Origin of the sequence: Streptomyces roseoviridis, assembly GCF_039535235.1 — a bacterium.
GTDB lineage: Bacteria > Actinomycetota > Actinomycetes > Streptomycetales > Streptomycetaceae > Streptomyces > Streptomyces roseoviridis.
This window is the reverse complement of record NZ_BAAAWU010000001.1, coordinates 5,804,691-5,859,921: the sequence shown is the minus strand read 5'-3', so window position 1 is coordinate 5,859,921 and position 55,231 is coordinate 5,804,691. Positions and strand designations below refer to the sequence as shown.

The 55,231-nt window shown below is 73.2% G+C and carries 55 protein-coding genes (2 of these 55 only partly in view); 24 read left to right on the top strand and 31 right to left on the bottom strand.

The features are described from left to right. Positions 1–606, bottom strand: the 5' end (the start) of a protein-coding gene (locus ABD954_RS26475; RefSeq protein WP_345489609.1) for an aldehyde dehydrogenase (NADP(+)). The gene continues 888 nt to the left of window position 1, outside the view; the window shows 606 of its 1,494 coding nt (coding positions 1–606); it begins with the start codon at positions 604–606; its stop codon lies beyond the left edge, outside the window. A gap of 140 nt (positions 607–746) precedes the next feature. Here ABD954_RS26475 and ABD954_RS26470 point away from each other — a divergent pair, with 140 nt between their 5' ends. From ABD954_RS26470 to ABD954_RS26445, 6 genes are all read left to right on the top strand, one after another. Beyond that, on the top strand, positions 747–1,517 hold the full coding sequence (locus ABD954_RS26470; protein ID WP_345489607.1) for an IclR family transcriptional regulator: 771 nt from the start codon (positions 747–749) through the stop codon (positions 1,515–1,517). A 286-nt stretch (positions 1,518–1,803) separates the two neighbouring features. Next, on the top strand, positions 1,804–2,838 hold the full coding sequence (locus tag ABD954_RS26465; protein WP_345489605.1) for a hypothetical protein: 1,035 nt from the start codon (positions 1,804–1,806) through the stop codon (positions 2,836–2,838). Next, entirely contained in the window at positions 2,835–4,319 is a 1,485-nt protein-coding gene (locus ABD954_RS26460) for a sensor histidine kinase (protein WP_345489603.1), read from the top strand. The genes ABD954_RS26465 and ABD954_RS26460 overlap by 4 nt, the downstream gene beginning before the upstream one ends. Beyond that, entirely contained in the window at positions 4,316–5,023 is a 708-nt protein-coding gene (locus ABD954_RS26455) for a response regulator transcription factor (protein WP_345489601.1), read from the top strand. The genes ABD954_RS26460 and ABD954_RS26455 overlap by 4 nt, the downstream gene beginning before the upstream one ends. Before the next feature lie 162 nt (positions 5,024–5,185). Continuing rightward, a complete protein-coding gene (locus ABD954_RS26450) occupies positions 5,186–6,634 on the top strand; it encodes a peptidoglycan D,D-transpeptidase FtsI family protein (protein ID WP_345489599.1) in 1,449 nt (482 codons plus the stop codon). A 91-nt stretch (positions 6,635–6,725) separates the two neighbouring features. Beyond that, positions 6,726–7,154, top strand: a complete 429-nt coding sequence (locus ABD954_RS26445; protein ID WP_345489597.1) for a hypothetical protein — start codon at positions 6,726–6,728, stop codon at positions 7,152–7,154. On the opposite strand, the gene ABD954_RS26440 is transcribed toward ABD954_RS26445, so the two are convergent. Further along, on the bottom strand, positions 7,144–7,803 hold the full coding sequence (locus ABD954_RS26440) for a TetR/AcrR family transcriptional regulator (RefSeq protein ID WP_345489595.1): 660 nt from the start codon (positions 7,801–7,803) through the stop codon (positions 7,144–7,146). The two genes, ABD954_RS26445 and ABD954_RS26440, sit on opposite strands and share 11 nt — an antisense overlap. A 52-nt stretch (positions 7,804–7,855) precedes the next feature. Here ABD954_RS26440 and ABD954_RS26435 point away from each other — a divergent pair, with 52 nt between their 5' ends. Further along, positions 7,856–8,764, top strand: a complete 909-nt coding sequence (locus tag ABD954_RS26435; RefSeq protein WP_345489593.1) for a DUF2867 domain-containing protein — start codon at positions 7,856–7,858, stop codon at positions 8,762–8,764. Positions 8,765–8,812: 48 nt separating this feature from the next. Then, entirely contained in the window at positions 8,813–9,991 is a 1,179-nt protein-coding gene (locus ABD954_RS26430) for an MFS transporter (protein ID WP_345489591.1), read from the top strand. Between the two features lie 61 nt (positions 9,992–10,052). Here ABD954_RS26430 and ABD954_RS26425 read toward each other — a convergent pair whose 3' ends face one another. Beyond that, positions 10,053–11,180: a hypothetical protein gene (locus ABD954_RS26425; RefSeq protein WP_345489589.1), complete on the bottom strand. Its 1,128-nt coding sequence runs from the start codon at positions 11,178–11,180 to the stop codon at positions 10,053–10,055. Then, entirely contained in the window at positions 11,177–12,118 is a 942-nt protein-coding gene (locus ABD954_RS26420; RefSeq protein WP_345489587.1) for a 5-dehydro-4-deoxyglucarate dehydratase, read from the bottom strand. The genes ABD954_RS26425 and ABD954_RS26420 overlap by 4 nt, the downstream gene beginning before the upstream one ends. A 220-nt stretch (positions 12,119–12,338) precedes the next feature. Between ABD954_RS26420 and ABD954_RS26415 the strand changes: the two genes are divergently transcribed. Further along, positions 12,339–13,151 (top strand): NAD-dependent epimerase/dehydratase family protein, encoded by an 813-nt coding sequence (locus ABD954_RS26415; protein ID WP_425584068.1) that lies wholly within the window; start codon positions 12,339–12,341, stop codon positions 13,149–13,151. A gap of 320 nt (positions 13,152–13,471) precedes the next feature. On the opposite strand, the gene ABD954_RS26410 is transcribed toward ABD954_RS26415, so the two are convergent. Next, positions 13,472–14,437, bottom strand: coding sequence for an AraC family transcriptional regulator (locus ABD954_RS26410; RefSeq protein ID WP_345489583.1), 966 nt, complete (start codon positions 14,435–14,437; stop codon positions 13,472–13,474). Between the two features lie 55 nt (positions 14,438–14,492). Here ABD954_RS26410 and ABD954_RS26405 point away from each other — a divergent pair, with 55 nt between their 5' ends. Beyond that, positions 14,493–14,732, top strand: coding sequence for a hypothetical protein (locus ABD954_RS26405; protein ID WP_345489581.1), 240 nt, complete (start codon positions 14,493–14,495; stop codon positions 14,730–14,732). A gap of 36 nt (positions 14,733–14,768) precedes the next feature. Then, entirely contained in the window at positions 14,769–16,004 is a 1,236-nt protein-coding gene (locus ABD954_RS26400) for a TerD family protein (RefSeq protein ID WP_345489579.1), read from the top strand. A 57-nt stretch (positions 16,005–16,061) separates the two neighbouring features. Here ABD954_RS26400 and ABD954_RS26395 read toward each other — a convergent pair whose 3' ends face one another. From ABD954_RS26395 to ABD954_RS26385, 3 genes are all read right to left on the bottom strand, one after another. Beyond that, on the bottom strand, positions 16,062–17,081 hold the full coding sequence (locus ABD954_RS26395) for a 1-aminocyclopropane-1-carboxylate deaminase (RefSeq protein WP_345489577.1): 1,020 nt from the start codon (positions 17,079–17,081) through the stop codon (positions 16,062–16,064). Positions 17,082–17,230: 149 nt separating this feature from the next. Next, complete coding sequence (locus tag ABD954_RS26390; protein ID WP_345489575.1) at positions 17,231–17,887, bottom strand: GntR family transcriptional regulator; 657 nt, start codon at positions 17,885–17,887, stop codon at positions 17,231–17,233. A 91-nt stretch (positions 17,888–17,978) separates the two neighbouring features. Next, positions 17,979–19,397, bottom strand: a complete 1,419-nt coding sequence (locus ABD954_RS26385; RefSeq protein ID WP_345489573.1) for an alkaline phosphatase PhoX — start codon at positions 19,395–19,397, stop codon at positions 17,979–17,981. Positions 19,398–19,485: 88 nt separating this feature from the next. On the opposite strand from ABD954_RS26385, the gene ABD954_RS26380 reads away from it, so the two are divergent. After that, positions 19,486–20,253 carry an SDR family NAD(P)-dependent oxidoreductase gene (locus ABD954_RS26380; RefSeq protein WP_345489571.1) on the top strand — a complete coding sequence of 256 codons (768 nt, stop codon included), beginning with the start codon at positions 19,486–19,488 and terminating at the stop codon, positions 20,251–20,253. A 123-nt stretch (positions 20,254–20,376) separates the two neighbouring features. On the opposite strand, the gene ABD954_RS26375 is transcribed toward ABD954_RS26380, so the two are convergent. Continuing rightward, positions 20,377–21,870 (bottom strand): hypothetical protein, encoded by a 1,494-nt coding sequence (locus ABD954_RS26375; RefSeq protein WP_345489569.1) that lies wholly within the window; start codon positions 21,868–21,870, stop codon positions 20,377–20,379. Between the two features lie 205 nt (positions 21,871–22,075). Between ABD954_RS26375 and ABD954_RS26370 the strand changes: the two genes are divergently transcribed. Then, positions 22,076–23,953, top strand: a complete 1,878-nt coding sequence (locus ABD954_RS26370; protein ID WP_345489567.1) for an endonuclease/exonuclease/phosphatase family protein — start codon at positions 22,076–22,078, stop codon at positions 23,951–23,953. Positions 23,954–23,975: 22 nt separating this feature from the next. Here the strand turns inward: ABD954_RS26370 and ABD954_RS26365 are convergent, their stop codons facing one another. Then, positions 23,976–24,638, bottom strand: a complete 663-nt coding sequence (locus ABD954_RS26365) for an antibiotic biosynthesis monooxygenase (protein WP_345489566.1) — start codon at positions 24,636–24,638, stop codon at positions 23,976–23,978. Positions 24,639–24,719: 81 nt separating this feature from the next. On the opposite strand from ABD954_RS26365, the gene ABD954_RS26360 reads away from it, so the two are divergent. After that, on the top strand, positions 24,720–25,169 hold the full coding sequence (locus ABD954_RS26360; protein WP_345489564.1) for a GNAT family N-acetyltransferase: 450 nt from the start codon (positions 24,720–24,722) through the stop codon (positions 25,167–25,169). A 40-nt stretch (positions 25,170–25,209) separates the two neighbouring features. Here ABD954_RS26360 and ABD954_RS26355 read toward each other — a convergent pair whose 3' ends face one another. The 3 genes from ABD954_RS26355 to dapD form a co-directional block, all read right to left on the bottom strand. After that, on the bottom strand, positions 25,210–25,950 hold the full coding sequence (locus ABD954_RS26355) for an SDR family NAD(P)-dependent oxidoreductase (protein WP_345489562.1): 741 nt from the start codon (positions 25,948–25,950) through the stop codon (positions 25,210–25,212). A gap of 109 nt (positions 25,951–26,059) precedes the next feature. Then, complete coding sequence (locus tag ABD954_RS26350; RefSeq protein WP_345489560.1) at positions 26,060–26,287, bottom strand: hypothetical protein; 228 nt, start codon at positions 26,285–26,287, stop codon at positions 26,060–26,062. Positions 26,288–26,352: 65 nt separating this feature from the next. Continuing rightward, on the bottom strand, positions 26,353–27,336 hold the full coding sequence (gene dapD / locus ABD954_RS26345; protein ID WP_345489558.1) for a 2,3,4,5-tetrahydropyridine-2,6-dicarboxylate N-succinyltransferase: 984 nt from the start codon (positions 27,334–27,336) through the stop codon (positions 26,353–26,355). Between the two features lie 171 nt (positions 27,337–27,507). On the opposite strand from dapD, the gene ABD954_RS26340 reads away from it, so the two are divergent. Further along, positions 27,508–28,578 carry a DUF7847 domain-containing protein gene (locus tag ABD954_RS26340; protein ID WP_345489556.1) on the top strand — a complete coding sequence of 357 codons (1,071 nt, stop codon included), beginning with the start codon at positions 27,508–27,510 and terminating at the stop codon, positions 28,576–28,578. Positions 28,579–28,684: 106 nt separating this feature from the next. Here the strand turns inward: ABD954_RS26340 and ABD954_RS26335 are convergent, their stop codons facing one another. From ABD954_RS26335 to ABD954_RS26295, 9 genes are all read right to left on the bottom strand, one after another. Beyond that, entirely contained in the window at positions 28,685–29,023 is a 339-nt protein-coding gene (locus ABD954_RS26335) for a metal-sulfur cluster assembly factor (RefSeq protein WP_345489555.1), read from the bottom strand. Beyond that, positions 29,020–29,490 (bottom strand): Fe-S cluster assembly sulfur transfer protein SufU, encoded by a 471-nt coding sequence (sufU, locus tag ABD954_RS26330; protein ID WP_345489553.1) that lies wholly within the window; start codon positions 29,488–29,490, stop codon positions 29,020–29,022. The genes ABD954_RS26335 and sufU overlap by 4 nt, the downstream gene beginning before the upstream one ends. 10 nt (positions 29,491–29,500) lie before the next feature. After that, entirely contained in the window at positions 29,501–30,769 is a 1,269-nt protein-coding gene (locus ABD954_RS26325; protein ID WP_345489551.1) for a cysteine desulfurase, read from the bottom strand. Beyond that, the gene (sufC, locus tag ABD954_RS26320; RefSeq protein WP_309053393.1) at positions 30,766–31,530 is read right to left on the bottom strand and encodes a Fe-S cluster assembly ATPase SufC; all 765 of its coding nucleotides are present in this window, start codon (positions 31,528–31,530) and stop codon (positions 30,766–30,768) included. The genes ABD954_RS26325 and sufC overlap by 4 nt, the downstream gene beginning before the upstream one ends. A gap of 7 nt (positions 31,531–31,537) precedes the next feature. Beyond that, the gene (locus ABD954_RS26315; RefSeq protein ID WP_128984892.1) at positions 31,538–31,855 is read right to left on the bottom strand and encodes a non-heme iron oxygenase ferredoxin subunit; all 318 of its coding nucleotides are present in this window, start codon (positions 31,853–31,855) and stop codon (positions 31,538–31,540) included. Beyond that, positions 31,855–33,036, bottom strand: coding sequence for a Fe-S cluster assembly protein SufD (gene sufD / locus ABD954_RS26310; protein ID WP_345489548.1), 1,182 nt, complete (start codon positions 33,034–33,036; stop codon positions 31,855–31,857). The genes ABD954_RS26315 and sufD overlap by 1 nt, the downstream gene beginning before the upstream one ends. 66 nt (positions 33,037–33,102) lie before the next feature. Next, complete coding sequence (gene sufB, locus ABD954_RS26305; RefSeq protein ID WP_345489546.1) at positions 33,103–34,518, bottom strand: Fe-S cluster assembly protein SufB; 1,416 nt, start codon at positions 34,516–34,518, stop codon at positions 33,103–33,105. Next, positions 34,515–35,246: a helix-turn-helix transcriptional regulator gene (locus ABD954_RS26300; protein ID WP_345489544.1), complete on the bottom strand. Its 732-nt coding sequence runs from the start codon at positions 35,244–35,246 to the stop codon at positions 34,515–34,517. Before ABD954_RS26300 ends, sufB begins: the two co-directional genes overlap by 4 nt. A 103-nt stretch (positions 35,247–35,349) precedes the next feature. Beyond that, positions 35,350–36,159 (bottom strand): DUF72 domain-containing protein, encoded by an 810-nt coding sequence (locus ABD954_RS26295; protein WP_345489542.1) that lies wholly within the window; start codon positions 36,157–36,159, stop codon positions 35,350–35,352. Between the two features lie 114 nt (positions 36,160–36,273). Here ABD954_RS26295 and ABD954_RS26290 point away from each other — a divergent pair, with 114 nt between their 5' ends. The 3 genes from ABD954_RS26290 (at position 36,274) to ABD954_RS26280 (ending at position 39,052) form a co-directional block, all read left to right on the top strand. After that, positions 36,274–37,209 (top strand): ABC transporter ATP-binding protein, encoded by a 936-nt coding sequence (locus ABD954_RS26290; RefSeq protein ID WP_345489539.1) that lies wholly within the window; start codon positions 36,274–36,276, stop codon positions 37,207–37,209. Further along, positions 37,206–37,985 (top strand): ABC transporter permease, encoded by a 780-nt coding sequence (locus ABD954_RS26285; RefSeq protein ID WP_345489537.1) that lies wholly within the window; start codon positions 37,206–37,208, stop codon positions 37,983–37,985. Before ABD954_RS26290 ends, ABD954_RS26285 begins: the two co-directional genes overlap by 4 nt. A 98-nt stretch (positions 37,986–38,083) precedes the next feature. Continuing rightward, positions 38,084–39,052: a COX15/CtaA family protein gene (locus tag ABD954_RS26280; protein WP_345489535.1), complete on the top strand. Its 969-nt coding sequence runs from the start codon at positions 38,084–38,086 to the stop codon at positions 39,050–39,052. Position 39,053: 1 nt separating this feature from the next. Here the strand turns inward: ABD954_RS26280 and ABD954_RS26275 are convergent, their stop codons facing one another. The 3 genes from ABD954_RS26275 to ABD954_RS26265 all read right to left on the bottom strand — a co-directional run bounded on the left by ABD954_RS26275 (position 39,054) and on the right by ABD954_RS26265 (position 41,603). Then, entirely contained in the window at positions 39,054–40,136 is a 1,083-nt protein-coding gene (locus ABD954_RS26275; RefSeq protein ID WP_345489533.1) for an amidohydrolase family protein, read from the bottom strand. Between the two features lie 69 nt (positions 40,137–40,205). Continuing rightward, positions 40,206–40,556, bottom strand: a complete 351-nt coding sequence (locus tag ABD954_RS26270) for a hypothetical protein (protein WP_345489532.1) — start codon at positions 40,554–40,556, stop codon at positions 40,206–40,208. Between the two features lie 93 nt (positions 40,557–40,649). Next, the gene (locus ABD954_RS26265) at positions 40,650–41,603 is read right to left on the bottom strand and encodes a heme o synthase (RefSeq protein WP_345492476.1); all 954 of its coding nucleotides are present in this window, start codon (positions 41,601–41,603) and stop codon (positions 40,650–40,652) included. Positions 41,604–41,934: 331 nt separating this feature from the next. Between ABD954_RS26265 and tkt the strand changes: the two genes are divergently transcribed. The 5 genes from tkt to pgl are packed head-to-tail and all read left to right on the top strand — an operon-like array spanning position 41,935 to position 48,547. Beyond that, a complete protein-coding gene (gene tkt, locus ABD954_RS26260; protein WP_345489530.1) occupies positions 41,935–44,022 on the top strand; it encodes a transketolase in 2,088 nt (695 codons plus the stop codon). Positions 44,023–44,054: 32 nt separating this feature from the next. Continuing rightward, positions 44,055–45,173, top strand: a complete 1,119-nt coding sequence (gene tal, locus ABD954_RS26255; RefSeq protein ID WP_345489528.1) for a transaldolase — start codon at positions 44,055–44,057, stop codon at positions 45,171–45,173. Positions 45,174–45,177: 4 nt separating this feature from the next. Next, on the top strand, positions 45,178–46,710 hold the full coding sequence (zwf, locus tag ABD954_RS26250; protein ID WP_345489526.1) for a glucose-6-phosphate dehydrogenase: 1,533 nt from the start codon (positions 45,178–45,180) through the stop codon (positions 46,708–46,710). Beyond that, the gene (gene opcA, locus ABD954_RS26245) at positions 46,707–47,768 is read left to right on the top strand and encodes a glucose-6-phosphate dehydrogenase assembly protein OpcA (protein WP_345489524.1); all 1,062 of its coding nucleotides are present in this window, start codon (positions 46,707–46,709) and stop codon (positions 47,766–47,768) included. Before zwf ends, opcA begins: the two co-directional genes overlap by 4 nt. Then, the gene (gene pgl, locus ABD954_RS26240; RefSeq protein ID WP_345489522.1) at positions 47,765–48,547 is read left to right on the top strand and encodes a 6-phosphogluconolactonase; all 783 of its coding nucleotides are present in this window, start codon (positions 47,765–47,767) and stop codon (positions 48,545–48,547) included. The genes opcA and pgl overlap by 4 nt, the downstream gene beginning before the upstream one ends. Before the next feature lie 22 nt (positions 48,548–48,569). Here pgl and ABD954_RS26235 read toward each other — a convergent pair whose 3' ends face one another. The 5 genes from ABD954_RS26235 to ABD954_RS26215 all read right to left on the bottom strand — a co-directional run bounded on the left by ABD954_RS26235 (position 48,570) and on the right by ABD954_RS26215 (position 54,122). Next, positions 48,570–50,075: a PH domain-containing protein gene (locus ABD954_RS26235; RefSeq protein WP_345489521.1), complete on the bottom strand. Its 1,506-nt coding sequence runs from the start codon at positions 50,073–50,075 to the stop codon at positions 48,570–48,572. Then, the gene (locus ABD954_RS26230) at positions 50,072–50,560 is read right to left on the bottom strand and encodes a PH domain-containing protein (protein ID WP_382745671.1); all 489 of its coding nucleotides are present in this window, start codon (positions 50,558–50,560) and stop codon (positions 50,072–50,074) included. Before ABD954_RS26230 ends, ABD954_RS26235 begins: the two co-directional genes overlap by 4 nt. Before the next feature lie 5 nt (positions 50,561–50,565). Further along, positions 50,566–52,221, bottom strand: a complete 1,656-nt coding sequence (gene pgi, locus ABD954_RS26225; RefSeq protein ID WP_345489519.1) for a glucose-6-phosphate isomerase — start codon at positions 52,219–52,221, stop codon at positions 50,566–50,568. 79 nt (positions 52,222–52,300) lie between these two features. Next, positions 52,301–53,068 (bottom strand): sugar isomerase domain-containing protein, encoded by a 768-nt coding sequence (locus ABD954_RS26220; RefSeq protein WP_382745673.1) that lies wholly within the window; start codon positions 53,066–53,068, stop codon positions 52,301–52,303. Between the two features lie 127 nt (positions 53,069–53,195). Next, positions 53,196–54,122: an N-acetylglucosamine kinase gene (locus ABD954_RS26215; protein ID WP_345489517.1), complete on the bottom strand. Its 927-nt coding sequence runs from the start codon at positions 54,120–54,122 to the stop codon at positions 53,196–53,198. A gap of 65 nt (positions 54,123–54,187) precedes the next feature. Here ABD954_RS26215 and ABD954_RS26210 point away from each other — a divergent pair, with 65 nt between their 5' ends. Next, complete coding sequence (locus ABD954_RS26210) at positions 54,188–55,042, top strand: MurR/RpiR family transcriptional regulator (RefSeq protein WP_345489515.1); 855 nt, start codon at positions 54,188–54,190, stop codon at positions 55,040–55,042. A gap of 57 nt (positions 55,043–55,099) precedes the next feature. On the opposite strand, the gene ABD954_RS26205 is transcribed toward ABD954_RS26210, so the two are convergent. Beyond that, on the bottom strand, positions 55,100–55,231 hold the 3' end of the coding sequence (locus tag ABD954_RS26205; RefSeq protein ID WP_003957010.1) for an RNA polymerase-binding protein RbpA. 204 nt of this gene lie beyond the right edge of the window; 132 of the gene's 336 nt are visible here — the last part of the coding sequence; its start codon lies off the right edge, out of view; it ends in the stop codon at positions 55,100–55,102.

Genomic DNA, 55,231 nt, shown 5'->3' with positions numbered 1-55,231 from the left:
GAAGCCGTGCACGAGCCCCACCACGTCCTCGGGGAGGCCGGCCTTGACGGCGGCGCGGCGCAGGAGGGCGGCGCAGAGCTCGGAGGTGGCCGGGTGGCAGGGGTGCGCCTTGATCACGACGGGGCAGCCGGCGGCCAGCGCGCTCGCGGTGTCGCCGCCGGGGACGGAGAAGGCGAGGGGGAAGTTGCTGGCGGCGTAGACGGCGACGACGCCGAGCGGGATCTTCATGCGCCGCAGGTCGGGGGTGGGCGGCGTGGTGGCGGGGTCGGGGCGGGAGATGCGGACGTCGAGGAAGGCGCCCTCGTCGACGATGGCGGCGAAGTAGCGCAACTGGGCGGTGGTGCGGGCCAGTTCCCCGGTGAGCCGGGCCGGCCCGAGGGCGGTCTCGGCGTCGGCGGCCTCGACGATCCGGTCCCGGGCCTCGTCCAGGAGATCGGCCGCGGTGCGCAGCAGCGCGGCGCGGGCGGTGCGGTCGGCCAGGGCACCGCGGGCGGCGTGCGCGGCCCGTACGGCCCGGTCGATGTCCTCGGCGGTGGCCTCGGTGGCGACCTGTTCCCGCGGCTTCCCCGTCCGGGGGTCCACGCTCCACACTGGTTCCGTCGTCACGGCTGATTCTGCTGCCACGCCACACCTCTCACCCATGTTGTTCGCTATTCTGAACACGGTCCCTGTAGGTGAACCCGACAGGGACTCTATGGACGGCCGAGCCGTCTCCACAAGAGGATTCCGGGAGAGGGGCGAGGGCGATGTCGACCAGCGACGCGGGCGGGGCCCAGGTCAAGTCGGCCGTACGGACGGTGGAGTTGCTGGAGTACTTCGCCGGACGGCCGGGCATGCACTCGCTCGCCGCCGTCCAGGAGGCCGTCGGCTACCCCAAGTCCAGCCTGTACATGCTGCTGCGCACCCTCGTCGAGCTCGGCTGGGTGGAGACGGACGCGACCGGCACCCGGTACGGCATCGGGGTGCGCGCCCTGCTCGTGGGCACCTCCTACATCGACGGCGACGAGGTCGTGGCCGCCGCCCGGCCGACTCTGGACCGGCTCTCCGACGACACCACCGAGACCATCCACCTGGCCCGGCTCGACGGCACGAACGTGGTGTACCTGGCCACCCGTCAGTCCCAGCACTACCTGCGGCCGTTCACCCGCGTCGGCCGCCGGCTGCCCGCCCACTCCACCTCGCTGGGCAAGGCGCTGCTCGCCACCCACAGCGACGAGCAGGTCCGCAAGCTGCTCCCGGAGACGCTTCCGGCGCTCACGGAGCACACGATCACCGACCGCGAGGAGCTCATCGAGGAGCTGCACGTCATCCGCGAGCAGGGCTACGCGGTGGACCGCGAGGAGAACACCCTCGGGCTGCGCTGCTTCGGCATCGCGATCCCCTACCGGACCCCGGCGCGCGACGCCATCAGCTGTTCGGTGCCGGTGGCCCGGCTGACCCCGGGGCACGAACAGCTCATCAAGGACGCGCTGTTCGACGCCCGCGACCGCCTCGCCCTCGCGACCCGCCGCCTCTGACCTCCGGGACGGGCCGACGCCTCTGACCGCCGCGACGGGCCGACGCCTCTGACCGCCGGGACGGGCCGACGCCTCTGATCCCCGGACGGGCCGACGGACCAGGTCACTCGGGGACGGGCCGACGGATCCAGCCCGAGCCCGGCCAGGCCACGGACGCCTTCGACGGGTCCCCCGGGGGGCGGGGCCCCGGCTCGTCCCCGCGGGCGGGCCGCCTCCCCCGCGCGGCGGAGGCGGTTCGTCGTACGGCAGGAGGTGCCGGGGCCGGTCCGGGCGGGAGCGTGGGGGCATGACCTCACCGATGCTCCCCGGCCCCGCCGCTCCGGAACCCGCACGCGTACCCGATCCCGCACCCGCACCCGCACCCGCACCCGCGGGCCGTCTCCGCCGGACGCTGCGCGCCCTCGCCGTCCTCGGCACCCTGCCGTACATCGGCCTCAAGGTGGCCTGGGTGGCGGGCAGCGAGGCCGGCATCCCCGAGGGCAGCGTGCTGCTGGAGCACCCGGGGCTGATGGCGGTCGTCAACGGGATCTCCGTCGTCGCCGACGCGGCCGTCGTGCTCCTCGCGATGCTCCTCACCCGGCCGTGGGGCCTGAAGGTGCGGGCCTGGCTGCTCGCCTTCCCGGTGTGGGCGGCCATGGGGCTGCTCGCCCCGATCATGACGGCCTACCCGGCCCAGGTGGTCGTCGCCCTCCTCGGCGGGCCGGGCTCCGCCTCCGCCGGACCGCCCGACGAGCCCTTCCTCGACCCCTGGGTCTTCCCGGTCGTCTACGGCGGTTTCATCGTCCAGGGCCTGACCCTCGGCATCCTCTTCGCCCTGTACTCCCGTGACCGCTGGGCCCACCTCTGGCGCGGGCGCCTCGGCGAGCTGCCCGCCACCGTGACCGGTCCCGGCGTGCGGGCCTGCGCCGTCGCCGGCGCCGTGCTCGCCCTCGTCCCGGCCGCCATGCACCTGCTGTGGGCCTGCGGGCTGACCGCGGACCTCTCCCCCCGACCCGCCGCCGTCCAGGACGCCGACAAGGCCGTCGTGGACGCCGCGCGCGCCGTCTTCCTGCTCGTCGCCGCCGGCACCGTGCCCGCCCTCGCGCTGCGCCGCCCGGCCGGCCGCCGGGTGCGCACCACCATGGCCCTGGCCTGGGTGTCCTCGGGCGCGGCCGGGTGCTGGGGCGCGTACATGGCGCTGGTCGCCCTGCTGCCCCTGGCCGATCCGGGCGAAGAACCGACGGCCCTGATGACCGCCACGTACGCTGGTGAGATGATCACCGGATTCCTGCTGGCCGGCTGCCTGGCCGTGATCCTGAGCCGACGGAGCCGGACCGCATGAGACGGGGCCGGCGGGCCCTGTTCGGGCAGCGGGCCAGACGGCGCTGGCTCCATCTGATCCTCGGCGGTGCCCTGTTCATGCCGTACTGGCTGGTGGGCACGCTGGTGGCGGGGCCGATCGCGGACGGCGGGACGATGTTCACCGGGAGCCCGGCGGTGCAGTTCGGCGCGTACGCGGTGGGGCTGCCGCTGGCCGCGCTCACCGCGCTCTTCCCGCTGACCCGCCCGATGTCGGTGGCGGCGGCGCGGGCGCTGTGCGGGGTGGCGCCCGGTCGGTTCGCGGAGGGGCCGGCCCGGGGCCGGGACGCGAAGGCGCGGACCGTCGCCTGGTTCACGCTGCACCTGGGGACGGGCGCCCTGGTCAGCGGCGCCAGCCTGGCGCTTCCGCCGTTCGCGCTCGCCGTGGCGGCGCTGCCGTTCTCGACGGAGCTGCGGACCTCCGAGATCGGACGGTTCTGGCACCTGGACGGGCCCTGGCTCGCCTGGGCCGGACTGCCCCTCGGACTCCTGATGTTGCTGGGGCTCGCCGCCGCCGCGGCGGGGACGGGCGCGCTCCTGGCGGCGGCGGCGCCCCGGCTGCTCGGGCCGAGCCCGACGGACCGGCTGGCCGCCGCCGAACGGCGCGCCGCCGAGCTCGCCGTGCGCAACCGGCTCGCCCGCGAACTGCACGACTCCGTGGGCCACGCGCTGAGCGCCGTCACCCTCCAGGCGGGGGCCGCCCGCCGGGTCCTCGACTCCGGCGCGGCCGATCTCGGCTTCGTACGGGAGGCGCTCACCGCGATCGAGGACACCACCCGGCGCACGGTCGGCGAACTGGACGCCGTGCTCGGCCTGCTGCGCAGCGGCGAGGACGACGGCGAGCTCTCCGCTCCCGGCCTGGACGCCCTCGACGCGCTGGTGCGGGGCGCGGGCCCGGCGGTGGAGCTGACGGTGCGGGGCGATCTCGCGGCGGTGCCGGACGCGGTGTCCCGGGAGGCGTACCGGATCGTGCAGGAAGGGCTCACCAACGCCGTGCGGCACGCGCGCGGGGAGAAGGTGACGGCGCGGATCGCGCTGTCGGGGGACGAACTGGAGATCAGCATGGAGAATCCGCTCACCGGCACGGCGCCGGTCGCCCGCCCGGACGGCGGTCGCGGCCTGCGCGGCATCGCCGAACGGGCCCGGCTGCTCGGCGGCACGGCCGGGGCGGGACCGCAGGACGGCCGCTGGCTGCTGTCCGCCCGGCTGCCGGTGGGGGCGGCGGGAACGCTCGGCCCGGCGGAAACGGCCGGAGCCGCAGGTACGCCGGAAACGGCCGGAGCCGCGGGTACGCCGGGAACGGCCGGAGCCGTGGGTGCGGCGGAAACGGCCGGAGCCGCAGGTACGCCGGAAACGGCCGGAGCCGCAGGTACGCCAGGGAGAGCCGGAGCCGCGGGTGCGGCGGAAACGGCCGGAACGGCGGCCCCGACGGGACCGAACGCACCGGCGGGAGGGGCCCGATGAACGCCCCCGCCTCCGTGCCCGTCCCCGCTCCCGCCCCCGTGTCCGAGGGCCCGGCCCTCAGGATCGTCGTCGCCGACGACGAGCGCATGGTGCGGACCGCGCTGCGCGTGATCCTGGACGCCGAGCCGGACCTGGAGGTGGTCGGGGAGGCCGCGACCGGCGCCGAGGCCGTGTCCGTGGTGCGGGAGCTGCGGCCCGACGTGGTTCTGATGGACGTCCGGATGCCCGAGATCGACGGCATCCAGGCGACCCGGCAGATCCTGTCCGGCCCCGACGGGCCCCGGATCGTGGTGGTCACCACCTTCGAGAACGACGCCTACGTGTACGACGCGCTGCGGGTGGGCGCGGCGGGCTTCCTGCTCAAGCGGGCCGCGCCGGAGGAGCTGGTGAGCGCGGTCCGCCTGGTCGCCCGCAGCGACTCCCTGCTCTACCCGGCGGCCGTCCGCGGCCTCGCCGCCGAGCACGCCCGCCGCCACCCGCCGGCCCCGCCCGCCTGGGCGGCCCGCCTCACCGAGCGCGAGGCGGACGTGCTGCGCCACATGGCCAAGGGCCTGACGAACGCGGAGATCGCCGGCCTGCTGGGGGTCGGCCCGGCGACCGTGAAGACCCATGTGGCCGCCGTCCTGTCGAAGACGGGCGCCCGGGACCGCACGCAGGCGGTGATCCTCGCGTACGAGTCGGGCTTCGTCCGGCCGAGCACCTGACGGCCGGCCCTCCCCGGCGGCCCGGCCCTCCCCGGCGGCCCGGCCCTCCCCGGCGGTCCGGCCCTCCGCTGAGGCCCTCCGCGCCCGGCCCGGATGAAGGTTTCGTGAGAAACCGGACACGTCCGGAACGCCGGCCGCCGGCCCGTTCGTCCCGCACATGGGATGAACAAGACGATCAGGCGCGCCTCGGTCTTCTCGCTGCTCCTGGTGCTCGCCCTCCTCGGGCGGGCCACCTGGGTGCAGGCGTACGAAGGCCGGGCCCTCGCGAACGACAAGAACAACCGGCGGCAGACCATCGCGCAGTACGCGCAGCCGCTCGGGAACATCGTCGTGGCCGGCTCGCCGGTCACCGGCTCGAAGGAGACGAAGGGCGGCGACCTCGCGTACAAGCGCTCCTACACCGACGGCGAGCTCTACGCGGCCGTCACCGGCTACAGCTCGCAGGCGTACGGGGCGACCCAGCTGGAGGGCATCTACGCCGACGTGCTCGACGGCACCGACACCCGCCTGAAGAACCCGCTGGCCGCGCTCACCGGCGAGAGCGCCGAGCCGGGCACCGTCCTGACGACGATCGACCCGGCCGTGCAGAAGGCGGGCTACCGGGCGCTCGGGAAGAAGAAGGGCGCCGCCGTCGCCATCGACCCGAAGACGGGCCGGATCCTCGGCATGGTGTCGACGCCGTCGTACGACCCGTCGAGGATCGCCGGCCTGACGGACGGGGACGCGTGGCGCGAGCTCACCGGCGACCCGGACAAGCCCCTGGTCAACAGGGCGCTGCGGCAACCGCTGCCGCCCGGCTCGACGTTCAAGCTGGTGGTCGCGGCGGCGGCCCTGGAGGACGGCCTGTACGGCTCCGTGGACACGGCGACCAACAGCCCGGACCCGTACACGCTGCCCGGCACGCGGACCGTGCTGCGGAACGAGAACGCGTCCGCGCCCTGTGAGAACGCCACCCTCCGCACCGCGCTGCGCTACTCCTGCAACAACGTCTTCGCGAAACTGGCCGTCGACCTCGGCCAGGACAAGGTGCGGGCGATGGCGGAGAAGTTCGGCTTCGGCGACAAGGAGCTGGACGTGCCCGTGCGGGCGTATCCGAGCGTGTACCCGACCGGCATGGACAGGGCGCAGACGGCTCTGAGCGGTATCGGCCAGTTCGAGGTGACGGCGACCCCGCTCCAGATGGCGATGGTGTCGGCGGCCCTCGCCAACGACGGCCTCATGGCGAGCCCGCACATGGTGTCCCGGGTCGTCGACTCCGACGGCGACGCCCTGCAGACGTACGAGGACGGGGACACCCGGCGGATCGTGTCCTCGTCGACGGCACAGCAGCTGCGCAGCGCGATGCGGACCGTGGTCGAGGAGGGCACCGGCACCAACGCGGCGATCGCCGGCGTCGAGGTGGGCGGCAAGACCGGCACGGCCCAGCACGGCGAGAACAACAGCAAGACGCCGTACGCGTGGTTCACGTCGTACGCGAAGGACCCGGCCACCGGCAAGGAGGTCGCGGTCGCGGTGTTGATCGAGGACTCGGGCGCGGCCCGCTCGGAGGTCAGCGGCAACGGGCTGGCGGCGCCGGTGGCGCAGAAGATGATGAAGGCGGCGCTGAAGTGACGTGAGGCGGGGGCCGGTTACGGGCCGGTCCGGGGCCCGGTCCCGGGGGGCCGGTCGCGGGCCGGTGCCCGCCGCACGATATGCAGGGGGCATGCTCTCGAACGCACGCCTGCCCCGTTCCCCGTCCGGCTGGACGATGGCCGTCTTCGGCGTGCTGGCCGCCGCCCTCGGTCTGGTCGGCCTGGTCTCCCCCGACACCACGATCCGGCTGATGGGCCTGACCCCGCTCGCCGGCCGTCCGGCCGGGGACCACACGGTGCTCTTCCTGACCGCCTCCTCGATGGCGGCGCTCAACATGGGCGTCTACTACGTGCTGGCCGCCCTCGCCGACTGGAAGCCCTTCTTCCGCTGGACCGTCCCCTTCCGCCTGCTGACCTTCACGGTCTTCACCCTCGCCGTGCTGACCGGCCGCGCCCCGGCCGGCTTCCTCGGCGTGGGCCTGTGGGAGGCGGCGGGCGCCGTCGCGACGGGCCTGGCGCTGCGTCACGAGTCGCGGCGGGCGGCCCGGGTCACGGCTTGAGGAGCGCGTCCGACACCGCCGCCAGGTACTCCGGGTCCGCCGGGACGGAGCCCGGCACGGCGTGGGCCAGCTGGGCGTGGCCCACGTAGCTGGTGTAGGCGAGGAGCCCGCGGCGGCGGGCCTCGGGCGGCGGGAAGCCGAGCAGTTCGAAGAGGTGGGCGAGGTAGCCGACCCGGCGTTCGGTGACGCGGGCGAGGGCCGCCCCGACCTCGGGGTGGTCGGCGGCGGCGAGCAGCCGCACCTCCAGGGGGTCCTCGGCGGCCGAGGCGGTCGCCCCGCGCAGGAGCGCGCCGAGGCGCGCGGCGGGGTCGGGTTCGGCGGCCTCCATGGCCGTGATGATCCGCTCGGTGGACAGCTCCTCCCAGCGGGCGAGGGCGGCCGCGACCAGCGCGTCGCGGTTGGCGAAGTGCCAGTAGAAGCTGCCCTTGGTGGCGCCGAGGCGGGCCGCGAGCGGTTCCACCGCGACTCCGGCGAGACCGCGCTCGGCGAGGGCGGCGAGGGCCGCGTCGGCCCAGTCGTCGGCGGTCAGACGCTTGCGTCCGGCTCCTCGGGTCCCGCTCCGCGGGGTGCCGCTCCCCGGGGAGCCGCCCGTCTCTCCTCCGCCCTTCGGGCGGGCCTCTCGTGCCTGGGGGTCCTCGTGCCGGCGCATATCTCCGTACGGTACCGTACGGTGAACATACGCTCCCGTATGGAGGTGCGGTATGCGCGGTCCGCGCACGATACGCAACGTCCACCAGAGGATCATCGAGGCCCCGGCCGAGACCGTCGGCGCCCTCGTCGACCGGCTCTCCGCGCCGGACGACCCCCTGTTCCCCACCCCGGTCTGGCCCGCGATGGTCCTCGACCGGCCCCTCGCCGTCGGCGCGGACGGCGGCCACGGCCCGGTCCGCTACCGCGTCACCGCCCACGAGCCGGGGCGGTCCGTCCGCTTCGACACCGACGACGACCTGGGTGCGGGCTTCCACCGGCTCGACGTCGAGCCGCTCGGGCCCGACCGGTGCCGGATCTCGCACGTCCTCGAAGTGGCCATGCCCCCGGTGGCGTTCGCCCTGTTCAAGCTGGTGGTCGAGCCGGTGCACGACACGATGATCGAGGAGATCTTCGACAACGCCGAGCGGGCCGCCCTCGGCTCCCTGCCGCATCCGCCCGCCCGTCGCTCCCGGCGCGCCCTGCTGGCCAACCGGCTGCGCTGGGTGAAGCCGGTTGCCGTCCCGGTCCCGGCCGAGGCCCGGTTGCTCCGCGGGGCCTTCGAGCGGCCGGACTTCACCGACGCCTGGCGCCTGCCGCTCGCCCCGGGCATGCCCCGCGACCCGCGGGCCTGGCGCCACCTGCTGCCCTTCGCCGAGCGGGGCGCCGAGGACCGCGAGCTCATGCTCGGCGAGGACGCGTTCCACCTGGACTTCCGCGGCTCGCTGGTGGTCGACGACGAGAGCGTCACCCTGGCGACGGCGGTACGGCTGCACAACACCTACGGCCGCCTCTACTTCGCGGTGGTGCGCCGGCTCCATCCGTACGTCGTCCGCCGGATGATGCGCCGTGCGCACCGGCGCGTCGCGTTCGCGACCCCTCCCGCCGGCGAGCGGAACCGGGAACTGCGCACGGCCCCCTAGGGAAGGTGCCCGATCCGGCCGGGCCTCCTCAGGCGCCAGCCTGCGGTCATGCGTGTTCCCCTCTATCTGACCGCCGTGCTGGTGTCCGGGTTCGGCACGACGGCGATGTGGCTGGTCTCCGGGATCTGGGTCAAGTCGCTCACCGGTTCCGACGCCCTGGCGGCCCTGACCGCCTTCGCCTTGTGGGCGCCCGCGCTCCTCGGTCCGCTGCTCGGCGCGGTGGTGGACCGGGTGCGCCGGCGTCCGCTGCTGGTGGGGGTGAACCTGGCGATGGCGGCGGTGCTGCCGCTGCTGCTCTGGGTCGACCGGGCCGAGCGGGTGTGGCTGCTGTTTGCGGTCCTCGTCGTGTACGGGACGCAGGGCGCGGTCCACGAGGCGGCGGAGGCGGCACTGGCGGCCGAGGCGTTCGCCCCGGAGCGGCTCGGGGACCTCAACGGGCTGCGGATGACCGTGAACGAGGCCGTGAAGCTGATCGCCCCGCTGGTGGCGGCGGGGCTCTTCGCCCGGTGCGGCGGTGGCCCCGTGGCGCTCCTGGACGCGGTGACCTTCGCCGTGGCGGCGGGGGTGTTCGCGCTGCTGCCGGTGCGGGAGGGGCGGCCGGTGCGGGGGCGGCGCCCTCGGGTGGCCGAGGGGGTGCGGCCGTTGTGGGAGTCGGCGGCGCTGCGGCCGCTGGTGCTGGCGGGCGGCTTCACGATGCTGCTCGCGGGGCTCAACGGGGCGGCGGTGTACGCCGTGGTGGACCGGGGGCTCGGACACTCCCCGGCGTACGCGGGCGTGCTGTACGCGGCCCAGGGCGCCGGGTCGGTGGCGGCCGGGCTGGCGGCGGGTCCGCTGCTGCGGCGCTTCTCCGAGCGCGGGCTCGCCTCGGCGGGCCTCGCCCTCTTCGCGCTGGGCGCGGCGGCCAGGGCGCTGCCGTACGACGCGGTGGCCCTGGGCGCGAGCGGGCTGATCGGGGTGGGGCTGCCGTGGGTGCTGATCGCCACGATGACGGCGGTCCAGCGGGGCGTGCCGGCACGGGCGGTGGGCCGGGCGGTGGGGACCGCGAACACCCTCGTGTTCGTGCCGAACGCGGTGGCCCTCGGCGTGGGGGCCGGTCTGACGGCGCTGGTGGACGTGCGGACGCTGCTCGTGGTGCTCGGTGTCGCCGGGGCGGCCGGTGCCGGGCTCCTGGCCGCCGGCCGCCCCGGCCCCGCCCGGCCCCGCCCCGGCCGGTTCACCGTGCCGTGAGGGCGCGTCGCGGGGGTGCCGTGAGGGCGTGCCGTGAGGGCGTGCCGCGGGGGGGCTGCCGTCACCGTGCCGTGAGGGCCTTGCGCACGGCTTCCAGGTCGGCGTCCGACGCCAGGCCGGCGTGGTAGAGCCGGAGTTCGGTGGCGCCCGCCTCGGCGGCCCGCGCGGCGTCCTCGGCCAGGGTGTGCGGGTATCCGCCCATGCCGGTGACGACGGGGAGGTTGGCGGCGAGGACGGTCCGCACGCGCGCGTGGGCGGCGAAGGGTGCCACGGAGGGGGCCGGGGTCACCACCCCGTCGGCGACCGACAGGAGGTGCGCCGGGTCGCTGCCGGCGTTGGCCCCGCAGTGGTACGGGACGGGGTCCGCGTGCAGCAGGACGCGGAAGCCGGGCGGGGCCGCGGCCCGTACGGCCGTGACGGCGGCCTCCTGGAGGGTGCGAGCGGCCGCCAGGCGCCAGGCGAGGGCCGCGTCGGCGAGGCGGCCCCGCCAGAGCACGGGGGCGCCGCGCCAGACCGGTTCGAGGGCGGCCCGGACGGCGCCGGCCAGCTCGTCGGGATCGGCGCCGTGCCGGCCGTAACCCTCCCGGCAGGAGGCGCAGAAGCACAGGGACATCAGGTACTGGGCGGTGTCGTCGAGCGGGACACCGGCCGTCTTGTCGTGGGCGTGCAGGTGCGCGAGGCCGTACCAGCCGCAGGACTCCAGCTCGGTCCCGGCCGCGCCCGGCCGGACCGCCGCCTCGGCCGCGAGCCGCACCAGGTACGCGCGGACGGCGTCCTGGCCGACGCACGGCGCCCAGGGGTAGCGGTCGCCGTAGGCGTTGACGACGGAGGTCTCGGGGTGTTCGGCGCCGAGGCGGGAGTTGTGGGCCAGGACCACCCAGCTGTGGACGGCGAGGCCGGTGCCGGCGAGCGCGTCCGCGGCGCGGGCGTAGGCGTCGCCGGGGGCCCAGTCGCCCGAGGGGTACGGGGCGAGGGCGCGGCCGGCCCAGCGGGCCGGGTCCGGCGGGTAGAGGACCGCCGCGTGGGTCGCCGTGACGATCCGGTGGCGGGGGTGGCGGGGGGTGAGGGCGCGGGTGGAGTGGTAGGCGGAGGCGAGGGTGATCTGGTCGAGGCCGAGCCCGGCGAGCCGTGCCGGGGCGGCGGGGTCGCCGTCGACGTCCCACGGGTAGAGGAAGGCGCCGGTTCTCATCGGGTCTCCTCGGCACCGGTGGCGAGGGCGGCCCGGCCGCGCTCGATGATCGCGGCGAGTTCCCTCAGGTGCCCGGGGGCGGGCTCGCTGAGCGGCGGCCGCACCTCTCCGACGTCCAGGCCGTTCATCCGTACCGCCGCTTTGACGAGGGAGACGGCGTAGCCCCGGCCCTCGGCGCGCAGTTCCACCAGTGGCCGGTAGAAGGCGTCGATGAGGCGGTGCGCGGTCGGGTCGTCGCCGGTGGCGAGGGCGCGGTGGAAGGCGAGGGCGATGTCGGGGGCGAAGCAGAAGACGGCGGAGGAGTAGAGGCGGACGCCGATGCCGCGGTAGGCGAGGCCGGTGAGTTCGGCGGTGGGAAGGCCGTTGAAGTAGAGCAGGTCGAGGCCGGCCGAGCGGACGGCGCTGACGATCCGCTGCATGAGGTCGAGGTCGCCGAGGCCGTCCTTGAGGCCGATGACGCCGGGGGTGCGGGCGAGGGCGACGGCGGTCTCGGGGGTGAGGACGGCGTTGTCGCGCTGGTAGACGATGACGTCGAGCCGGGTGGCGGCGGCGAGTTCGGTGTAGTGGCGCAGGAGTCCGGCCTGGTCGGGGACGACGAGGTACGGGGGCATGGCGAGCAGCCCGTCGGCGCCGGCCTCCTCGGCGAGCCGGGCGTAGTGGACGGCGAGTGCGGTGCCGTATCCGGCGCCGGCGAGGACGGGGACGGCTCCGGCGGCCTCGTCGACGGCGGCGGCGACGCAGTCGCGGAACTCCTCGGGGGTGAGCGCGTGGAACTCGCCGGTGCCGCAGCAGGCGAAGACCGCGCCCGCGCCCGCGTCGATCCCGGCGCGGACATGGGCGCGGAAGACGTCGAGGTCGACGCCGCCGTCCGGGCCGAAGGCGGTGACGGGGAAGAAGAGCAGGCCGTCGAGCCGGTCGGCGAGCGGGGGTGTGGTCACGGGCACTCCCTGTCGTACAAGATGCTGACTCGTACAGGATTCTGACTGCTGTCCATATTCTTGAACAGGCTCACGCTAAGCCAGGAGGGAAGAGCCGGTCAAGGATCCCGGGCGAGGCGAAGTCGCCTGAAGGCTCTGCTTCTTGACGCTGCGAGAGGCCAGTCCCTAGCGTGACGCTCATCCACGTGTGTGAATACGGTCTATGGACGGAGATGCCTCCTTGAACCCCGCACCCCGAACCGTTCTGCTCACCGGCGCCGCCGGCGGCGTCGGCACCCTGATGCGGGAGCTGCTGCCCGGTCACGGCTACGCGCTCCGGCCGCTCGACCTGGTCCCCGTCCCCGGGGCGCCGGACGCGATCGTCGCCGACCTCGCCGACCGCGAGGCCCTGCGGGAGGCCGTGCGGGGCGTGGACGCCGTCGTGCATCTGGCCGGGATCTCCCTGGAGGCCGGGTTCGACGCGATCGTGGCCGCCAACATCACCGGCCTGCACCACCTCTACGAGGCCGTGCGCGAGGAGGGCGTGCCCCGGGTCGTCTTCGCCTCCAGCAACCACGCCGTCGGCTTCACGCCCCGGCCGCGCGAGGGCGAGCCCCTGATCCCCGTCGACACCCCGCACCGGCCCGACACCTTCTACGGCCTGTCCAAGGCGTTCGGCGAGGACCTGGCGCAGTTCTACTGGGACAAGCACGGCGTCGAGACCGTCTCGGTGCGGATCGGCTCCTGCTTCCCCGAGCCCACCTCGGTGCGGATGCTGTCGATGTGGCTCAGCCCGGCCGACTGCGCCCGGCTGCTGCACGCGGCGCTCACCGCGCCCGGAGTGGGGCACACGGTGGTGTACGGCTCCTCCGCCAACACGCGGGCCTGGTGGGACCTGTCGTCGGCGCGGGCGCTCGGCTACGAACCGGAGGACGACTCCGAAAAGTTCGCCGAGCGGCTGATCGCCCGAAAGGGCCTGCCGGCCCCCGGCAGCGCGGACGACCTCTACCTGGGCGGCCACTTCTGCGTGGACCCGCCGCGCTGGCCGCACTGACCGGGAGGCGGCGGGACCACGAAGTACACAGGCCCGGCCGGACAATGCGGGGGAGCCGGCCGGGGCCCGGGTCGACGCGGGCGACGCATGACGCACGCGGACGATCCGACGATATGTTCCGGTCAAGATCATCGCGAGCCGCGGAGCGCGGCGACTGTCCGCGAAACGCGGCGGATCACGACGCGGCGAAGCACGACGCGGCGAAGCACCACGTGATGGATCACAGCACGACGGATCACGAGGCGGGCGGCCGGAGCGCGGCGGACCGGCACGGCCGGCCGCACGCCGGCGAGTCGTACGGAAGGCGGCCGGTCCGGCGTTCAGCCGCGCAGGGTGCGCGAGGGCGCCACGCCGAAGCGCGCCCGGTACTGCGCCGCGAACCGGCCCGGGTGGGTGAACCCCCAGCGCCAGGCCACCTCGCCGACGCTCAGCCCGGCCGGATCGCCCGCCCGCAGCTCCTCGTGGACCCGTTCCAGGCGGACCTCGCGCACGTACGCCATCGGGGACATCCCCACGTACTGGCGGAACGCCTCCTGAAGGCGCCGCACGCTCACCCGGGCCAGCGCGGCCAGCTCGGTGCTGGTGAAGGGGTGTTCGGGCCGGGCGCGCACCGCGTCCATGACCCGCTTGACCGGCGCGGGCCGGACCGGGCCGCGCGGGTGCGCCAGCTCGTCCCGCCACGGGTGCTCGGCCGCGAGCAGCAGGCCGTTGAGCAGCGCCTCCTGGAGCGGCCGCGCGACCAGCTCGTGGGTGGCGAGCCCGTCCCCCGCGAGCGCGCCGGCCGCCACCTGGCGGGCGAAGGTCACCCAGCTCAGGCCGGGGCCGCGCGAGATGTCGAGGGTCGAGCCCAGGGCGAGCCGCCGGCCCGCGGGACGGCCGAGCAGCTGCTCCAGTCGGTCCTGGAGCGCCGCCGCGTCGATCTTGACCGAAAGGGTGCGGCAGTCCCCGCTCCACCGGTCGAGGACGGTGTCCCCCGCCGGGTCGAGGAGCACCGCCTCCGCGGCGGTCGCGAGCAGCCGGCGCCCGCCCGCGCCCTGGCGCAGCGCCATGCTGCCGCTCATCGGCGCGTTGACGTGGAAGGCCCCCAGCTCGCCGAAGCGCATCCGCACGTCCGTGCCGCAGCTCAGGTCGCCGATCATCAGCGGCCCGAGCCCCACGGTGTCGAACCGCGCGGCGAAGGGACGGTCCCGCGCGTCGATGACGTCCATGAAGTTCGCGTAATACCGCGCGTCGATCTCCTCGCGCGCCTCGTCCACGTCCCGCGTCCGGAAAGAGCTCCCACCCACGGTCCGAAAGAATATTCATATGACGGACGTGTGCGGGAACGACAGGATGCCCGGCATGCCACAACCACGGGGATTCGTCTGCGCTCGGCGCGCCGACGGCAGCGTCGTCATCACCCACCACGGCCGCGCGGCCGCGACCCTGCGCGGCGCACGCGCGGAGAAGTTCCTCGCGGAGGCCGCCTCCGGCGACCCGCAGCTGGTCATGGCCCGCTGGACGGGCGCGTACCGCTTCGGCAACGAGCGCGCCGCCCGGGAGCATCCGCGTAACCGGAGTGGCCGAACCCGGGGAAGGTAAGGGAACGGCAAAGGGGTCCCGCTCGTTAACCCGGGCATGACCGCTATGACCCCCGGCTCGAACATCCCTCTCAGCGCCGCGCGTGTGGCGGTGGACGTCGCCGCCCCGGTGCGGCTCGACGTATCGGGCCTGCTGCTCGGCGCCAACGGCAAGGTGCGCTCCGACGACGACTTCATCTTCTACAACCAGCCCGCGGGCCCCGGCGTCACCTACCGCTCCGGCGGCGGCAGCGCCCCTGACGCCATCCTGGTCGACACCGGTGCCGTGCCCGCCGGCGTCGAGAAGATCGTGGTGACCGCGAGCCCGGACGCCGCCGGCCAGACCTTCCAGGGCATCGAGCCCACCGCCACCCTGCGCAACGCCGACGACGGCAGCGTCCTCGCCACCTTCACCCCGCCGCAGCTCGGCACGGAGACGGCGCTGGTGGTCATGGAGATCTACCTCCGCAACGGGGCCTGGAAGGCCCGCGCCGTGGGCCAGGGGTATGCGAACGGCCTCGCCGGCATCGCGACCGACTTCGGCGTCTCCGTCGACGAGGAGCCCACGCCCGCGGCGGCCCCCGCGCCCGCCGCCCCGCAGGCGGCGCCGCCCGCCGCTCCCCCGGTCGACCCGCGCCTCGGCGCGACCGTGCCGTCCATGCCGGCCGCTCCCCCGGCGGCTCCGGCCGCCCCCGCGGCGCCCGCTCCCGGCAGCGGGAAGATCAACCTGGACAAGGGCCGGGTCAGCCTCCAGAAGAACCAGACCGTCTCCCTCGTCAAGGGCGGCCGCCCGCTGCTCTCCCAGGTGAAGATGGGCCTCGGCTGGGAGCCCGCCTACCGCGGCAAGGACATCGACCTCGACGCCTCCGTCATCGCCTACGGCCCCCAGCGCAACCACCTGGACAGCTGCTACTTCGGCAAGCTGTCCATCCTGAACGGGGCGATCAAGCACTCCGGCGACAACCTGACCGGCGAGGGCGCGGGCGACGACGAGGTCATCGTGGTCGACCTGGGCCGGCTGCCCGCCGACGCCACCGGCCTGGTCTTCACCGTCAACTCCTTCTCCGGCCAGAAGTTCACCGAGGTCGCCAAGGCGTACTGCCGGCTCATGGACGCCGCCACCGGCGAGGAGCTGGTGCGCTTCGACCTGACCACCGCCGAGCCGCAGACCGGCGTGATGATGGCCAAGCTCATCAAGCAGTTCTCCGGCGAGTGGGAGATGACCGCTCTGGGCGAGTTCGTGAAGTCCCGGACCGTCCGGGGCATGGTGAAGCCCGCCGCCCAGGCCCTGTGAGGCGAGGCCCCTGCCGGGTGGCGGGCCGTGCGAGGCGGCGGGCTCCCGGGAGCGGGCTCAGAAGAGCGCGCTGTAGGCGTTGAGGGCCGGCTGGCCGCCCAGGTGGACGTAGAGCACGGTCGAGTCCCGGCCGATCTCGCCCCGGTCCACCAGGTCGATCAGCCCGGCCATCGACTTCCCCTCGTAGACCGGGTCGGTGACCATGCCCTCCGTGCGGGCGGCGAGCCGCATCGCGTCCAGGGTGGCCTCGTCGGGGATGCCGTACACGCCCGCGTGGTAGCGCTCGTCCAGTTCGACGTCGTCCGGGCCGAGCGGCCGCTCGACACCGATCAGGGCGGCCGTGTTCCGGGCGATCCTGGTGATCTGCTCACGGGTGGGGCCGGGCTTCGCGGAGGCGTCGATCCCGACGACCCTGCGGGCCCGGCCGCCCGCCTCGGTCAGCGCCGCGAAGCCCGCGACCATGCCGGCCTGGGTGGAGCCGGTCACGGAGCAGACCACCACCGTGTCGAAGAAGACGCCGAGCTCCCGCTCCTGCTCGGCGAGCTCGTAGGCCCAGTGGGCGAAGCCGAGTCCGCCGAGCGGATGGTCGGAGGCGCCCGCCGGGATCGCGTACGGCCTGCCGCCGGCCTCCTCGACCTCGCGCAGCGCCTGCTCCCAGCTCTCCTTGAAGCCGATCCCGAACTCCGCCCCGACCAGGCGCACATCGGCGCCGGCGAGCCGGCTGACCAGGATGTTGCCGACCTTGTCGTAGCCGGGGTCCGGCCAGTCGACCCAGCTCTCCTGCACCAGGACGCACTTGAGTCCGGCGCGGGCGGCGACGGCGGCGACCTGCCGGGTGTGGTTGGACTGCACGCCGCCGATGGACACGAGGGTGTCGCAGCCCTGGGCGAGCGCGTCGGCGACCAGGTACTCCAGCTTGCGGGTCTTGTTCCCGCCGTAGCCGATGCCGGAGTTGCAGTCCTCGCGCTTGGCCCACAGCTCAGCGCCCCCGAGACGGGCGCCGAGCCGGGGCAGGGGGTGGACGGGCGAGGGCCCGAAGAGGAGCGGATAGCGCTCGTGGTCGGCGATCGTCGGCATGCGTGCTCCCGGGGTGAGGTGACGGACGGCGTCGGCCCGGGCCCCGGGCGGGGACCCGGACTCCTGAGGAGGACCCGCCGGTCGGGACGGGGCCGGACGGGCGCGAAGGATCCGGTCGCCCCCGTGGCCGGCCCGGCCGGCGGGACCGCTCAGGAGTCGGTGGCCTCGTCCGCGAGCTCTTCGAGGGCCCGCCATATCTCCGTGGTCACCCGGACCGCCTCCTCCGTGTCGCCCGCTTCGCAGGCATCGATGAGACGGGTGTGCAGGGCGACGGAGACGCAGGTGTCGGCGTCGCCGAAGAGGTGCCGTTCGACGCGGCGGATCAGCGGGGTGTAGCGCTCGACGGTGGCGGCGAGGGCGTGGTTGCCGCTCGCGCCGACCAGGACGTCGTGCAGTTCGTCGTCGGCGCGCAGGGCGGCGTCGACGTCCGCGGCGAGCACGGCCGCCGCGAACCGCTCGTTGGCCTCGCGCATGGCCCGGATGCCCTCGGGGCCCAGCAACGGGACGGCGGTGCGGGCGGCGAGTTCGTGCATCACCCGCACGACGGAGGCGGCGTCCCGCACGACCCGGCTCACCAGCCGGGTGACCCGGGTGTAGCTCTGCGGCTTGGTCTCCACGAGACCTTCGTCGCCGAGCCGGGCCAGGGCCTCGCGCACGGGTGCGCGCGAGAGCCCGAGCCGTTCGGCGAGTTCGCTGTCCTTGACCACGGAACCGGGCGGGAGGTCACCGCGCACGATGGCCTCGCGCAGCGTGTCGTACGCCCGGTCGCGCAGCAGGGTCCGGCCCACCGGCCGTAACACGTCCATGAGCTGACATGTTAGATGTCACTCACCCGGACGGGTGAGGCGTCCTCTCATCGCGTGGGGCGGGCCGCCGCCGGGAGTTCGCGGTCCCGGGTCAGCGGCGGGGCTGGCGGCGCCAGGGGCCGGTGATCGCGAGCAGGATGCCGGGGTTCTGGATGCAGGCGTACAGGGTGTCCCCGTCGGGCGAGAAGACGACGCCGGCGAACTCGCTGTCGTTCAGGTCGTTGCGGGCGATCGGGTAGGTGCGGCCGGTCTCGGTCGCGCCGAACAGGTGCTGGACGCCCTCGCCGTCCTCGGCGATGACCAGGCCGCCGTACGGGGAGACGGTGATGTTGTCCGGGCCGTCGTAGGCGCCGTCCTGGTCCGGAGCGGCGTTGACGCCGAGCAGGACCTTGAGGGTGAGGGTGCGGCGCCTCGGGTCGTAGAACCAGACCTGGCCGTCGTGCGGGGTGCCGGGGCTCTCCTCGCGGGCGTACGAGGAGACGATGTACGCCCCGCCGTCGGCCCACCACATGCCCTCCAGCTTGCGGCCGCGGGTGACCTGGCCGGGTCCGAACTGGCTGCGTACGGGGGTGGTGCGGGCGTCGCGGTCCGGCACGTCGGTCCAGTCCACGCCGTAGACGGTGCCGGCCTTCGAGGCGCGGGAGAGGTCGTCGACGAACCGGCCCCCGGCGTCGTAGCACAGGGGCGCCTGGAGGCGGCCGGCGTCGTCGGCGAGCGTGGCCAGCCTTCCCCGGCCGTGCTCGAAGCCCTGGGGCGGGACCCAGCGGAAGAAGAGGCCGTTGGGGCCGGAGGCGTCCTCGGTGAGGTAGGCGTGGCCGCGCCGGGGGTCGATGACGACGGCCTCGTGGTCGTAGCGGCCGAAGAACTTCAGCGGCTTCGGGTCGCGGTTGGCGCGGCGGTCGTGCGGGTCGACCTCGAAGACGTAGCCGTGGTCCTTCGTCATGCCGTTGACACCGGCGAGGTCGGAGTTCTCCTCGCAGGTCAGCCAGGTGCCCCAGGGGGTGCGGCCGCCGGCGCAGTTGGTGGAGGTGCCGGCGATGCCGACCCACTCGGCGACGGTGCCGTCGCGGTGCACCTCGACGACCGTGCAGCCGCCGGAGGCCGCCGGGTCGTAGACCAGGCCCTCCGCGAGCGGGACGGGGTGCGCCCACTTCGTACGGGGGCCCTTGAGCTCGTGGTTGTTCACCAGGTACGTGCTGCCGCGCGGGCCCTCGAACGTGGCGGTGCCGTCGTGCTTCTCCGGCGTGAACTCGCCGGACTCCAGGCGGGTCACGCCGCTGTGGGTGATGACGCGGTAGGCGAAGCCCTCGGGGAGGGCGAGGATGCCGTCGGGGTCGGCGACCAGGGGCCCGTATCCGAGACGGTGCCCGTGGCCGTGCCGGTCCTCCTCCCGGTCCTGCGCGGCCAGCGCCTGCGGTGCGGTGGCGAGCGCGCCGACGGCGCCGGTCAGGGCGAGTCCGGCGCCCGCGACGGCGGACTGTCTGGCGAAGTCTCTTCGGTTGAGGGACATAGACGGTTCTCTCCCTGTCGTCACCCGGTGTCGCGGCTCACGGTCGCGCCCCCGTATAAACGGCGGTTGAACAGAAAGGCGAACTCCCATGAACCTGCCCGCCCGTGGACGGCGCGTCCTCGTCAGCGGCGCCTCGCGCGGTCTGGGCCGCGCGGTGGCCCGGGCCTTCGCGGCCAACGGCGACCGGGTGGCCGTGCACTACGGCTCCCGCGCCGAGGAGGCCCGCGCGACCCTGGCCTCCCTCGACGGCACCGGCCACGCGCTGGTCTCCGGCGACCTCGCCGACCCGGCGGAGGCGGCGCGGGTCGCCGACGCGGCGGCGGAGGCGCTCGGCGGCATCGACGTGCTGGTGAACAACGCGGCCGTGAACCTGCCGCATCCGCCGGCGACGACGCCGTACGAGGAGTGGGTGGCGGTGTGGCAGCGGCACGTGAACGTGAACCTGCTGGGCACGGCCTGGCTGAGCCAGTTGGCGGCACGGCGGATGATCGACGCGGGGCAGGGGGGCCGGATCGTCAACATCGGCTCGCGCGGTGCCTTCCGGGGCGAGCCGGACCATCCGGCGTACGGGGCGACCAAGGCCGCCGTCCACGCCCTGGGCCAGTCCCTGGCCGTCGCCCTCGCCCCGCACGGCATCGGCGTGGCCTCCGTCGCCCCCGGCTTCTTCACCACCGAACGCGTCGCCCCGCGTCTGACGGGCCCCGAGGCGGAATCCATCCGCGCCCAGAGCCCCTTCGGCCGTGTCGCCACCCCGGAGGAGATCGCCGCGGCCGTGCTGTGGCTCGCCTCCCCGGACGCGGAATGGGCCTCGGGCACGGTGCTGGACATGAACGGGGCGTCGTACCTGCGGACCTGAGGGGCGGTCGGCGGGCGGGGGGCGCCGCCCCCACCTGCTGCGCGGGCCTGGTCTCGCGCCGGTCGTGGCCGCGGCGCGCCCGGCGGCAGGACCGCCGGGCGCCGCGCCCGCCTCGTCGTCGGCTCATGCGCGGGACCGTGCCTTGAAGGCGGCCTTGCGGGCCTCCTTGGCCGTGGGCTTGTCGCGGTGGAGGCGGCCCATCGCGTCGAGGACGTCGGCCGTGGCGGGGTGGTCGACGCGCCAGACCGCCTCGAAGAAGCCGCCGTGGCCACCGGTCAGGCCCTCGATGAGGTCCTGGAGTTCCTCCAGGTCGCCGTCGGTGTCCAGGTGGGCGGCGATGGTGTCGACGGCCAGCCAGTAGATCATCGGCTCCGGCGGGGCCGGGACGTCGGCCGCGCCGCGCTCGGCGAGCCAGACGCGCGCGAGGCCGCCGAGTTCCCGGTCGTCCAGGACCTCCCGTACGGCCGGTTCGGCGTCGGGCCCGACGAGGGACAGGGCCTGCTGGGCGTGGAGGCGGCGCACGGGCGCGCCCGGGTCGGCGCCGCGGGCGGCGGCGAGCAGTTCGCGGGCCGCGGCGGCGGCGTCGCGGCCGGCGAGCCAGCCCACGGTCTCGGCACGGGCCGCGTCCTGCGGGTAGGAGGCGATGCCGTCGAGCAGCGCGTCGGCGCCCTTGCCGGCGAGGTCGCCGACCGCGGGGACGTCGAGACCGGCCTCCAGCATCCGGGCGCGGACCCCGTACAGGCCGAGCGGCGTGAGCCGGACCAGGCCGTAACGGCTCACGTCCTCGTCGTCGAGCGCCGCCCCGGTGTCCTCGGCGGCGCCGGCCTCGCCCTCCTCGACCATCAGGGCCTCGTCCACGGGCCGGTACTCGACGAGCCCGATCGGTTCGAGGATCCGGAACTGCTCGTCGAGCCGCATCATCGCGTCGGAGACCTGCTCCAGGACGTCGTCGGTGGGCTCGGCCATGTCGTCGGGGACGACCACGGACGCGGCGAGCGCGGGCAGCGGCACCGGGCCCTCGCCGGCTCCGCCCTCGCTGACGGTCAGCAGGTAGAGGTTGCCGAGGACCCGTTCCAGGAACTCGGCCTCGCCCTCGGGGTCCCAGTCCAGCGCCTCGAAGTCGATCTCGCCGTCGGGGCCGACGAGCGCGTCCAGGTCGTCGAAGTAGGGCGCGGCGGCGTCGGCGAAGACCGTCTCCAGGCCGTCGAGCCAGAGTGCGAGGACATCCTGGGGCGAACCGCCCGTGAGGAGCTTGAGGTTCTCGCCGGGAGCGGCGGTCCCGGTCCCTTCGGCGTCGTCCGCTGCCGCGTCCCCGTCCTGCGTCCCGTCGGTCTCCTGCGGGTCCTCGACCTCGACGAGGCCCGTGTCGACGGCGACCCGCCAGGCCTCGCTGGCGTACGCCTCGCCGTCCTCGTCGTCGGCGAGGCCGAGGACCTCGGCGGCGGCCGGCAGCTGCTCGTCGACGAGTTCGCCGCCCGCGCCGACCCGGGTGTCGGGGCCGGCCCAGCGGGCGAGCCGGACGGCGCGGACGAGGAGGGGTGCGGCCAGGGCGTCCCGCGCCAGTTCCGCGTCCGAGGGCAGTCGAACGGGGGGCAGGGTCGGACGGTCCGGTGCCATCTGGGGTGTTCTCCTCGGCGGGCAGTGGGCTTGCGCTTGCTGTGCGGAAGCCTTCAGCGTAGACGCATTCGGGGGGCGCTCCGTCGGTTCACGGAGGCGTCGGTCTCCGTACACCCGTCAACCCTTGACAAGGGCGGTGCTCTCCCACGAAATTGACGCGCGTAGATCGTTCGATCGTTTCTCCAAGCCCTCACGGAGCACCTTGATGTCTTCCTCCATACCGAGATCGGCCGCCGTCGCCGCCGTCGTTTCCGCCGCCCTCGCCGCCGGTCTGCTCGGCGGCGCGTCCGCCTCCGCCGACGACGCGGCCACCGCCGCCGCCACGGCCGCGGACACGGCCACCGGTGCGGCGGCCCCCGTCCGGATCCACGACATCCAGGGCACCACCCGCGTCTCGCCGCTCGCCGGCAAGCAGGTCACGGGCGTCACGGGCATCGTCACCGGCGTGCGGACGTACGGTTCGCGTGGATTCTGGATGCAGGATCCGACGTCCGATGACAACCCGGCCACCAGTGAGGGCGTCTTCGTCTTCACCAGCTCCGTCCCGACCGTCGCCGTCGGCGACGCGGTGAGCGTCAACGGCACCGTCACCGAGTACGTCCCGGGCGGTCTGAACTCCGGCAACCAGTCCCTGACGCAGATCTCCAAGCCGGCGGTCACCGTCCTGTCGCAGGGCAACCCGGTCCCCGCCCCGGTCACGATCTCGGCCGCCTCCGTCCCCGACGCCTACACCCCGGCGGGCGACCCTGCGGCCGGCGGCTCCGTCAACGGACTCACCCTGCGGCCGGACACCTACGCCCTGGACCACTACGAGTCCCTGGAGGGCACCAACGTCCGCATCGGCTCCTCGCGGGTGGTCGGTGCGACCGACCCGTACTCCGAGCTGTGGGTGACGGTGAAGCCGTTCGAGAACGACAACCTCCGCGGCGGCACGGTCTACGGCTCGTACGAGTCCCAGAACACCGGCCGGCTCCAGATCCAGCAGCTGGCCCCGGTCTCCCAGAAGCCGTTCCCGAAGGCGAACGTGGGCGACTGGCTGGCCGGCACCACCGAGGGCCCGCTGGACTTCAACCAGTTCGGCGGCTACACCCTGGTCGCGAACACCCTCGGCGAGCACGTGGACCTCGGCCTGGAGCGCGAGGTGACCGAGCGCCAGCACAAGAACGAGCTGGCCGTCGCCACGTACAACGTGGAGAACCTCGACCCGAGCGACCCGCAGGACAAGTTCGACGCGCTCGCCAAGGCGGTCGTCGACAACCTGGCCTCGCCCGACATCCTCGCCCTGGAGGAGATCCAGGACGACAACGGCGCCAAGAACGACGGCACGGTCACGGCCGGCGAGACGCTGAAGAAGTTCACGGCCGCGATCGCGGCGGCCGGCGGCCCGGCGTACGAGTGGCGTTCGGTCGACCCGCAGAACAACAAGGACGGCGGCGAGCCCGGCGGCAACATCCGTCAGGTCTTCCTCTTCAACCCGGCGCGGGTCTCCTTCGTCGACCGCCCGGGCGGCGACGCCACCACCGCGACCGCGGTGACCGGCGCCAAGGGCGACGCCCACCTGACCGTCTCGCCCGGCCGGATCGACCCGGCGAACACGGCCTGGGACAACAGCCGCAAGCCGCTCGCGGGCGAGTTCCGCTTCCGCGGCCGTACGGTCATCGTGGTCGCGAACCACTTCGGCTCCAAGGGCGGCGACGAGTCGATCGTCTCCCACCACCAGCCGCCGAACCGTTCCTCCGAGGCCAAGCGCCTGCTCCAGGCCCAGGCCGTCAACGCCTTCGTCAAGGACGTCCTGGCCGTCGACAAGCAGGCCGACGTGGTGGTCCTCGGCGACATCAACGACTTCGAGTTCTCCGGCACGACGCGGGCGCTGACCGACGGGGGCGCGCTGTTCCCGGCCATCACGTCGCTGCCGCGCGGCGAGCGCTACTCGTACGTCTACCAGGGCAACAGCCAGGTCCTCGACCAGATCCTGACCAGCCCCGGCGTGCACCACTTCGAGTACGACAGCGTGCACATCAACGCCGAGTTCGCGGACCAGAACAGCGATCACGACCCGCAGGTGCTGCGCTTCCGCCCGTAGCGGCGCACCGCCGGACGGTGACTCACGCGCCCGCGCTCAGGCTGAGCGCGGGCGCGTGCCTGCGGGTGCGGTCGTCGGCGACCCCCGGGCAGGGACCCGTCTCGGCCTGCCGGCAGACGTGCGCCGTCTCGCTCTCCCACTCGGAGTAGTGGAAGAGGTGGGTGCCGTCGACGGTGAGATGGGCGTACGAGGCGATCCGCCCGTCACCCGCGCCCCCACCGCCCGCCTCCAGGGCGTCGGCCAGGGCCTCGGGTCCCTCGGGCCCGACCTCCACGAGGACGGCGGCCACGCACCCGGGCACCACGGCGCCCCGGCCCTCCGCCTCGTACACGGTCGTACGGAACGGTGGCGCCAGGCGCCGGAGTCCGACGCGCTCGATGCCCGGCACCGCCGCGTCGATCTCGGCGTTGCGGTCGTCGCGGTGGGTGCGGAAGAAGTCCTGGTACGCCTCCTCGCCCGTCCACTGCGAGTAGTGCAGGAGGGTGTCGCCGTCGCTGCCGACGAGGACGCTGTACGAGAGCAGTCCCCCGTCCGGCCAGTCGCGGCTCAGCCAGGCCGCGCGGATGGCCCGCACGGTCTGCTGCTGCCGCTCGGGGGTGCCGACCCGCCAGCGGCTGGCCATGACGAGGCCGACGCCGGGGCGGCGCAGATCGGGACGGGCGTGCGGGTTCTCGATGGTGTGCATGGGACCCAGGCTGGAACCTCGAGCGCGCATGAGGTCAAGGGCCCCGGAGCCGGCAGCGGGCGTGGTGCGAGACTTCCGGCCATGATCCTCCGTCCCGCCACCCGTGCCGACCTGCCCGCCGTCCTGGCCCTCCTCGCCGACGAGGAGCGCGTGACCGATCCGGCGACGGTGACCGTCACCGCCGCCTACGAGCGGGCGTTCGCCGACATCGAGGCCGACCCGCGCAACGAGGTGCTGGTGCTCGTGGCGGAGGAGGGCGGCCCCGTCCTCGGCTGCCTCCAGGCCACGTACATCCCCGGCCTCGGCAAGGGCGGGGCCGAGCGGGCCCTGATCGAGGCGGTCCGGATCAGGGCCGACCGGCGCGGCGGCGGGCTCGGCCGGGAGCTGATGGCACGGGCCGTCGAACGGGCCGGGGCCCGGGGCTGCGCGCTCGTCCAGCTGACGAGTCACAAGGAGCGGACCGACGCCCACCGCTTCTACGCGTCCCTGGGGTTCATCCGCAGCCACGAGGGCTTCAGGCTGGCGCTCTGAGCCGGGCCCGCGCCGGGCCCCCGGCTCCGCTCCGTCCCCGTCAGCCCAGCAGGTGTCCGCCGCCGTCCACGAGCAGCACCTCGCCGGTGATGTAGGAGGCGTTCGCCAGGTCGTGGACGGCCTCGGCGATGTCCTCGGGGCGGCCGACGCGGCGCAGCGGCACGACCGAGGCGACGTGCTCCTTGGCGGCGTCGGCACCCTCGACGCCGTCGAACCAGGGGGTGTCGATGAGGCCGGGGGCGACGGCGTTGACCCGCACCTCGGGTCCCAGGGTCTTGGCCAGGAGCTTGGTCAGGTGATTGACGGCGGCCTTGGTGACGGCGTACGGGATGGAGCTGCCGCCGGGCCGGACGCCGGCCTGCGAGGAGATGTTGACGACGGCGCCGCCGGTCCGGCGCAGGTGCGGGACGGCGGCGGTGACGGTCTGCCAGACGCCGATGACGTTGACGTCGTAGAGCAGGCGCCACACGTCCGGGGAGGCGGCGGCGAAGTCGTCGTGCGGGATGAACCGGGTGGTGCCGGCGCTGTTGACGAGGAGGTCCAGGCGGCCGAAGCGGGCCACCGTCTCCTCGACGAGCCGGGTGGCCTGGGCCTCGTCGGAGACGTCGGCCTGGAGGTAGTGGGCGCCGGGCAGTCCGGCGGCGAGCTGCTCGCCCGCCTCGACGGATCGGGCGGAGTTGACGGCGACCCGGTAGCCGGCGGCGGCGAGGCGGCGGGCGACGGCGGCTCCGATGCCGGAGGACGAGCCGGTGACGAGGGCGACGCGCTGTTCAGCAGTCATGTGCGGGATCCTTGTTCGCTGGCCTCCTGTCGCGCAGGGCGATCATGCCAGAGACGCGGACGGCCCGACGCCCCGGGGAGGGGCGGCGGGCCGTGGGCGGGGAGCCGGTTCAGGCGGCGTCGGTCGTGTGGGTCCTGCTGTTGAGGATCGCCGCGTGCTCGAGGACGTCCTCCAGCGGGTCGTCGATCTGGCCGGTGTGCAGCGAGAGGCTGGGACCGTTGGTGACCTGGGGGCCGTTGTGCGTGCTCGAGTGCGTCTCGTCCGCCGAGGCGGCCCCGGCCGGCAGCAGAACCGCCGCGATCACCAGCACACCGACGACGGTGGGCCTTGTCCTCATGTCGACTCCTCGCCTTGTCCGATGAATTGACTCCGCGTCACCGTGGTAACGCGGAGTCGACACGATCAGTTGTGGCTGTGGAGGATCTCGTTGAGGCCGCCCCAGTTCGCCTTGTACGGGCGGGCCTCGACGGCGCCGGTGACCGAGTTGCGGCGGAAGAGGATGTTGTCGGCGCCGGAGAGCTCCAGGGCCTTCACGATCTGGCCGTCGGGCATGGTGACCCGGGTGCCGGCGGTGACGTACAGGCCGGCCTCGACGACGCACTCGTCACCGAGCGCGATGCCGATGCCCGCCTCGGCGCCGATCAGGGTGCGCTCGCCGATGGAGATGATCTGCTTGCCGCCGCCGGAGAGGGTGCCCATGGTGGAGGCGCCGCCGCCGATGTCGGAGCCGTCGCCGACGACGACGCCGGCGGAGATGCGGCCCTCGACCATCGAGGTGCCCAGGGTGCCCGCGTTGAAGTTGACGAAGCCCTCGTGCATGACGGTGGTGCCGGGGGCGAGGTGGGCGCCGAGGCGGACCCGGTCGGCGTCGGCGATGCGGACGCCGGACGGGGCGACGTAGTCGGTCATGCGGGGGAACTTGTCGATCGAGGTGACCGACAGGTGCAGGCCCTCGGCGCGGGCGTTGAGCCGCACCTTCTCGACGTCGTCGACGGCGACGGGGCCGAGCGAGGTCCAGGCGACGTTGGCGAGGTGGCCGAAGATGCCGTCCAGGCTCAGGCCGTGCGGCCGGACCAGGCGGTGGCTGAGCAGGTGCAGCCGCAGGTAGGTGTCGTGCGCGTCGAGCGGTTTGTCGTCGAGCGAGGCGATGACGGTGCGGACGGCGACCACCTCGACACCGCGGCGGGCGTCCACGCCGAGGGCCTTGGCGGCGCCCTCGCCGAGGGCGTCCACGGCCGCTTCGGGGGTGAGCCGCTCGGTGCCGGCGGGGCCCGGGGCGTCGGTCAGCTCGGGGGCGGGGAACCAGGTGTCGAGAACGGTGCCGTCACCGGCGAGGGTGGCGAGGCCGGCGGCGACGGCGCCGGTGGTGCGAGGAGCAGTGGTCATGACGGAAAACCTAACCGGCCGGGCGGTGCGCGGGCCAACCGGTCTCAGGTGTCGGGCCGGCGGTCCGTGGCTTTCGACGAGCCGGCGGCGGGCGTCCTCGGGCCTTCGTCCGGGCGGACCGCGCACCTCGCCGCGTACGGACGTCGGCCGGTCCCCGGCTACGGTGTGCGCATGACATACGCCACGGGGCCGTACGGATACGGCTGTCCTCCTCCGCCACCGCCGAAGCCGGGCGTGATACCCCTGGCGCCGCTGGGGTTCGGCGAGATCCTGACCGGCGCCTTCACCACCTACGGCCGCTACTGGAAGCCGCTGCTCGGGGTGGCGGTGGCCGCCTACGCGGCGGCCGCGGTGGTCATCGGCGCGGTGTGCCTGGTCGCCTGGGCCGCCGTCGGGGACGACGTACGGCGGCTGGGCGACCTGCCCGGCGGCCGCAGCCCGGACTTCGCCGACGTCCAGCCGCTGATCGTGGCGTTCGTCTGCGTCTGGCTCGTGGCCATGGCCGCCTACGTCGTGTGCAGCGGCCTGGTCTACGCGGCCGCCCCGGCCGTGGTCCAGGAGGCGGTGCTCGGCCGCCCCGTCGGATTCGGTGCGGTGTGGCGGCGCGCCTGGTCGCGGCTCGGCGCGGTGCTCGGCGCGGTCGTCCTGCCGTTGCTCGTCACGGTCGTGCCGATGCTGCTCCTCATGACCGGCTTCGCCTTCCTGATGGGCGCCGTGTTCGCGGGCCTCGCCGACTCGGAGGGCAGCGGCGGCGACGCCGCGTCCGGCTTCGCGATCGTGGGCCTGCTGGTCTTCGTCGCCGCCCTCGCGCTCGTCCCGCTGGCGCTGTGGCTCTGGATCAAGTACAGCCTCGCCCCGACGGTCGCCGTCATCGAGAACCAGGGCCCGATGGTCTCCCTGCGCCGCTCCTCCGCCCTGGTCAAGGGCTCCTGGTGGCGCGTCTGCGGCTGCACGCTGGCGACGTCCATGATGGTGGGCACGGCCAGCGGCCTGATCCAGCAGATCATCGCGCAGGCCGGCACGATCCCGATGTCCACGGTCGACCTGAGCGGTGACCCCGGTCCGCAGGAGCTGATCGCCGCGTTCGGCGGTCTCGTGGTGGCCCTGGTCGTCGCCCAGCTCCTCGTCCAGGCCGTCGCCGCCCCCTTCCAGCCCCTGGTCTCCGCCCTGCTCTACGTCGACCAGCGCATCCGCCGGGAGAACCTGGCCCCGGTCCTGGCCCAGACGGCCGACGCGTCCTGAGGGCGCCGCGGGTACGCCGATGGGCCGCGCCCCGCGAGGGGTGCGGCCCATCAGGAGACGTCAGGGCGACGTCATCGCGACGTCCGCGGACGTCGGGGACGTCCGGTCAGACGTTGAAGCCGAGCGCGCGCAGCTGCTCGCGCCCGTCGTCCGTGATCTTGTCCGGGCCCCACGGCGGCATCCAGACCCAGTTGATCTTCAGCTCGTTGACGATGCCGTCGGTGGCGGCCTTCGCCTGGTCCTCGATCACGTCGGTCAGCGGACAGGCCGCCGACGTCAGGGTCATGTCCAGCGTGGCGACGTTGGAGTCGTCCACGTGGATGCCGTAGATCAGGCCCAGGTTGACCACGTCGATGCCCAGCTCGGGGTCGACGACGTCGTACAGCGCCTCGCGGATCTCTTCTTCGGAGGCCGGCTTCATCGTGGCCTCGGCGTTCTCGGTCATGCCGACTTCCTCACAGACTTCTCGGAGTCCCCCAGGGCCTGGGCGGTCGCGTCCTTCCACGCCATCCAGCTGAGCAGCGCGCACTTGACCCGGGCCGGGTACTTCGAGACACCGGCGAACGCGACCGCGTCCTCCAGGATCTCCTCCATCGCGTCGTCCGGCTCGATCTGGCCCTTGGACTGCATCAGCTCCAGGAAGGTGCCCTGGATCCTCTGCGCCTCGGCCAGCTCCTTGCCGACGAGCAGCTCGTTGAGGACGGAGGCCGAGGCCTGGCTGATGGAGCAGCCCTGGCCCTCGTACGAGACGTCCTCGATGCGGGAGCCGTCGTACTTCACGCGGAGCGTGATCTCGTCGCCACAGGTCGGGTTGACGTGGTGCACCTCGGCGTCGCCGTCCCGAAGACCGCGCCCGTGCGGGTGCTTGTAGTGGTCCAGGATGACGTCCTGGTACATCGAATCCAGCTTCACGAGCGGTCCCCTAGCCGAAGAAGTTCCGTACGTGCTCCAGTCCCTCGACCAGGGCGTCGACCTCGGCCGGAGTGGAGTACAGATAGAACGACGCTCGCGTGGTCGCGGGAATTCCGTACCGCAGGCAGACCGGCCGCGCGCAGTGGTGGCCGACCCGGACCGCGATGCCCTGCTCGTCCAGCACCTGCCCCACGTCGTGCGGGTGGATGTCCCCGAGCGTGAAGGAGATCGCGGCGCCGCGGTCCTCGGCCGTGGTGGGGCCGATGATCCTCAAGGAGGGGACCTCCTGGAGGCGGCGGACGGCGTACTCGGTGATCGCGTGCTCGTGGCGCGCGATGTTCTCCATGCCGATCGCCGACAGGTAGTCCACGGCCGCGCCGAGGCCGACGGCCTGGGCGATCGGGGGCGTACCCGCCTCGAACTTGTGCGGGGCCGGCGCGTACGTCGAGGAGTGCATCGAGACGGTCTCGATCATCTCGCCGCCGCCGAGGAAGGGCGGCAGGTCCTCCAGGAGTTCCTGCCGTCCCCACAGCACGCCGATGCCGGTCGGGCCGCACATCTTGTGGCCGGTGAAGGCCACGAAGTCGGCCTGGAGCGCCTGCACGTCCAGGACCATGTGCGGGGCCGCCTGCGAGGCGTCGATGCAGACGAGCGCACCGACCTCCTGGGCGCGGCGGATGATCGTCTCGACCGGGTTGACCGTGCCCAGCAGGTTCGAGACCAGCGTGAAGGAGACGATCTTGGTCTTCTCGGTGATGACCTCTTCGATGTTCGAGAGGTCGAGACGGCCGTCGTCGGTGAGGCCGAACCACTTCAGCTTCGCGCCGGTGCGCTGCGAGAGCAGCTGCCACGGGACGATGTTGGAGTGGTGCTCCATCTCCGTGATGGCGATCTCGGTCTCGTGGTCCACGCGGTAGGGCTCGTCGGCCCAGCCCAGCATGTTGGCCACGAGGTTGAGCGACTCGGAGGCGTTCTTGGTGAAGATCACCTCGTCGCGGCTCGGCGCGTTGATGAAGGCGGCGACCTTGTCGCGGGCGCCCTCGTACAGCGCGGTGGCCTCCTCGGCGACCGTGTAGACGCCGCGGTGGACGTTGGCGTTGTGCCGCTCGTAGTAGGCGTTGAGCGCGTCGAGGACCTGGCGCGGCTTCTGCGAGGTGGCCGCGGAGTCCAGGTACACGATCTTCTTGCCGTCGTGGACCGTGCGATCCAGGAGCGGGAAGTCCTTGCGGATCGCCTCGGTGTCGAGGAGGCCGGTCAGCCCCTGATGGGCGGAAGTCACGCGGATGCGCCACCCTTCACGTACTTGTCGTAGCCCTCGTTCTCCAGCTGGTCGGCGAGCTCGGCGCCACCGGACTCGACGATGCGGCCGTTCGCGAAGACGTGCACGAAGTCGGGCTTGATGTAGCGGAGGATCCGCGTGTAGTGCGTGATCAGCAGGGTGCCGACCTCGCCGGTCTCGCGGACGCGGTTGACGCCCTCGGAGACGATGCGCAGGGCGTCGACGTCGAGGCCGGAGTCGGTCTCGTCGAGGATCGCGATCTTCGGCTTGAGCAGTTCGAGCTGGAGGATCTCGTGGCGCTTCTTCTCACCGCCGGAGAAGCCCTCGTTGACGTTGCGCTCGGCGAAGGCCGGGTCCATGTGGAGCTTCTCCATGGCCTCCTTGACCTCCTTCACCCAGGTGCGGAGCTTGGGGGCCTCGCCGCGGACGGCGGTGGCGGAGGTGCGCAGGAAGTTGGAGACCGAGACACCGGGGACCTCGACCGGGTACTGCATGGCCAGGAACACGCCGGCGCGGGCGCGCTCGTCGACCGACATCTCCAGGACGTCCTCGCCGTCGAGGGTGACGGTGCCGCCGGTGATCGTGTACTTCGGGTGGCCGGCCAGCGAGTACGCCAGGGTCGACTTGCCGGAGCCGTTCGGGCCCATGACGGCGTGGGTCTCGCCCTGCTTGATGGTCAGGTCGACACCCTTGAGGATCTCACGCGGACCGTTCTCGGCCTCGACGGAGACGTGCAGGTCGTGGATTTCAAGCGTTGCCATGGGTGACTCAGGACTCCTGGGTGACGGAGACGAGCACATCGTCCCCTTCGATCTTTACGGGGTATACGGGGACGGGGCGCGTCGCGGGGAGGCCGGACGGCTTGCCGGTGCGCAGGTCGAACGCGGAGCCGTGCAGCCAGCACTCGATCTGGCAGTCCTCCACCTCGCCCTCGGAGAGGGAGACGTTCGCGTGCGAGCAGATGTCGTGGATGGCGAACACCTCGCCCTCGGTGCGGACGAGGGACACCGGCGTGCCGTCGAGTTCCACCCGCTTCGGGGTGTCCTCCTCCAGCTCGCTCAGCGCACAGGCGCGGACGAAGGCCATCAGACGGACGCCTCCAGCTCCGCCTCGATCTTGGCGATGAGGCGCTCCTGGACGTCCGGCAGACCGATCTGCTGAACCAGTTCCGCGAAGAAGCCGCGGACGACCAGGCGGCGGGCCTCGGTCTCCGGGATGCCGCGGGACATCAGGTAGAAGAGCTGCTCGTCGTCGAAGCGGCCGGTCGCGGAGGCGTGGCCGGCGCCGGCGATCTCGCCGGTCTCGATCTCCAGGTTCGGCACGGAGTCGACCCGGGCGCCGTCGGTGAGGACGAGGTTCCGGTTGAGCTCGTAGGTGTCGGTGCCCTCGGCCGCGGCCTCGATGAGGACGTCGCCGATCCACACCGCGTGGGCGTCCTGGCCCTGCAGCGCGCCCTTGTACGCCACGTTGGACTTGCAGTGCGGCACGTTGTGGGTGACCAGGAGGCGGTGCTCCTGGTGCTGGCCGGCGTCGGTGAAGTACAGGCCGAAGAGCTCGGCCTCGCCGCCGGGGGCGGCGTACTCGACGCGCGGGTGGAGGCGGACGACGTCGCCGCCGAAGGTGACGACGACCGACTTGAAGGAGGCGTCGCGGCCGACCAGCGCGTTGTGCTGGGCGACGTGGACGGCCTTCTCGTCCCAGTCCTGGACGGAGACGACGGTGAGCTTGGCGCCGTCGCCGAGGACGTAGTCGACGTTGGAGGCGAGCACCGCGTCACCGGTGTGGTCGATGACCACGACGGCCTCGGCGAAGGCGCCGAGCTCGATCACCTGGTGGCCGAAGGCGACTCCGCCCTGGCCGTGCACGGCGATGCGGATCGGCTCGGTGAGGACGGCCTCCTTGGCGACGGTGACGACCGAGGCCTTCTCGAAGGAGGAGTACGCCTGGGCGGCGACGCGGTCGACCGGCTTGCCGGCCTTGCCGAGCCGCGCGTCGTCGCGGCCCACGGTCTCCACGGTGACGCCCTCGGGGGCCTCGACCTCGACACGGACGCCCTCGCCGGTGGCGACGGCGGTGCCGTCGTGCAGGCCGCGCAGGCGCTCCAGCGGGGTGAAGCGCCACTCCTCCTCGCGGCCGTGCGGGACGGGGAAGTCCGCGACGTCGAAGGACGGCGGGGCGCTCATGCGCGTGGCGACGGTGGACTCGGCGGCCACCGCGATCGAGCCGGCGGTGGTGGACCCCGCCGGGATGTTCTGAGCCTCAGCCATGGCTGTCGTGTTGCTCTCTTCCTACGTAACTACGCAAAGACCAGGGGTACGGACGGCGGGGCGGCGTCAGCCGACCGCACCCTCCATCTGCAGCTCGATCAGCCGGTTGAGCTCCAGCGCGTACTCCATCGGCAGTTCCTTGGCGATGGGCTCGACGAAGCCGCGGACGATCATGGCCATCGCCTCGAACTCGGTGAGGCCGCGGCTCATCAGGTAGAAGAGCTGGTCCTCGGAGACCTTGGAGACGGTGGCCTCGTGGCCCATGGAGACGTCGTCCTCGCGGACGTCCACGTAGGGGTACGTGTCCGAGCGGGAGATCGTGTCGACGAGCAGGGCGTCGCACAGCACGTTGGACTTGGAGCCCGGGGCGCCCTCGCCGATCTCGATGAGACCGCGGTAGGAGGTACGGCCGCCGCCTCGCGCCACCGACTTGGAGACGATGTTGGAGGACGTGTTGGGGGCCATGTGGACCATCTTGGCGCCGGCGTCCTGGTGCTGGCCCTCGCCCGCGAAGGCGATGGACAGGGTCTCGCCCTTGGCGTGCTCGCCCATGAGGTAGACGGCCGGGTACTTCATGGTGACCTTGGAGCCGATGTTGCCGTCGACCCACTCCATGGTGGCGCCCTCGTAGGCGACGGCGCGCTTGGTCACCAGGTTGTAGACGTTGTTCGACCAGTTCTGGATGGTCGTGTAGCGGCAGCGGCCGCCCTTCTTGACGATGATCTCGACCACGGCGCTGTGCAGCGAGTCCGAGGAGTAGATCGGGGCGGTGCAGCCCTCGACGTAGTGGACGTAGGCGTCCTCGTCGACGATGATCAGCGTCCGCTCGAACTGGCCCATGTTCTCCGTGTTGATGCGGAAGTAGGCCTGGAGCGGGATCTCGACGTGCACGCCCTTCGGCACGTAGATGAACGAGCCGCCGGACCACACGGCCGTGTTCAGGGAGGCGAACTTGTTGTCGCCGACCGGGATGACGGTGCCGAAGTACTCCTTGAAGAGCTCCTCGTGCTCCTTCAGCGCGGTGTCGGTGTCGACGAAGATGACGCCCTGCTCCTCCAGGTCCTCGCGGATCTGGTGGTAGACGACCTCGGACTCGTACTGGGCGGCGACACCGGCGACGAGGCGCTGCTTCTCCGCCTCCGGGATGCCGAGCTTGTCGTACGTGTTCTTGATGTCCTCCGGCAGGTCCTCCCAGGACTCGGCCTGCTTCTCGGTGGACCGCACGAAGTACTTGATGTTGTCGAAGTCGATGCCCGACAGGTCGGAGCCCCAGGTCGGCATGGGCTTCTTGTCGAAGAGCCGCAGACCCTTGAGCCGCAGCTTCAGCATCCACTCGGGCTCGTTCTTCTTCGCGGAGATGTCGCGGACGACGTCCTCGGAGAGGCCGCGCTTGGCGGCGGCACCGGCCGCGTCGGGGTCGGCCCAGCCGTACTCGTACCGACCCAGGCCCTCGAGCTCGGGGTGGCTGATCTCGGTGGTCATGCGGGGTTCCTCCCGGCCGTGCTTGCGGATGCTGTGGATGGAGTGGTCTGTGGTGGGGTGCCGTGCGGGATGAACGTCGTGCAGACGCCGTCACCGTGCGCGATGGTGGCCAGGCGCTGGACGTGGGTCCCGAGGAGGCGGGAGAAGATCTCCGTCTCCGCCTCGCACAGCTGGGGGTACTGCTCGGCGACGTGGGCGACCGGGCAGTGGTGCTGGCAGAGCTGCTCGCCGACCGGCGCGTTCCGCGCAGTGGCAGCGTACCCGTCGGCGGTCAGCGCCTTGGCCAGAGCCTCGGTGCGGCGGTCGGGGTCGGCGGACTCGACGGCCTCGCGGTACGCCTCCGCCTGGGCCTCGATCCGGTCGCGGGCGAAGGCGGCGACGGCCGCCTCTCCCCCGGCGTTCCGCTCGATCCAGCGCAGCGCTTCCACGGCGAGCGTGTCGTACGACTGGTCGAAGGCGTCCCGGCCGCAGTCGGTGAGCGCGAAGACCTTCGCCGGGCGGCCCCGGGTGCGGGCGCCGTAGACCCGCTTCTCGCGCGCCTCCACGACGTTCTCCGTGACGAGCGCGTCGAGGTGGCGGCGGACGGCGGCCTGGGTGAGGCCGAGCCGCTGGGCCAGGTCGGCGACGGTCGAGGGCCCGTGGTCCAGGATGGAGCGCGCGACCCGGTTGCGCGTGGATCGCTCACCGGTCGCGAGTTCCTCCGCGGGAGCCTCACCGACGTTTTTCACAACGCCATTGTTGCGTAATTAATCAGGCACTGACAAGCGCGGTCGGGGCGCACGGCGGTGCCGTGCGTCACGCAGGTAAGCCTTACCTGACCTGCGGAAACGATCATTCGTAGGACGAATGCCGACGGGTCTGACCAGCGGTTTCCGCCGGGGCGCGGCCGTCGCCCGGCAGGCTCACCGTCCGCCCGCGCGCCCGGATCAGGTCCACGAAAGTCTCCGCGTTCCGGACCGCCGCACCGCCCGGATCGTTGTTGAAGAAGACGTAGACGTCCGCCCCCTCCGGCCAGGCGTCGGCGAGCCGCTCCGCCCAGGCCGCCAGCGCCTGCCGGCCGTACGAGGGCCGGGGCCGCGCCCGGCCCTCGTGCAGCCGGAGATAGCCCCAGTCCGCCGTCCGCCACAGCGGCGTCACGGGCCGCGACTCCCGGTCCGCCCAGCACAGCGTGGCCCCGCGCCCGCAGAGCACGCCCCGGATCTCGTCCGTCCACCACGACGGGTGCCTCGGCTCGACCGCCACCCGCACGCGCGCGGGGAAGCAGCCGAGCACCGCGTCGAGCAGTCCGGCGTCGGCCTTCAGCGTCGGCGGCAGCTGGAGCAGCACCGGCCCCAGCCGCTCCCCCAGCCCCCCGGCCCGGTCCAGCAGGCGCGCCACCGGCTCCTCGGGCTCCTTCAGGCGCTTGATGTGGGTGAGGTAGCGGCTGGCCTTGACCGCCATGACGAAGCCGTCCGGCGTCCGCTCACGCCAGTGGACGAAGGTGTCCCGGTCCGGCAGCCGGTAGAAGGCGTTGTTGTTCTCGACCACCGCGAAACGGCGCGCATACTCCTCCAGCCACAGCCGCTGGGGCACGCCCTCGGGATAGAGCACGCCCCGCCAGTCCCGGTACTGCCACCCCGAGGTTCCGACGAAGACGGTCATACGGGGCCTCTGCCCCGGCCGGGCCCCGCTCACCCGGCCTCCGGCGGCCTCGCCGCCCGCACGCGACCGGGCCCGCGGCAGGAGCGCTCCCGGCGGGTCCTTAGACTTCCCGGCATGCGAAACGACTCCGTCGAGTCCGTGGTCCGGGTCCGGGGCCTGGTCAAGCGGTACGGGACGAAGACCGCCGTCCAGGGTCTCGACCTGGACGTCCGGGCGGGCACCGTCACCGCCGTCCTCGGGCCCAACGGGGCCGGCAAGACCACCACCATCGAGAGCTGCGAGGGCTACCGGCGCCCGGACGCCGGCACCGTACGCGTCCTCGGGCTCGACCCGGTCGCCGACGCCGCCGCGCTGCGGCCCCGGATCGGCGTGATGCTCCAGTCCGGCGGCGTCTACTCCGGCGCCCGCGCCGACGAGATGCTCCGCCACATGGCGAAGCTGCACGCCCACCCGCTCGACGTGGACGCCCTGATCGAGCGCCTCGGCCTCGGCTCCTGCGGCCGCACCACCTACCGGCGCCTCTCCGGCGGCCAGCAGCAGCGGCTCTCCCTCGCCATGGCGGTCGTGGGCCGTCCCGAACTGGTCTTCCTCGACGAGCCGACCGCCGGCCTCGACCCGCAGGCCCGCCGCGCCACCTGGGACCTGGTCCGCGAACTGCGCGCCGACGGCGTCACCGTCGTGCTGACCACCCACCTCATGAACGAGGCGGAGGAGCTCGCCGACGACGTCGCCATCATCGACGCCGGCCGGGTCGTCGCCCAGGGCAGCCCCGAGCAGCTGTGCCGCGGCGGCGCCGAGAACACCCTGCGCTTCACCGGCCGCCCGGGCCTCGACCTGGGCTCGCTGCTCAAGGCCCTCCCGGACGGCACCGCGGCCGCCGAGACGCTCCCCGGCACCTACCGGATCACCGGCGACGTCGGCCCCCAGCTGCTCGCCACCGTGACCACCTGGTGCGCCCAGCACGGCGTCATGCCCGAGGGCATCGCGGTGGAGCGCCACACCCTCGAAGACGTCTTTCTGGAGCTGACCGGCAAGGAGCTGCGCGGATGAGCACGGCGCGGATGAGCACGGGCGCGTACGCGCCGAAGCCGGGGGCCGCCCCCGTCGGGCGGATGATCGCCGCGCAGACCGCGCTGGAGACGCGGATGCTGCTGCGCAACGGCGAGCAGCTGCTCCTCACCGTGGTGATCCCCTCCCTCCTGCTCGTGCTGTTCTCGACGGTCGACCTCGTCGACACCGGCGCGGGCGAGGCCGTCGACTTCCTCGCCCCCGGTGTCCTGGCGCTCGCCGTGATGTCCACGGCCTTCACCGGGCAGGCCATCGCGACCGGCTTCGAGCGCCGCTACGGGGTGCTCAAGCGCCTCGGCGCCTCGCCGCTGCCGCGCTGGGCGCTGATGGCGGCCAAGACGCTGTCGGTGCTGGTCACCGAGGCGCTCCAGGTGGCGCTGCTCACGGCGATCGCACTGGCGCTCGGCTGGTCGCCGCACGGCGATCCGCTGTCGGTGTTCGCCCTGCTGGTGCTCGGCACCGCCGCCTTCTCCGGGCTCGGCCTGCTGATGGCGGGCACCCTGAAGGCGGAGGCGACACTGGCCGCCGCGAACCTGGTGTTCCTGCTGCTGCTCGTCGGCGGCGGGGTGATGGTGCCGCTGGAGAAGTTCGGCGCCGCGGGCGACGTGCTGGCGTTCCTGCCGATCTCCGCGCTCTCCGACGGCCTGAGGGACGTCCTCCAGGGCGGTTCCGGGATGCCGTGGGGCGACGCGCTGATCCTGGCCGTGTGGGCGGTCCTGGGGCTGGGCGCGGCGGCGCGGTTCTTCCGCTGGGAGTGACGCTGCGCGTAGCCACGCGGTGACGGTTCGGGGCCGTTTCGGGCCGACTCGCCCCGTAACCACCCCCTCGTGAAAGCGTGCACAAGCCCCGTCCTACGATGGGGCCCGTGCAGACCCCCCTCGCCTTCATCGCCCAGCGCTGGACCCCGTCCCCCCGGACGCTCCGGCGCGCCGCGCTCTCCGCCGTCGTGATGAGCGTGCTGATCATCGTGACCGGTGGCGCGGTCCGGCTGACCGGCTCAGGTCTCGGCTGCGACACCTGGCCCAAGTGCACGGACGACAGCCTGATCGCCACGGCCGAACAGGGCATCCACGGTGCCATCGAGTTCGGCAACCGGATGCTGACGTACGTCCTGTCGGCGGCCGTCGGCTGGACGATCATCGCCGCCCGCTCCGCGAAGCCGCGGCGGCGCGGACTGACCCGGCTCGGCTGGGCCCAGTTCTGGATCGTGGCGAGCAACGCCGTCCTCGGCGGCATCACCGTGTGGATGGGCCTCAACCCCTGGACGGTGGCCGGACACTTCCTGGCCGCGAACGCGCTCCTGTCGGTCGCGGTGGTCACCTGGCACCGCACCGGCGAGGGCGACACGCCGCCCAGGCCGCGCGTGCCGCGCCCGGTGAGCAGGCTGTCGTGGGCGATCGTCGTGGTCTCGGGGCTGCTGATCGCGCTCGGTACGACGGTGACGGGCGCCGGCAAGCACGCCGGTGACAGCAGTGACGTGCCGCGCATGCCGTGGGACTGGACCGCCGCCGCCCACCTGCACGCCATCGCCGCGTGGGTGGTCTGCGCCCTGGCCCTCGCCATGTGGCTGGTCCTGCGCGTGGTGGACGCCCCCGACGACACCCGTGCCCGCGCCCGTGACCTGCTGCTCGTGCTGCTCGCCCAAGGTGCGGTGGGCTACGTCCAGTACTTCACGGGCGTCCCCGAGCTCCTGGTGGGCGTCCACATGCTCGGCTCCTCGCTGATGTGGATCGCCGTGCTCCGGCTGGCGCTGAGCCTGCGCGAGCGGCCGGTGACCACGGCGGACATCCCGGCCCAGCCGGACGCGGAGCTGGCGACGGCGTAGGTCAGGGGTTCAGGCGGTACACCCGTCGCGCGTTCCCCGCCGCGACGAGCCCGGCGACCCGCTGCGCGTCCGCGCGGGACCAGGCGCCGTCGGCGACCCATTCGCCGAGGACCCGGGCGAGGGCGCCGCGGAAGACGCTGGCGGCGACCACGTGGAGCTCCGGAAGCCCCCGGGCGCCGCTGGAGAAGAGCAGTTTGCCGAACGGGGCCAGCTCCAGGAACTCCGCGAGCACGGCCGCCGCACGGGCGCCGGTGCGGGCGACGACCGGGCCGAGGTCCGCGTAGACGTGCGGGAAGTGCCCGGCGAGGCGGGCCGCCTGGCGGTGGTGCGGGTAGCCGTGCAGCAGCACCAGGTCGGCGCCGAGTCCGCTCGTGGCGGCGGCGAAGCCGGCCAGGGTGCCCGGATCGCGCTCGCCGAGGTGCAGTTGCAGCGGCCGGCCGGCGCCGACCGCGATCCACAGCAGATGACGCAGGAGCACCGGGTCGTCGACCGCCCCGCCGGCCGCGCGCCGGGCCAGCCAGCGCCCCGCCGCCCCGCGCACCTCCCCGGGCCCGGGCGGCTCGGGGACGGCCGCGAGCCCGCCCCGTGCGCCCGCCACGGAGGTGAAGGCGACGGCACCCGCGGCGGCCCCGTGCACGGCCTCGGTGAGGTTGGCCAGGAAGGCGTCGACGGTGCCGGAGGTGTCGGCGACCTGCTCGGCGAGCGGCTCCAGGCGGACGATCTCGTGGGCCGCGGCGTCGCCGGTCGCGGCGAGCTCGGCGGGGCCGGTCAGGTCGCCGGGCGGACCGGTGTCGACCAGGTAGGTGGCGATGCCGGAGGCCCGCAGCAGCCGGCGGCCCGCTTCGAGGACGCCGAGTTCACGGCGCCGGGCGAGGTAGCGGGCGGGCGGGCAGTGCGGTTCCAGGCCGAGGAGCGGCGGGCACCAGCGGCGCACCGCGAAGCCGGCCTGGGTGTCGAAGAAGGTGGTGCCCGCGGCCGGCAGGGCGGGCGTGGGCGCGAGGTGCGTCTCGAAGGTGCCGAGGCCGAGCTCCGTACGGAGCACCCCGTGGCAGTACTGGTCCACCAGGCTCGGAGTGTCGATCATTCGGGGGGCTCCCACGTCGGACGGGCTTCCACCCCTCCTAACGGGTGAGCCCCGCGCGAGGTTGTTGCCTCAGGAGTTGCGGGCTCCGCCGAGCTGGATGCCCGCCATCCGGGTCCACTCGTAGGGGCCGGTGACGACCTTGGCGGCGAACTCGCCGTCGAACTCCTCGTGGAGCGTGAGCCCGGCCTTCTCGGCGGCGGCCTCGGCGATCGCGTAGCTGGGGGCCACCAGGTCGCCCCAGCCGCCGTCCTCGCCGACGAGGACGATGCGGGTGCCCGCCTGGCCGATGTGGGCGAGCTGGCCCTCGGCGCCGCCGTGCTCGGCGGCGAACGCCTTGATGTGCTTGGCCAGCCTGGCCGCCTTGCGCTCGGCGCCCTTGGCGCCGGCCTGCTTCGTGTCCGCCTGCTGCGTGTCTGCCATGGACAGGATGCTACTGCCGGGTAGATCGACTGGCGACGGCCGGGGCACGTGGCGTGGGCCACGCACCCCGGCCGTCGGCCGGGAACCTCGGGGTCAGCGCAGGAAGGGGTCCACCGCGACCGCCACGAAGAGCAGCGACACGTAGGTGATGGACCAGTGGAACAGGCGCATCTCCTTGAGCTTGGCGCCCGTGACCTCCGCCTTGGCGCGGTTGAGCAGGCCGTGCGCCTCCCACAGCCACCAGCCGCCGGTGAGCAGCGCCACGGCCGTGTAGAACCAGCCGGTGTAGCCGAGCGGGGTGAGCAGCAGGGAGACCGCCACCATGACCCAGCTGTACAGGACGATCTGGCGGGCGACGACCTTGTTGGAGGCGAGGACGGGGAGCATGGGCACGCCCACGCGCGCGTAGTCCTCCTTGACCTTCATCGACAGCGGCCAGTAGTGCGGCGGCGTCCAGAAGAAGATGACCAGGAAGAGGATGACCGCGGCCCAGGACATCGAGTTCGTGACGGCGGACCAGCCGATGAGCACCGGCATGCAGCCGGCGATGCCGCCCCAGACGATGTTCTGGGTGGTGCGCCGCTTCAGGAGCATCGTGTAGACGACGACGTAGAAGAGCAGCGCGCCGAGCGACAGCCAGGCGGAGAGCCAGTTGACCAGGAGGCCGAACCAGACGGTGGAGACGACCGCGAGGGTGAGGCCGAAGACCAGGCCCTCGCGCGGCGACACCATGCCGGTGACCAGGGGCCGCTGGGAGGTGCGGTCCATGAGGGCGTCGATGTCGCGGTCGATGTACATGTTCAGCGCGTTGGCGCCGCCCGCCGACAGGTAGCCGCCGAGGCAGGTGACGAGCACCAGCCACAGGTCGGGCACGCCCTGTTCGGCGAGGAACATCACCGGAACGGTGGTGATGAGCAGCAGCTCGATGATCCGCGGCTTGGTCAGCGCCACGAATGCCTTGACGCGGGCCCCGAACGGCCGATGGCCTCCCGGGCTGGGAGTCAAGACGACCCCGGCGGGTCGGGACTCGACGGCCGTCACGCACACCCCTGACAGAGAAATTCCCAGCAAGCTCCCCGCGTGAAGAGGGGATGAAACTTGCGCGTACCACGCCACTGTAGACGTTGCCCAGACGCCGTTCTTATCGGGGGTGGGTCGTGTTGGCGGCCTCGCTCCCGGCGCGTGTCCCAAGGGGTGGACACGCCCGGTACCCGCCTCGGGAGGCGAACTCCCGCGACCCCCGGCAGTCTTTGGAAGTAAGCGCTCATATGAGGGGCATGGACACGAAAAGAGGGGCGAATTCCGGGGGTAGGCTCGACACCGCCGGGACACCCTCAGTCACCGGCTCAAGACATGCGGAGAGGAGCCCTGACCCAGGGTGAGCACTAAGCCGACGACCACAGACCTCGAGTGGACCGAACTGGACCAGCGGGCCGTGGACACCGCCCGCATCCTGGCCGCCGACGCCGTACAGAAGGTCGGAAACGGCCATCCCGGCACCGCGATGAGCCTGGCGCCCGCCGCGTACACCCTCTTCCAGAAGGTGATGCGCCACGACCCCGCCGACCCGGAGTGGGTGGGCCGCGACCGGTTCGTCCTCTCCGCCGGGCACTCGTCCCTGACCCTGTACACCCAGCTGTACCTGGGCGGCTTCGGGCTGGAGCTCGACGACCTGAAGTCGTTCCGCACCTGGGGCTCGAAGACCCCGGGTCACCCGGAGTACGGCCACACGGCCGGCGTGGAGACCACCACCGGCCCGCTGGGCCAGGGCGTCGCCAACGCGGTCGGCATGGCGATGGCCGCCCGCTACGAGCGCGGCCTGTTCGACCCGGAGGCCCCGCAGGGCACCTCTCCCTTCGATCACCGGATCTACGTGATCGCCGGCGACGGCTGCCTCCAGGAGGGCATCTCCGCCGAGGCGTCCTCGCTCGCCGGGCACCAGAAGCTCGGCAACCTGATCATGCTGTGGGACGACAACCACATCTCGATCGAGGGCGACACCGAGACGGCCGTGTCCGAGGACACGGTCAAGCGGTACGAGGCGTACGGCTGGCACGTCCAGCGCGTGGAGCCGCAGGCGAACGGCGACCTGGACCCGGCCGCCCTGTACGCGGCGATCAAGGCCGCCGAGGCCGAGACCGAGCGTCCGTCGTTCATCGCGATGCGCTCGATCATCGCCTGGCCGGCGCCGAACGCCCAGAACACCGAGGCCGCGCACGGCTCGGCCCTCGGTGACGAGGAGGTCGCGGCCACCAAGCGCGTCCTGGGCTTCGACCCGGAGAAGACCTTCGAGGTCTCCGACGAGGTCATCGCCCACACCCGCGCGCTCGGCGACCGGGGCCGCGAGGCCCGTGCCGAGTGGGAGAAGTCGCTGGCCGAGTGGCGCACCGCCAACCCGGAGCGGGCCGCCGAGTTCGACCGCGTCCAGGCGAACGAGCTGCCGGCCGGCTGGGCCGAGAAGATCCCGGTCTTCGAGGCGGGCAAGAGCGTGGCGACGCGCGCCGCGTCGGGCAAGGTGCTCCAGGCGCTCGGCTCGGTGATCCCGGAGCTGTGGGGCGGCTCGGCCGACCTCGCCGGCTCCAACAACACCACCATCGACAAGACGTCCTCCTTCCTGCCGGAGGGCAACCCGCTGCCCGAGGCGGACCCCTACGGCCGGACGATCCACTTCGGCATCCGCGAGCACTCCATGGCCGCGGAGATGAACGGCATCGCCCTGCACGGCAACACCCGCGTCTACGGCGGCACCTTCCTGGTGTTCTCCGACTACATGCGCAACGCCGTGCGCCTGTCGGCGCTGATGCACCTGCCGGTGACGTACGTGTGGACGCACGACTCGATCGGTCTCGGCGAGGACGGCCCGACCCACCAGCCGGTGGAGCACCTGGCCTCGCTGCGCGCCATCCCGGGTCTGAACCTCGTCCGCCCGGCCGACGCCAACGAGACGGCGATCGCCTGGCGCGAGATCATGCGGCGCCACACCAAGGTGTTCGGCAAGGGCACCCCGCACGGTCTGGCCCTCACCCGCCAGGGCGTGCCCACCTACGCGCCCAACGAGGACGCGGCCAAGGGCGGCTACGTGCTGTTCGACGCCGAGGGCGGCGAGGCGCGGCTCGTGCTGATCGCGACCGGCTCCGAGGTGCACCTGGCCGTCGAGGCCCGGGAGCAGCTGCAGGCCGCCGGTGTCCCCACCCGGGTGGTGTCGATGCCGTCGGTGGAGTGGTTCGAGGAGCAGGACCAGGCGTACAAGGACGCCGTTCTGCCGCCGTCGGTCAGGGCGCGGGTCGCGGTCGAGGCGGGTATCGGTCTGACGTGGCACAGGTACGTCGGCGACGCGGGCCGGATCGTGTCGCTGGAGCACTTCGGTGCCTCGGCCGACGCGAAGGTGCTGTTCCGCGAGTTCGGCTTCACTCCGGAGGCGATCGTCGCCGCGGCCCGGGAATCTCTCGACGCCGCCGCGCGCTGACGTCTTTAGATACGACTTTTGGAGAACCTCTCATGACAGACGCTCTCAAGCGCCTCTCCGACGAAGGCGTCGCGATCTGGCTGGACGACCTGTCGCGTCAGCGGATCACGTCCGGCAACCTGGCCGAGCTCATCGACCAGAGCCATGTGGTGGGTGTGACCACCAATCCGTCCATCTTCCAGAAGGCGATCTCCGAGGGGCACGGCTACGACCAGCAGCTGGCCGACCTCGCCGCCCGCAGGGTGACCGTGGACGAGGCCATCCGCATGATCACGACGGCTGACGTGAGGGACGCCGCCGACATCCTGCGGCCCGTGTTCGACGCGACCCAGGGCCAGGACGGCCGGGTGTCCATCGAGGTGGACCCCCGCCTGGCCCACGACACGGCGGCCACCATCGCCGAGGCCAAGCAGCTGGCGTGGCTGGTGGACCGTCCCAACACCCTCATCAAGATCCCGGCCACCCAGGCGGGCCTGCCGGCGATCACCGAGGTCATCGGCCTGGGCATCAGCGTCAACGTGACGCTGATCTTCTCCCTGGAGCGCTACCGCGCGGTCATGGACGCCTACCTGGCGGGTCTGGAGAAGGCCCGCGAGCGCGGCCTGGACCTGTCGAAGATCCACTCCGTGGCGTCCTTCTTCGTGTCCCGCGTGGACACCGAGATCGACAAGCGCCTCGACGCGATCGGCACCGACGAGGCCAAGGGCCTCAAGGGCCGGTCGGCGCTGGCCAACGCCCGTCTGGCCTACCAGGCGTACGAGGAGGTCTTCGGCTCCGAGCGCTGGGCCGCCCTCGACAAGGCGCAGGCCAACAAGCAGCGTCCGCTGTGGGCCTCGACCGGTGTGAAGGACCCGGCGTACAAGGACACCCTGTACGTGGTGGACCTGGTCGCCCCGGGCACCGTCAACACCATGCCGGAGGCCACCCTGGAGGCCACCGCCGACCACGGCGAGGTCACCGGCGACACCATCCGCGGCACCTACGACGAGTCCCGCGCGGTCCTCGACGCGGTCGCCGCGCTGGGCATCTCGTACGACGACGTCGTCCAGGTCCTGGAGGACGAGGGCGTCGACAAGTTCGAGGGCTCGTGGAACGACCTGCTCAAGTCGACCGAGGCGGAGCTCCAGCGCCTCGCACCTTCGGAGGCGTAACACCTTGAGCGCAGTCACCGGAGCCAACCCGCTCCGTGACGCCGCAGACCGACGGCTCCCGCGCATCGCGGGGCCGTCGGGTCTGGTGATCTTCGGTGTCACGGGTGACCTGTCCCGCAAGAAGCTGATGCCCGCCGTCTACGACCTCGCGAACCGTGGTCTGCTGCCGCCGGGTTTCTCGCTGATCGGATTCGCCCGACGCGAGTGGCAGGACGAGGACTTCGCCCAGGAGGTCCACGACGCCGTCAAGCAGCACGCCCGCACCCCGTTCCGCGAGGAGGTGTGGCAGCAGCTGATCCAGGGGATGCGCTTCGTCCAGGGCGACTTCGACGACGACGACGCCTTCGAGCAGCTGAAGTCCACCATCGAGGAGCTGGACAAGGCGCAGGGCACGGGCGGCAACTTCGCCTTCTACCTGTCCGTGCCGCCGAAGTTCTTCCCCCTGGTCGTGCAGCAGCTCAAGAAGCACGGTCTGGCCGACCAGAAGAACGGCTCCTGGCGCCGTGCGGTCATCGAGAAGCCCTTCGGGCACGACCTGGCCTCCGCCAAGGAGCTCAACGAGGTCGTCCACGAGGTCTTCCCGCCGGACGCGGTCTTCCGGATCGACCACTACCTCGGCAAGGAGACCGTCCAGAACATCCTGGCGCTCCGCTTCGCCAACACCCTCTTCGAGCCGATCTGGAACCGGTCGTACGTCGACCACGTGCAGATCACCATGGCCGAGGACATCGGCATCGGCGGCCGTGCCGGCTACTACGACGGCATCGGCGCCGCCCGTGACGTCATCCAGAACCACCTGCTCCAGCTGCTGGCGCTGACCGCGATGGAGGAGCCCGCCTCCTTCGACGCCGACGCGCTCGCGGCCGAGAAGACCAAGGTGCTCGGCGCGGTGAAGCTGCCGGAGGATCTCGGCCTGCACACGGTCCGCGCGCAGTACACCGCCGGGTGGCAGGGCGGCGAGAAGGCCGTCGGCTACCTCCAGGAAGAGGGCATCGACCCGCAGTCGAAGACCGACACCTACGCGGCGGTCAAGCTGGAGATCGACAACCGCCGCTGGGCGGGCGTCCCCTTCTACCTGCGCACCGGCAAGCGGCTGGGCCGCCGGGTCACCGAGATCGCGGTGGTCTTCCAGCGCGCCCCGCACTCCCCGTTCGACCACACGGCGACCGAGGAGCTCGGCCGCAACGCCATCGTGATCCGCGTCCAGCCGGACGAGGGCGTCACGGTGCGGTTCGGCTCGAAGGTGCCGGGCACGCAGATGGAGATCCGGGACGTGTCGATGGACTTCGCCTACGGCGAGTCCTTCACCGAGTCCAGCCCAGAGGCCTACGAGCGGCTCATCCTCGACGTCCTGCTCGGCGACTCCAACCTCTTCCCGCGGGTCGAGGAGGTCGAGCTGTCCTGGAAGATCCTCGACCCCATCGAGCGCTTCTGGGACCGGCACGGCAAGCCCGCGCAGTACGAGGCCGGGACCTGGGGCCCGGTCGAGGCGGACGAGATGCTCGCACGAGACGGCAGGAGCTGGCGCCGGCCATGAAGACCGACCTGACGGACACCACGTCCTCCAAGATCAACAAGGCGCTGGTGCTCGGGCGGCGGGCCATCGGCACCCCGGCCGTCGGCATGGTCCTCACCCTCGTCATCGTCACCGACGAGGAGAACGCCTACGACGCGCTGAAGGCGGCCAACGAGGCGTCCCGCGAGCACCCCTCGCGGACCCTCGTCGTCATCAAGCGGGTCTCGCGGACCCCGCGGGACCGCGCCCAGGCACGGCTCGACGCCGAGGTCCGCCTCGGCGCCGACGCCAGCACCGGCGAGACGGTCGTCCTCCGGCTGTACGGCGACGTCGTCGACCACGCCCAGTCGGTGGTGCTGCCGCTGCTGCTGCCGGACGCGCCGGTCGTCGTCTGGTGGCCGGTGAACGCGCCGACCGACCCGGCGAAGGACCCGCTGGGCGCGCTCGCCCAGCGCCGGGTGACCGACACGTACGCCGCCGAGCAGCCCATCGTGGAGCTGGCGGCGCGCGCGGACGCGTACACCCCGGGCGACACCGACCTGTCGTGGACCCGGATCACCCCGTGGCGTTCGATGCTGGCCGCCGCGCTCGACCAGGTCGCCTGCGAGGTGACCTCGGCCGAGGTCTCGGGCGAGGAGTTCAACCCGAGCGTCGAACTGCTCGCGATGTGGCTCGCGGACCGGCTGAAGATCCCGGTGCGGCGGTCGAAGTCGACGGGCCCGGGTCTCACCTCCGTACGGATGGAGACCAGCACCGGTCCGATCGTCCTCGACCGGGCGGACGGCTCGCTCGCCACGCTCTCGATCCAGGGCCAGCCGGACCGTGCCGTGGCGCTCAAGCGCCGCGAGACGGCCGAGCTGATCGCGGAGGAGCTGCGCCGGCTCGACCCGGACGACACCTACGCCTCGGCGCTGCGGTTCGGCCTGGAGCGTCTGGACGCGGAGGCGGCGACCGCCGCTCCCGCGGCGGAGCCCGAGCGCGAGGCCATAGCCCAGGCCCCGGCCGAGGCGCCGCAGGACGCACCGGCCGCCAAGCCGGCCGCGAAGAAGACCCCGGCGCGGAAGGCGACGGCCAAGTGAGCACTCCTCGGCTGGTCGTGCACCGCGACAAGGAACTGATGGCCCAGGCCGCCGCGGCCCGGCTGATCACGAAGATCGTGGACGCCCAGGCCGCCCGCGGCTCCGCCTCGGTGGTGCTCACCGGCGGCCGCAACGGCAACGGGCTGCTCGCGGCGCTGGGGTCGGCGCCCGCCCGGGACGCGATCGACTGGTCCCGGCTCGACCTGTGGTGGGGCGACGAGCGCTTCCTCCCCGAGGGCGACCCGGAGCGCAACGTCACCCAGGCCCGCGAGGCGCTGCTCGACGGCGTCCCGCTGGACCCGGCTCGGGTGCACGCGATGCCCGCCTCCGACGGCCCGCACGGCTCGGACGTGGACGCCGCCGCCGCGGCCTACGCGGCCGAGCTGGCGGCGGCCGCCGGTCTGGACGGCCACGGCGGGGTGCCGGCCTTCGACGTGCTGATGCTGGGCGTCGGCCCGGACACCCATGTGGCCTCGCTGTTCCCGGAGCTTCCGGCGGTCCGCGAGACCGAGCGGACGGTGGTGGGCGTGCGGGGCGCGCCGAAGCCGCCGCCGACCCGGATCTCGCTGACGCTGCCGGCGATCCGGGCCGCGCGGGAGGTCTGGCTGCTCGCGGCCGGCGAGGACAAGGCCGAGGCCGCGGCCGTCGCCCTGTCCGGCGCGGGCGAGGTCCAGGCCCCCGCCGCGGGCGCCCGGGGCCGTTCGCGCACGCTGTGGCTGCTGGACGCGGCGGCCGCCTCCGAGCTGCCGCGGAGCCTGTACCCGCCCTCCTCGGCCTGAGGACGCGTCACCGGGGCCCCGCTCACCGCACGGTGGGCGGGGCCCCGGCGTTCTCCAGGAACGGGGTGAGCAGTCCCGGTACGGCCTCGTCGGCGAAGGCCAGGCCCTGGCTCTCACCGGCGTCGTACACGTGGTACGCGCCCTCCCCGGCGGCCGTCGTCGCGCTGAGCGTGAGCACTCCGGCGCGCCGCTGGAACCAGGACTGCCGGACGGTCCAGCCGATGACTCCGCTGCGCTGGAGGGCGACGGTGGAGCGGCGTACGGTGCCGGAGCGGCTCACGAGGTAGGCGCCGCTGACGCCGTGTCCGAGGCTGCGGTAGGCGTCGAGGGCGAGCAGGACGGCGAGCGGGACGAGGACGGCGGCGAGCCCGGCGGCCACGTACAGCAGCACGGGAGTGAGCAGGAGGCCGAGGACGGCGAGGAGGGCGGCCGGGCCGAGCGCGGCGGCGAGCGCCCGGCCGAGGCGCCGGGTGCGGGCGGCCCTGGGGTGTGGGGCGAGCGGGGCGCCGGTGGGCGGCTCGGTCTCGCGGAGCACCTGGGCGGCGACCCGGTCGGCGACGGCCCGGGGCGCGGGCGGCAGCAGGTTCTTGAGGTCGGCGTGCTTGTCGTCGTCGTCCTGGGCGAGGCCGGTGGCGACGGCGTCGACCCGGGCGGCGCGCACCACGCGTATGCCGAGGGGTTCGACCAGCTCGATGCCCCGCAGCCGTCGTTCCTCCAGGGAGACGGAGCGGGCGGTGAGCAGCCCCCTGCGTACTCTCAGGGTGCCGCCGGGCTCCCGTTCCAGACGGTAGTTCGCCCACATCTCGACCCAGAGGCCGAGTGCGCCGATCACTCCGGCGGCGGTGGCGAGGAGCACCAGGTCGACGATCATCCACACGAGGGGGACGTCCTCGAAGCGGTCCCCGATCCAGCCCAGGACCTCGTCCTGGGCGCCGAACCAGTCGCTGACCTGCATGACGGCTCCCGCGGCCGCGCCGCCGAGCAGCGGGGCGACGAAGGAGACGGGGGCGTAGCGGATCCAGCGGGGGTCGAGGGCGGCGAGGACGCCGTCGTGGCCGGGGTCCCCGGTGGCGGACCGTTCGAGCAGGGTGCGGCGGAGGCGTTCGCCCTCGGCGCGGGTGACCAGGTCGAGTTCGAGGGTGGAATCGCCGCCGCTGTGCTCGCCGGTGCCGATCCTGACCTTGACGAGGCCGAGGAGCCGTTCGAGGGGGTTGGCGGTGAGGTCGACGCTGCGGATGCGTTCGCGGGCCAGGGAGCGCCGTGTGACGACGAGGAGTCCGGTGTGGAGGTCGACCCGCTCGGGGCCGATCCGGTAGCGGGTGCGGCGCAGCCGGACCCAGTCGGCGGCGCCGCCGCCGGCGACGAGCAGCGCGGCGCCGGCGAGCACCCAGGCGAGGGCCTGCCACAGCGGCCGGGATCCGGCGAGGCCGAGCGTGGCGGGCACCGCGGCGCCGCCGGCGACCCCGCACAGCACCACGACGCCGGCGAGCAGGGTGCGGGGCGCGAGCCGGCGCCACTCCTCGCTCATGTGGCGTCCCCCGGGCTGCCCTGGGTGAGGGCGGTGAGCCGTTCGGCGAGCCCGGCGGCGAGCTGGTCGTCGAGTCCTTCGATGCGGAGGGCGCCCTTGGAGGAGGCCGTGGTGACGGTGACGGTGGCCAGCCGGAACATCTGCTCCAGGGGGCCGCGTACGGTGTCGACGGTCTGGATCCGGGACATGGGGGCGATCCGCCATTCCTGCCAGAAGGCGCCGGTGCGGACGTAGACGGCGTCCTCGGTGACCTCCCAGCGGTGCACCCGGAACCACCAGCCGGGCAGCACCGCGGTGCAGACGAGGCCGAGGACCGCCACGGCCGCGGCCGCGCCGAGCAGCCAGGTCCTGGCCGGGCCGAGGAAGACCCCGAGCACGGCCAGGACGGCCACCGGCACGGCGGCGGTCACGAGCAGCTGCGTCCGCCACCAGGCGACGGCCCGTCGGTCGACGGCGTTGTGCGGCGGGCGCAGCCGTACGGTCACGTCGGTCAGCTCCGGCCGCGCAGCGCGCGGTAGGCGGAGACGAGTCCGGCGGTGGAGGAGTCGAGCTGCTCGCCGCCCCCGCCTTCGGTGAGGACCGGCTCGATCCTCTTGGCGAGCACCTTGCCGAGCTCGACGCCCCACTGGTCGAAGGAGTCGATGTTCCAGACGGCGCCCTGCACGAAGACCTTGTGCTCGTAGAGGGCGACGAGCTGGCCGAGCACGGACGGCGTCAGCGCCTCGGCGAGGATCGTCGTCGTCGGGTGGTTGCCGTGGAAGGTCTTGTGGGCGACGAGCTCCTCCGGCACGCCCTCGGCCCGTACCTCCTCGGGCGTCTTGCCGAAGGCGAGCGCCTGGGTCTGGGCGAAGAAGTTGGCCATCAGCAGGTCGTGCTGGGCGACGAGGCCGGGCAGCAGGTCCTCGACTGGCCGGGCGAAGCCGATGAAGTCGGCCGGGATGACCTTGGTGCCCTGGTGGATCAACTGGTAGTAGGCGTGCTGGCCGTTGGTGCCGGGAGTGCCCCAGACCACGGGCCCGGTCTGCCAGTCCACGGGCTGCCCGTCGCGCGTGACGGACTTGCCGTTGGACTCCATGTCGAGCTGCTGGAGGTAGGCGGTGAACTTCGACAGGTAGTGCGAGTAGGGCAGCACGGCGTGCGACTGCGCGTCGAAGAAGGCCCCGTACCAGACGCCGAGCAGGCCGAGCAGCAGCGGTGCGTTCTGCTCCGGAGGGGCGGTGCGGAAGTGTTCGTCGACGAGGTGGAAGCCGTCGAGCATCTCGCGGAAGCGCTCCGGCCCGATGGCGATCATCAGGGACAGGCCGATGGCGGAGTCGTACGAGTAGCGGCCGCCGACCCAGTCCCAGAACTCGAACATGTTCGCCGTGTCGATGCCGAAGTCCTCGACCTTCTCGGCGTTGGTCGACAGGGCCACGAAGTGCTTGGCGACGGCGTCCTGGCCGGCCCGCAGCTCGGTGAGGAGCCAGTTGCGGGCGGAGGTGGCGTTGGTGATGGTCTCGATGGTGGTGAAGGTCTTCGACGCGACGATGAACAGGGTCTCCGCCGCGTCGAGGTCACGGACGGCCTCGTGGAGGTCAGCGCCGTCGACGTTCGACACGAAACGGAAGGTCAGGTCCCGCTGCGTATAGGCGCGCAGCACCTCGTAGGCCATGGCGGGCCCGAGGTCGGAGCCGCCGATGCCGATGTTGACGATGTTCCTGATGGGCTTTCCGGTGTGCCCGGTCCACTCGCCGGCGCGGACCTTGTCGGCGAAGGCGGCCATCTTGTCGAGGACCGCGTGCACCTCGGGGACGACGTTCACGCCGTCGACCTCGATCACCGCGTCGCGCGGGGCGCGCAGCGCGGTGTGCAGGACGGCCCGGTCCTCGGTGTTGTTGATCTTCTCGCCGCGGAACATGGCGTCGCGCAGTCCGGCGACGTCGGTGGCGGCGGCCAGGTCGCGCAGCAGCCGCAGGGTCTCGTCGGTCACCAGGTGCTTGGAGTAGTCCAGGTACAGGTCGCCGACGCGCAGCGCGTACCCGGTGCCGCGCCGGGGGTCGGCGTCGAACAGCTCGCGCAGATGGGTGTCACCGAGCTGCTCGCGGTGCTTGCCGAGGGCCGCCCACTCGGGCAGCTGGTTGAGCCTGGTCCGGCCTGCGTTGGTCATCTCGCCCATTTCTTCGTCCTGCTCCATGTCCTGCGTGGGTGCCCCGCTGCCCCTCCAACCTAATTGATCTGGTGTGCGTTCAGTGTCCGCCACGGTGCAGTCGTCCCGCGTAGCGGGCTTCGAGCAGGGCGTTGCGCTCGTGGCCGCCCGGAAGGTTGGCCGAGACGTACACGGGCGGCTCGATCCCTTCGGCGAGGAGCAGCGCGACGGCGTCGGCGACGACCATCTGGACGAGCAGCGAGGAGGTGAGCGTGGAGATCCCGCACAGGGCGCCGTCGCCGGGGAGCGGCAGGACGGCGTCGCCGGCGGGCGCCCCGTTGTCGAGCACGGCGTCGGCGAGGTCGGCGAGCCGCTTGCCGCTGGGGTGCAGGGCGGGCACGGCGTGGGTGTGTTCCAGGGAGGTGAGGGCGATCAGCGGGTGTCCGGCGCCGGTGACCTTGAGGGCGAGGTCGACGACCGCGTTGTTGACCCCCGAGTTGGAGATGATCACGAACAGGTCCTGTGGCCGCGGGGTGGCCAGTGCGTAGAGGCGGTCGGCGAGTCCGGGCGAGCGCTCCAGGAGCGGATCCCGCAGGATCGCCGGGTCCTGGCCGCCGCGCAGGACGAGGTCGGCGAGCGCGATCCGGCTCGTCGGCACCAGTCCCCCGGCCCGCCCGGCGACTTCGAGCGCGGCGGCCTGCGAGTGCCCGGTGCCGAACGCGTGGATCACCCCGTCGGCCGCGACGCAGTCGGCGACCAGCCGCGCCGCCCGGGCCACCCCGTCCTTGTTGGCGTCGACGACCCGGTCGACGGCACCCCGGGCCAGCTCGGCGAACCGGGCGGCGCCCACGCCGTGTTGCTGCTCCACCACGACCTCCTGGTTGATCGATTCAGCTCTGTGCGCATTCCCGGGCTCAATCAACCAGTCCATCCGACGCGGAGTCAACGGGGCGGTCCGCCCCCGGTCCGGCTCCCCGGGCCCACCGCGACGTACGTCAGCCGGGCGTCCGCGCCAGGGCCACCGCGCCTCCCGCCCCGTCCCGCACCGGACTCGGCCGCAACCCCAGCTCCGCGACCCGCTCGGCCAGCCGCCCCAGCAGGGGCCCTCGGGGCCCGAGCAGCCCACCCGTCACCACCAGCGGCTCCCCCGCGACCGGCCGCAACGCCCGCACGGTCCCGGTCAGTTCGTCCGCCGCACGGTCCAGCAGCCCCGCCGCGACCCCGTCCCCCGCCTCCGCGGCCGCCACGACCAGCGGGCTCAGCTCCGCGAGCCGCACGGGGTGCGCCCGGTACGCGTACCCGACGAGACGTTCCTTGCCGAGGCCGCCGCACAGCTCGCCGACCGGCTCCGCGAGGGCTGTGGCGGGCCCGCGCCCGTCGAGTGCCCGCAGCACCGCCCGCAGCGCCTCCCGCCCCAGCCAGAAGCCGCTGCCGGCGTCGCCCAGGAGCCAGCCGTCGCCGTCCGCCGCGGCCACCACGCGCCGCCCCCGCACCCGTGCCCCCGTCGCTCCGGTCCCGGCGATGAGGACGAGGCCGTCGGCGGGGGCCCCGGGACCGGCCGCGAAGGCGACCTCCGCGTCTCCCCGGACCTCGATCCGCCCCGGCGGCTCGGCGCCGATCGCGGTGAAGGCGCCGGTCAGGGCCGCGAGTGCCCTCTCGCAGCCGCCCCCGGGGCCGCCGCCCGCGAAGCCCGCCACCACCGCCCGGACCGGCACGCGGTGTGCCCCCGCTCCGCGGAGGGCCTCGGCCAGGTGCCGTACCAGCGCCGCCTCCGGCACGCTGAGCGCGTTGCCCGGGCCGCCGGCCCCCTCCCCCACGGTGCGGCCGGTCGCCGCGTCGGCGAGCCGGGCCCTGGTGCGCGTACCGCCGGCGTCGATGCCCACGACGTGCGGGGCGCGGCGCTGAATCCCGGATTCGTCCATCGGTCCGCATGGTGGTTGATAGATTCACCCGGCCACAAGACCCGCGCTCCGACCAGAAGGCTCGTATGATCACCGCCCTGATCCGCTCCGAACTCCCGCGCATGTCCGGCTCCTTGCGCAAGGTGGCCGACTGGGTGCTGGCGGATCCGGCCCGGGTCGCCGGCGTCTCGGCGGCGGAGCTGGGCCGCAGGACCGGCACCTCGCAGGCGACGGTGACCCGGTTCTGCCGGGCCCTGGGGCTCGACTCGTACCAGCGGCTGCTGCTGGAACTCGCCCGCGAGCAGGGCCAGGAGAGCGCCGAGGGAGGGCAACCGGGCCCGCTGGGGCCGGAGATCGGACCCGACGACCCCCTCGGCACGGTCGTCGCCGCCGTCGCCCGCGCGGACCTCCAGGCCCTGCGCGCGACGACCGAGCAGCTCGACCTCGACGCCCTGGAGCGCGCCGCGCGCGCACTCGCCGGGGCCCGCAGGATCGACGTCTACGGGGTCGGCGCGTCCGGCGTCCTGGCCCTGGAGACGCAGGCCCGGCTCTTCGGCATCGGCTGCGAGGCCCGCGCCTGGACCGAGGTGCACGCGGCGAAGACCTCGGCGGCCCTGCTGACGCCGGCGGACACGGTCGTGGCGCTGTCCCACTCGGGGGCGACCCGCGAGGTTCTGGCGCCGCTGCGCCTGGCCGCCGAGCGGGGCGCGGCGACCGTCGCCGTGACGGCCGACCCGCGCTCGCCCGTGGCCCGCGCGGCCGGTACGCACCTGACGTCGACCGCCGCCCCGACCGGCTTCCGGCACGGCGGTCTCGGCACCCGGCATTCGGTGCTGCTGATCCTCGACTGCCTCTACGCGCGCGTGGCGCAGCTGACCTATCCGCGGGCCACGGCGGCTCTGGCGCTCACCGCGCACATCGCGGCCGACCACCGGCGGTAGGAGGCGAAAGGGCCCCGCCCGCGATGTCCGTTCGCGGGCGGGGCCCTTCACGTCACGTCAGATCTCGCCCCGGAGCTTGGCGAGCGCCTCGGCGAGGATCGCCTCGCCGTCCGCGTCGCTGCGCCGCTCCCGGACGTACGCGAGGTGCGTCTTGTACGGCTCGGTGCGGGGCGGGTCCGGCGGGTTGTC

Bases quoted from the DNA above. Each gene is read 5' to 3' on its own strand.
- tal (WP_345489528.1), top strand. From the start codon at position 44,055: ATGACAGACGCTCTCAAGCGCCTCTCCGACGAAGGCGTCGCGATCTGG.
- ABD954_RS26435 (WP_345489593.1), top strand. From the start codon at position 7,856: ATGCGCGGTCCGCGCACGATACGCAACGTCCACCAGAGGATCATCGAG.
- ABD954_RS26400 (WP_345489579.1), top strand. From the start codon at position 14,769: ATGACCGCTATGACCCCCGGCTCGAACATCCCTCTCAGCGCCGCGCGT.
- ABD954_RS26385 (WP_345489573.1), bottom strand. From the start codon at position 19,397: ATGTCCCTCAACCGAAGAGACTTCGCCAGACAGTCCGCCGTCGCGGGC.
- ABD954_RS26215 (WP_345489517.1), bottom strand. From the start codon at position 54,122: ATGGACGAATCCGGGATTCAGCGCCGCGCCCCGCACGTCGTGGGCATC.
- ABD954_RS26340 (WP_345489556.1), top strand. From the start codon at position 27,508: ATGACATACGCCACGGGGCCGTACGGATACGGCTGTCCTCCTCCGCCA.
- ABD954_RS26365 (WP_345489566.1), bottom strand. From the start codon at position 24,638: ATGCACACCATCGAGAACCCGCACGCCCGTCCCGATCTGCGCCGCCCC.
- ABD954_RS26315 (WP_128984892.1), bottom strand. From the start codon at position 31,855: ATGGCCTTCGTCCGCGCCTGTGCGCTGAGCGAGCTGGAGGAGGACACC.
- ABD954_RS26285 (WP_345489537.1), top strand. From the start codon at position 37,206: ATGAGCACGGCGCGGATGAGCACGGGCGCGTACGCGCCGAAGCCGGGG.
- sufC (WP_309053393.1), bottom strand. From the start codon at position 31,530: ATGGCAACGCTTGAAATCCACGACCTGCACGTCTCCGTCGAGGCCGAG.
- ABD954_RS26280 (WP_345489535.1), top strand. From the start codon at position 38,084: ATGGGGCCCGTGCAGACCCCCCTCGCCTTCATCGCCCAGCGCTGGACC.
- ABD954_RS26455 (WP_345489601.1), top strand. From the start codon at position 4,316: ATGAACGCCCCCGCCTCCGTGCCCGTCCCCGCTCCCGCCCCCGTGTCC.
- sufB (WP_345489546.1), bottom strand. From the start codon at position 34,518: ATGACCACCGAGATCAGCCACCCCGAGCTCGAGGGCCTGGGTCGGTAC.
- ABD954_RS26465 (WP_345489605.1), top strand. From the start codon at position 1,804: ATGACCTCACCGATGCTCCCCGGCCCCGCCGCTCCGGAACCCGCACGC.
- ABD954_RS26350 (WP_345489560.1), bottom strand. From the start codon at position 26,287: ATGAGGACAAGGCCCACCGTCGTCGGTGTGCTGGTGATCGCGGCGGTT.
- ABD954_RS26370 (WP_345489567.1), top strand. From the start codon at position 22,076: ATGTCTTCCTCCATACCGAGATCGGCCGCCGTCGCCGCCGTCGTTTCC.
- ABD954_RS26395 (WP_345489577.1), bottom strand. From the start codon at position 17,081: ATGCCGACGATCGCCGACCACGAGCGCTATCCGCTCCTCTTCGGGCCC.
- ABD954_RS26355 (WP_345489562.1), bottom strand. From the start codon at position 25,950: ATGACTGCTGAACAGCGCGTCGCCCTCGTCACCGGCTCGTCCTCCGGC.
- ABD954_RS26210 (WP_345489515.1), top strand. From the start codon at position 54,188: ATGATCACCGCCCTGATCCGCTCCGAACTCCCGCGCATGTCCGGCTCC.
- sufD (WP_345489548.1), bottom strand. From the start codon at position 33,036: ATGGCTGAGGCTCAGAACATCCCGGCGGGGTCCACCACCGCCGGCTCG.
- ABD954_RS26390 (WP_345489575.1), bottom strand. From the start codon at position 17,887: ATGGACGTGTTACGGCCGGTGGGCCGGACCCTGCTGCGCGACCGGGCG.
- ABD954_RS26445 (WP_345489597.1), top strand. From the start codon at position 6,726: ATGCTCTCGAACGCACGCCTGCCCCGTTCCCCGTCCGGCTGGACGATG.
- ABD954_RS26295 (WP_345489542.1), bottom strand. From the start codon at position 36,159: ATGACCGTCTTCGTCGGAACCTCGGGGTGGCAGTACCGGGACTGGCGG.
- ABD954_RS26405 (WP_345489581.1), top strand. From the start codon at position 14,493: ATGCCACAACCACGGGGATTCGTCTGCGCTCGGCGCGCCGACGGCAGC.
- ABD954_RS26375 (WP_345489569.1), bottom strand. From the start codon at position 21,870: ATGGCACCGGACCGTCCGACCCTGCCCCCCGTTCGACTGCCCTCGGAC.
- ABD954_RS26460 (WP_345489603.1), top strand. From the start codon at position 2,835: ATGAGACGGGGCCGGCGGGCCCTGTTCGGGCAGCGGGCCAGACGGCGC.
- ABD954_RS26290 (WP_345489539.1), top strand. From the start codon at position 36,274: ATGCGAAACGACTCCGTCGAGTCCGTGGTCCGGGTCCGGGGCCTGGTC.
- ABD954_RS26380 (WP_345489571.1), top strand. From the start codon at position 19,486: ATGAACCTGCCCGCCCGTGGACGGCGCGTCCTCGTCAGCGGCGCCTCG.
- ABD954_RS26235 (WP_345489521.1), bottom strand. From the start codon at position 50,075: ATGAGCGAGGAGTGGCGCCGGCTCGCGCCCCGCACCCTGCTCGCCGGC.
- ABD954_RS26270 (WP_345489532.1), bottom strand. From the start codon at position 40,556: ATGGCAGACACGCAGCAGGCGGACACGAAGCAGGCCGGCGCCAAGGGC.
- ABD954_RS26425 (WP_345489589.1), bottom strand. From the start codon at position 11,180: ATGAGAACCGGCGCCTTCCTCTACCCGTGGGACGTCGACGGCGACCCC.
- ABD954_RS26430 (WP_345489591.1), top strand. From the start codon at position 8,813: ATGCGTGTTCCCCTCTATCTGACCGCCGTGCTGGTGTCCGGGTTCGGC.
- ABD954_RS26360 (WP_345489564.1), top strand. From the start codon at position 24,720: ATGATCCTCCGTCCCGCCACCCGTGCCGACCTGCCCGCCGTCCTGGCC.
- ABD954_RS26450 (WP_345489599.1), top strand. From the start codon at position 5,186: ATGAACAAGACGATCAGGCGCGCCTCGGTCTTCTCGCTGCTCCTGGTG.
- ABD954_RS26275 (WP_345489533.1), bottom strand. From the start codon at position 40,136: ATGATCGACACTCCGAGCCTGGTGGACCAGTACTGCCACGGGGTGCTC.
- dapD (WP_345489558.1), bottom strand. From the start codon at position 27,336: ATGACCACTGCTCCTCGCACCACCGGCGCCGTCGCCGCCGGCCTCGCC.
- ABD954_RS26470 (WP_345489607.1), top strand. From the start codon at position 747: ATGTCGACCAGCGACGCGGGCGGGGCCCAGGTCAAGTCGGCCGTACGG.
- opcA (WP_345489524.1), top strand. From the start codon at position 46,707: ATGAAGACCGACCTGACGGACACCACGTCCTCCAAGATCAACAAGGCG.
- ABD954_RS26440 (WP_345489595.1), bottom strand. From the start codon at position 7,803: ATGCGCCGGCACGAGGACCCCCAGGCACGAGAGGCCCGCCCGAAGGGC.
- pgi (WP_345489519.1), bottom strand. From the start codon at position 52,221: ATGACCAACGCAGGCCGGACCAGGCTCAACCAGCTGCCCGAGTGGGCG.
- ABD954_RS26335 (WP_345489555.1), bottom strand. From the start codon at position 29,023: ATGACCGAGAACGCCGAGGCCACGATGAAGCCGGCCTCCGAAGAAGAG.